We start from the raw sequence: 57,671 nt of genomic DNA, 5'->3' as shown, positions 1-57,671 counted from the left end.
CGACGCGCGCACCGGCGATCCCGTGGGCGGAGAACTCGTCGCGCGCCGCGGCGAGCAGGGTCGCGCGCATCGCGTCGGCAGCTGGGGGCGTGAAGCGGGCCATGCCCGACACGGTACCGATCCGCGGTGCCGTCGCGGCGGCGACGCGGCGGGCCGACGACGGACGGGAGGCCCGTGGCGGCGTCGCCACGGGCCTCCCGTCCGTCATGGGTCGGCTACTCCGCCGACTCGTCCTCTTCCTGGTTGAAGTGCGACTCGTCCTCGGTGAACCCGGCGGCGACGCCCTCGGGGTGTGCGGGGATCGTGCCGTCCTGGCCGAGGCCGTCGGGCTTCGTCGTGCCCTCGGGGTCGTTGGTGGTGTCGCGGGTGTCGTCGGCGTGGGACATGGCGTGCTCCTTCACGGTGTGAGGAGGGCCACGGTACTCACGCTCCCGGGACGTCGCCGGTGCGCCGGCTGATCGTCGTCCCCCGGACGGGCGTGACCGCCGTGGAGCCCGCGGACCGCGCGGCGCTACGACCTCTGCGGTCCCGGGTCCGCGGCGGTCGTCCGGCTCGGTGCCGGGTCGCGGACGAGGACGATCACGGTCACGTCGTCCTCGGCGCGCTCGGCGGCACGCAGGCGCACCGTCCGGAGGAACGCGTGCAGGTCCCGGGCCCGGCCGAGTGTGCGCGCCAGGTCGAGCAGGGTGTCGATCGTGCCGTCGCCGAGGTCGAGCGCCCCGTCGCTCGCGACGACGAGCGCGTCCCCGGGCTCGAGCGTCAGCGTCGTGGTCGAGCGCGGGATGCCCTCGTGGTGCAGTCCGAGCGGCAGGCCGTGCGAACGGAGGGTGCGCGGGGCCCCCTCGGCGGGGACGTGCACCGCGAGGCCGTGGCCGGCATCGAGGACGTCGACGGTCCCCGTCTCCGGCCGGAGTCGCGCGTGGAAGAGCGTGGCGAACGCGCTCGCCCGCACCAGGTCCTCGCCCAGTGCCGGTTCGGCCGCCGCCACCGCCGCAGCCGGGTCGAGGGACCGGTGCTGTCGCAGCGCCGCCCGGATGCCGGACGCGAGCAGGGCCGCCGGCTGTTCCTTCCCCATGACGTCGGCGAGCGTGAAGGTGAGGTCCCCGTCGACGACGGACCAGTCGTGCAGGTCCCCGCTCAGGTCCCCGTACGGCACGGCGACCGCGTCGATGCGGTACCCGTCGAGGGCGGTGGCCGGCGGTGCGAGGGCCGTGACCACCTCGAGCAGCCGGTCGTGGTGCAGCCCCTGGCCGAGGGCGCGCTCGGCCCAGCGCCCGAGGTCGATGAGCGCCGCGGTGTCCTGCGGCGAGAAGTCACGCGGCTCCGTGTCCATCAGGCAGAGCGTCCCGACGGGCTCCCCGCCGGCGATGGTCAGCGGCACCCCGGCGTAGAAGCGGATCCCACGGTTGGTGACCCCCGGCAGACCGGACGTCCTGGGGTCGGCCGTCGTGTCGGGGACGACGGTCGGTTCCGTCCGCCGGACGGTCAACTGACAGAAGGACCATCCGACCGGCCCCGAGACGATCTCGTCGGGGACGTTCGGGGTGAGCGTGTGCAGCAGGTCCTCGTCGAGCACGTTGACGTACGCGAGCGGGACGTCGAAGACCTCGCGCGCGACCCGGACGATCCGTTCGAACCGTTCCGACGGTGCGGCGTCGACGACGTCCAGTGCGGCGACGAGCGCAGCGCGCACCCGCCCCTGGTCCCCCGTGCTCATCCGCCCCGTCCCCCTCCTGGTCCACCGGACCGCTGCTGCGCGGTGGAGCAGCGTCGTGCGGTCCGTGGAAGACCCGACCCACGCTACCCGGCACACCCGGACGCACACCGACACCGCCGCGGAGCACCCTGATCCGAGTGCTCCGCGGCGGCGTCAGGTGCTCAGACCACCGACCAGGTGACGGTCCGTCGGTCGGCGAGCGTGACCTCGTGCACGGCACCCTCGACGCGCACGACCGCACGCGTCGTCGTCGAACCGGGGAACTCGTGCCGGACCGGCCCGTCGCCGGACGCGACGATCCCGCCCGTCGGGAGCGGGCCTCCCGGCCGGGAGGCCGCCGCGTCGGACGCGACCCACACCTCCACGTCCCCTGGCTCCACCACCTTGCGCATCGCGCGGTCGGTGAAGGCGAACCGCTGCACGGGCACGTCGAACCGCACCGTGGCGGACTCCCCCGCCGCCAGCTCGACCCGCGCGTACCCGAGCAGCTGCGCGACCGGCCGCGTGACCGAGGCGTGCCGGTCGTGACCGTAGAGCTGCACGACCTCGGCGCCGCCACGGGCACCGGTGTTGCGGACCGTGACGGACGCGGTGAACGCCCCGTCGGTGGTCACCGTGCCGTCGACAGCCAGGTCCTCGTACGCGAAGGACGTGTAGGTCAGGCCGAACCCGAACGGCCGGACGGGCGTGGAGTCGGTCGCCGTGACGTCCGACGGACCGCCGAGCCGCGGGTGCAGGTACGAGTACGGCTGGGCCCCGGCGGATCGCGGCAGCGACACGGGCAGTCGCCCGGACGGCGCGGTGACGCCCGTGAGCAGGTCCGCGACGGCCGTGCCGCCGCACTCGCCCGGGAAGAACGCCTGCACGACCGCGGCGGGCTTCGCCTGGTCGCCGTCGAGCGCCCAGCCGATCGCGTACGGCCGCCCGGTGAGCAGCACGACCACGGTCGGTGTGCCGGTGGCGACCACGGCCTCGACGAGCTCGCGCTGCACGCCGGGCAGGTCGAGCGACTCGGAGTCGTTGCCCTCACCGACGGTGCCACGACCGAAGAGCCCCGCCTGGTCGCCGACCACGACGACCGCGACCGACGCGTCCTGCGCGGCGGCGACGGCCTCGGCGAAGCCGGACCGGTCGTCGCCCTCGACGTCGGCGCCGCGGGCGTACCGCACGGCACCGGTGCCCAGGGAGTCCTGCAGCGCCTCGAGCACGGTGGGGATCGCGAACCCGAGCGGCAGGCCGGGGTGCGTCGCGAGGACGTGGTTCGCGAAGGAGTAGCAGCCCTGCAGGGCCTCGGCGCGGTGTGCGTTCGGGCCGATCACCGCGATCGGGCCCTGCAGGGACGGCCCGTCGAGCGGCAGGACGCCGTCGTTCGACAGCAGCACGAGCGACTCCGCGGCGAGCCGCCGTGCGAGCTCCCGGTGCTCCGGGGAGTCCAGGTCGACGCCGGTCGGCGGCTCGTCCTCGAAGACGTCCGGCTCGAGCAGTCCGAGGCGCTCCTTCTGCCGGAGGACGCGGAGCACGGCCCGGTCGACGAGGGCCTCGTCGACCTCGCCGTTCCGGACCCGCTCGACGAGCGGCGCCAGGTAGGCGTCACCGGTCGGCAGTTCGACGTCGATGCCGGCCTCGAGCGCCATCGCGGCTGCCTCTCCGCGGTCACGGGCGACGCCGTGCATGACCTCCAGGAACGCCACCGAGAAGTAGTCCGCCACGACGGTGCCGTCGAAGCCGAGCCGGTCGCGCAGCAGGTCGGTCAGGAGCGAGGCGTCCGCCGCGACGGGCACGCCGTCGACCTCGGCGTAGGAGTTCATGACGCTCCGTGCGCCGCCGTCGAGCAGCGCCATCTCGAACGGCGGCAGGAAGACGTCGGCGACCTCGCGCGGGCCGGCGTGGACCGGCGCGTGGTTCCGCCCCGCCCGCGAGGCCGAGTAGCCGAGGAAGTGCTTCAGGGTCGCATCGACGCCGGCGCTCTGCACACCGCGCACGTACGCCGTGCCGACGGTGCCGACGAGGTACGGGTCCTCGCCGATGCACTCGTCGACGCGCCCCCAGCGGGGGTCGCGGACGACGTCGAGCACGGGTGCGAGCCCCTGGTGGACGCCGAGCTCGCGCATCGAGCGGCCGATCACCGCACCGACCTGCTCGACGAGCTCCGGGTCGAACGACGCACCCCACGCCAGCGGCGTCGGGAAGGTCGCCGCCTTCCACGCGGCGAGGCCGGTCAGGCACTCCTCGTGCACGAGCGCGGGGATCCCGAGGCGGGTCTCACGCTTCAACCGGCGCTGCTCCGCCCACAGCCAGGCGGCACGCTCGTCGGGCTCGACGGGACGGGTGCCGTACACGCGGGTGTACTGCCCGAGCCCGTCGCGGGTGACGTCGGCGAGCGTCCCGCCGTCCTGGGCTGCCGCCATCTCGCCCTGCATGGGCGCGACGACGCCGTTCTGGTCGAGCCAGTAGCCGACGAGCTGCGCCGTCTTCTCCTCGAGCGTCATCGTGGCGAGCAACGCGGTCACACGGTCGGACGCGGTCGCGTGATCGTCGTGGGCGGTGTCGGCCGGGAGGCGCGTGGCGGCGTCGCCGTCCGCCTGGCGTCCGTCGGTGGCGTGCGTGGTCGTGTCGAGCGTGGTCACCCCTTCACCGCCCCGGTCAGGCCGCCGACGATGCGCTTCTGGAAGATCGTGAAGAACACCAGGGCGGGGATCATCGACATCGAGGTGAAGGCGAGCACCCTCGCGGTGTCCACGGAGTACTGCGACGAGAAGGCCTGGACCCCGAGCGGGAGCGTGTAGGCGGCCTCGTTGTTGAGGATGAACAGCGGCAGGATGTAGCTGTTCCAGCTCCCGATGAAGGCGAGGATGCCGACCGTCACCACGCCCGGCAGCGACAGCGGGACGATCATCCGGAAGAAGAAGCCGAGGCGGCTCGCGCCGTCGATCGAAGCGGCTTCCTCCAGCTCGTCCGGGATCGCCCGCAGGAACGGCACCAGGATGATGACCGTCGTCGGCAGGGCGAAGGCGATCTGCGGCAGGATCACGCCGGCCAGGCTGTTGGTGAGCCCGAGGTCCTTCACGAGCAGGTAGAGGGGCGTGATGGCGACCGTGATCGGGAACATGAGGCCCGCGGCGAACAGGGCGTAGACCGCGCCGCGACCCTTGAACGAGTAGCGGGCGAGCACGAAGCTGACCATGAGGCCGAGCACGACGACGCCGAGCGTGGTCGTGACCGCGCTGATCGTCGAGTTGCCGAGCTGCTGCCAGAAGATGCCGCTGGACAGCACCGAGCCGTAGTTGCCGAACTGGAAGGGCGCCGGCAGGCCGGCCGGGCTCGTCGTGATCTGCGAGTTCGTCCGGAACCCGCCCAGCACGATGTACAGCACCGGGGCGAGGTTCGCGGCGACGAACAGGACCGCGACGACGTACGTCAGCGGCGTGGCGCGGCCGATCGCAGCGCCGGACCGGCGGTCACGTTGTCCGCGCCGACCGGGGGCGACGAGGCTGGTGGTGGCGCTGGTGACGGCCATCAGTGCTTCCTCTCGGTGAGTGCGCCGGCGGTGTCCCGACGGAGCACGAAGTGCTGGTAGACCAGGGCCACCGCGAGCGAGATCAGGAACATCACGACGGCGACGGCGCTGCCGAACCCGTAGTTGCCCGAGGTGCGGCCGTTCGCGACCATGTAGGTCGCCATGGTCGAGGTGCCCGCGGTCGACGAGATGTACTGGCCCCAGATGATGTAGACGAGGTCGAACAGCTGCAGCGACCCGATGATCGACAGGAACGCCCAGATGCGGATGGTCGGCCCGAGCAGCGGCAGGGTGATGCGGCGCTGGATCTGCCAGTAGCTCGCCCCGTCGATCGCCGCCGCCTCGAAGAGCTCCTCGGGGATGCTCTGCAGGCCGGCCAGGAACAGGATCACCGCGAAGCCGATGTACTTCCACGAGATGATCGCGAGCAGGCTCCAGATGGCGATGTCCGGGTTGGACAGCCAGTCCTGGCGGAGCCCACCGAGGCCCATGCCCTGGAACAGGTCGTTCACCGCACCGTTCGACTGCAGCATGAGGCTCCAGCCGGTGCCGACGATGACCTCGGAGATCACGTAGGGCACGAAGACGAGCACCCGGACGAGTCCGCGTCCACGCATCTTCTGGTTGAGCAGGAGCGCGAGCACGATGGCGATCGGCCCCTGCAGCAGGAGCGACATCACGACGATGAAGCCGTTGTGCATCAGGACCGAGTGGAACGCCTCGTCCTGGAAGATGATCAGGTAGTTCTGCAGCCCGACGAAGTTCGTCGGCGGGCCGTAGCCCTGCCACTTGTAGAAGCCGTAGTAGGCGGCGAGCGCCACCGGCAGGATGACGAAGGTCACGAAGACGATGACCGCGGGTCCGGCGAGGACCGCGATCTCGACGCGCTTGCGCCAGTCGGCGACGCGCTGGGCGGTCCGCCGGGCGGGGAGCGGCGAACCGCTCCCCGCCGGGGACGCCCCGGGAGCTGTGCCCGACGCCTTCGCCGGGGTCGTGCCGAGGGAGGTGTCGAGCGCCATGATCAGCCCTTGGCCGCGGCCTGGTTGGTGGTCTCGACGATGTCCTTCGCGCTGCCCTTGCCGGCGAGCAGGTCGACGACGCTGGTGTTCAGCGCGTTGCCGACGTTCTGGCCGTACAGGGTGTCGAGGTACTGCGAGACGAACGGGGCCTCCTGGTACGCGGCGAGGGCCGACTTCAGGTAGTCCTCCTGGACGACGGACTGGGCGTCCTTGTTGACGGGGATCGCGTTGAAGGCCTTGTAGTACGCCTCCTGGTTGTCCTTCTGCACGATGAAGTTGAGGAAGTCCGTGCAGGCCTTCTTCGGGGCCTGTGCCGAGCAGGAGTTGCCGTCGACACCACCCATCATCGACTTCGGGTCACCCTTGCCGCCCTCGACGGCCGGGAACGGGAACCAACCGAGGTCCTCGAGCGGCTTGGCGTCCGGGGTGAGCGACGCGATCACGCCGGGGTTCCAGGCGCCCATGAGCTCCATGCCGGCCTTGTGGTTGGCGAGGAGACCGGCCGAGCTGCCGGCGCCCTGCTGTGCGGCGGTGGTCAGGAAGCCCTGGTTGAACGGCTCGGTCTCGTTGAAGTCCTCGAGCTGCTCGCCGGCCTTGGTCCAGCACGCGTCGTCGAACTCCAGCGACTCCGCCGCGTCGGTCAGCGTCTTCTCGCTGCACTCGCGGAGCGCGAAGTTGTAGTACCAGTGCGCGGCGGGCCAGGCGTCCTTGGCACCGACGGCCACCGGGTCGATGTCCTTCGCCTTGAGCTTGGCGATGGCCTCGTTCAGCTCGTCCATGGTGGTCGGCGTGTCCTCGATGCCGGCCTCCTCGAAGAGGTCCTTCGAGTACCAGATGCCCTCGGGGAGCACGGCGCCCGGCATCGCGTAGGTCCCGCCGTCCTTCTCGTAGCCGGCGAAGGTGCCCTTGCTGATCGACTGCTTCGCGTCGTCGCTGATCGAGTCGGAGATGTCCATCAGCTGACCGGCAGCGATCATCGCGTCCATCTTGCCGCCGCCGCGCTGCAGGAAGATGTCGGGTCCGTCGCCGGAGTTCAGCGCGGTCTGGAGCTTGCCGTCCAGGTCCTCGTTCTGGATCGCCTGGGCCTTGATCGTGACGTTCGGGTACTTCTCCTCGAACGCCTGCACGGTGTCGTCCCAGTACGCCTTGCCCGGGCCGGTGGTCGAGTTGTGCCACAGGGTCATCGTGACCTTGCCGCCGTCCTCCGACGGGTCGCTGCCGCCGGCTGAACAACCCGCCAGCGTGAGAGCGGTGGCCCCGACCAGCGCGATGGCTGCCGCGGCACGGATCTTCCTCGTCATCGTGGAACTCCTCGGTGTCGTCGTTGACGTTCGCGGCAGTCGATGCCGCTGCGGAGAGCGTGCCAGGTGCTCGTACGCATTGTCAATCGTTATCGATAACGTTTTCTAACCGTGATCGTCGGGCTGGCGGAACACGCATGCGGCGGTACGGTGTGCACATGGAGACCGCCGTCGACCACATGCCCGGACCGGGGCGGGTCACGATCGCGGACGTCGCGCGCGCCGCCGGCGTCTCGATCCCGACCGTGTCCAAGGTGGTCAACAACCGGCACGGCGTGGCCCCCGCCACCATGGTGCGGGTGCAGGAGGTCGTCGAGCGCCTGGGCTACGAGACCTCCCTCGTCGCCCGGAGCCTGCGGAGCTCCCGCACGAACGTCATCGGCATCCTGGTGCCCGAGTTCGAACCGTTCTCGACCGAGCTCCTGCGCGGCGTGTCCGCCGCGACGACCGGCACCGGGTACGAGCTGCTCGCCTACGCCGGCCTCGAGGCAGGCACGGGCCGCCCGGGCTGGGAGCGCCGATCGCTGTCCCGACTGTCCGGCACCCTCATCGACGGCGCGATCGTCGTGACGCCCTCGGCTGCCCTGTCCGGTGCGTCGATCCCGGTCGTCGCGATCGACCCGCACACCGGCCCCGAGGGCCACGCCACCGTCGACACGGACAACGCCGCGGGTGCGCGCGACGCCGTGGAACACCTGCTCGGACTCGGGCACACGCGGATCGCCCACGTGCAGGGGCGTGGCGACCTGGCATCGTCCCAGTTGCGCGAGACGGGCTACCGCGACGCGCTGGCCGCCGCCGGCATCGCCGTCGACGAGCGTCTGGTGCGCGCGGGTGACTACCAGGAGGAACGGTCCGCCGTCGTGGCGCACGAACTCCTGACGCTGCCCGGACGCCCGACCGCCGTCTTCGCCGCGAACGACTCGTCGGCGATCGGTGTGCTGCACGCCGCCGAGGCGCTCGGGCTCCGGGTTCCCGAGGACCTGTCGGTGGTCGGGTTCGACGACGTCCCGCAGGCGTCCACCACGACCCCGCCGCTCACGACCGTGGCGCAGCCGCTCGCCGAGCTCGGCGCGAGTGCGGTCGCGATGCTCATGGGCATGCTGCGCGGCGAGCCGACGAGCGACCACGTCCGGCTGCGCTCGACGCTGCACGTGCGGAGCAGCACCGGCCCGGCGCGCTCCTGACCGGACGCGTCAGCGGCGCAGCGTCTGCTTCGGGTACTCGCCGAACCGCTCCGCGTACGACGCCGAGAAGCGCCCGAGGTGCGCGAACCCCCACCGACGGGCGACCTCGCCCACGGCACCGGCCTGCGGCCCGGCCTCCAACAGTTCCTCGTGCACGCGGTCGAGCCGTACCTGGCGCAGGTAGGTCAGCGGTGAGACGTCGAAGACGCGCCGGAAGGACTCCTGCACCGACCGCACGCTCAACCCCGCCGCCTCGGACAGGTCGACGATCGAGACGTCCTCCGCGGCGTGCGCGTGGATGTACTCGACGGCGGCGCGGAGCCGGGCGTTCCGCGGCTGTGCGAGCACGTCCGGCAGGTCGTCGGACTGCGGTGGGAACATGTCCAGGAACACCTCGGCGGCGGCGACCTTGGCGTCCTGCCACACGTCGGAGTCCGGCCCGCCGACCCGCAGCGCACGGGACAGCGCGGTCAACGCCCCCTGCCAGCGGTGCCCGAGGTTCTCGTCCGCACCACGCCGGGCGTCGAAGCGCAGGGGCCGCTCCCCGATCTCGCTCCGCGTGGCGGCGACCCGGCCCACGAACCCGCGGTCCAGGTGCACGAGCCGCTGGTCGTAGTCGGCGGTCGTGAACGTGAACTCCTCGTCGGCGGGGAACAGCACCGGTACGTCGTGCAGCATCGGCCAGCGTTCGCCACGCACCTCGACCTCGCCCGTACCGGTGCTGATCCACGTGACGACGTGGTCGGGCGCCCCGCCGGGCATGTACCCGCGGATCTCGCCGTGCATCTGCGACCGGCGGATCGTGACCTCGCTGTCGCCGATGGCGGTGTACCGGTAGTCGAACCGGCCGTTGGAGGGCGCCGCGCTCCACCGCTCCCCCGCGTAGATGCCGCCGAGGTCGCGGACAGCCGTCTCCGGTCGCGTGCCGGAGACCTCGAAGCGCACCGGCGCGATGGTCCCTTCGGCCCCGAAGGCCTCGATCAACGGGTCAGCCACGTCGTCCTCGCTCGCCACGGACTGTCCACTCGACGCCATCGCTCTCGTTGTCCGGATACGGTTCAGGGGTGGTTGCGGCGTAGTGTCGCGGACGACCGACACGCACCGAGGGGGCGATCGCCTGAGCGAGATCGACCTGACCGCCGCACTGACGAGGCTCGAGGCCGCGATGGGCGCCCTGCGGGGACGGCTCCGCGAACGGTTGGCCGTGTCCGGGGCGGACCTGACGGTCCTGCAGTTCGTCGCGCGTTCCGCGGCCGCGGAGCGCCGGGTACGTGTGAAGGACCTCGTCTCGCACCTCGGCCTGACGGGACCGGCGGTCACCGGGACGGTGGACCGCCTCGAGCGCGCGGGTCACCTGCGCCGGGTCCCGAACCCCGACGACGGCCGCAGCCGGTTCATCGAGCTCACCCCGGACACGGAGCGCGCCTACGCCGGCGCGTTGGACAGCACGAACGAGCATCTGCACGACCTCCTGTCCTCCTTCTCCGAGCGCGAGCGGACCCGGTACGTCCGCGTGATCGACCGGGTGGTCGAGGCACTCGAGCACGGCGCACCGACCCCGTGACGGCAGGCTACGGGCGGTCGGGGACCGGCTCCGGACGTTTGTCCAACAAGCGCAGTTAGGTCAGTTCCCGACGTATCTCGCCGGACGCGGGGCCGTTCGGCCCGTACCGTCGCCGGTGGGTACCCCCACACGGGGGTGGCATCAGGGAAACGGGGAGGAACCATGGGTTCGTACCAGTCCGAGCCGGGCATCGACCCGGTGCGCATCGAGACGTTCCGTCGCATGCGGAAGCGTTGGAAGTACGGCGAGCTGCAGGACGCGAACGGCCTGTACGCCGACTTCTTCACCGACACGGCGCGCGACACGCGCCGCTGACGGCACCCCGCCGGTCACGCGACCGGCGACGGACGGGAGGCCCGTGGCGGGATCGCCACGGGCCTCCCGTCCGTCTGGGTCGGCGACCGGGCGCCCGGTCGCCTCCACGTCGGACGTCACCCCTTGACGGCACCGGACGTCAGGCCGGACACGATCGACCGCCGGAAGACCAGCACGAGGATGACGATCGGGACCGTCGCCGCCACGCTCGCCGCGAAGATCTGCGCGAACGGCACGGTGAACTGCGTGCCGAACAGGGCGATGCCGACCGGGATCGTCCGGAACGAGTTCTCGCTGTTGAACGTCAGCGCCATGAGGAACTCGCTCCACGACGCCGTGAACGTGAAGACCCCGACCGTGAAGAGCCCGGGCTTCGCCATCGGCAGGATGACCGACAGCACGGTCCGCCAGGCGCCCGCACCGTCGATCTCGGACGCCTCCTCGATCGTCGACGGGATCCCCTGCAGGTAGTTCCGCATGATCCAGATCGCGAACGGCAGGTTGAACGCCACGTAGGGCACGATCAGGCCCGGGTACGAGTTGAGCAGCCCGAGGTTGCGCTCGAGCAGGTACAGCGGCGTCAGGACCGCGATCGCCGGGAACACCGACAGCATGAGCAACGAGGTCATGATCGCCGTCCGGCCCTTGATCCACCGGCCCGCGAGCGCGTAGCCCGCCAGGAAGGACAGCGCCAGCACGATGACGGTGGTCGACACCGACACGACGACGCTGTTCAGCATGTACTGACCGAGGGCGTTGTCGCGGAAGGCCACGACGAAGTTGTCGAACGTCAGCGACCGCGGGAACGCCGTCGGCGGCGACTGTGCGATCTCGGACGACGGCTTGAACGACGTCGAGACGAGCCAGTACAACGGCAGCGCCGTCAGCACCGCGATGACGACACCGCTGACGTTGACGGTGTTGACCCACTTCCGCCAGCCCTTGCGCACCTTCTGTCGGGGCATCAGGCATCCCCTCCCTTCGCCTGGTTCCGGAACGCCCGCAGGAACAGCAGGCACCCGACGGCCACGATGACCGCCGTGCTCGTCGCGATCGCCGCGCCCGGTCCGATGTTGATGTCCTGGAAGAGCACCTTGTAGCCCATGATCGCGAGCGACTGGGTGGCGGTGCCCGGTCCGCCGTTCGTCAGCACGAACGGCAGGTCGAAGACGCCGAAGGCCTGCAGGATGCGGAACAGCACGGCGATCGTCAGCGTCGGGGTGAGCTGCGGGAGCACCACGCGCCAGAACGTCTGCCAGGTGTTCGCGCCGTCGAGCTCGGCCGCCTCGTAGTGGTCCTCGGAGATCTGCACCAGGCCGGCGAGCAGGATGATCGCCACGAACGGTGTCGTCTTCCAGATGTCGGCGACCATCAGGCCGGTGATCGCGGGCACCGGTTCGCCGAGGATCACCGGGGCGTCGCCGAACAACCCGAAGAACCACGTCGCGACGCCGTACGTCGAGTCGTAGATGTACTTCCAGAGCTGCGCGTTGACGATCGTCACGAGCGACCACGGCACCAGGAGCAGGGCGAGCATCCACCCGCGGGTGGCCCCGAGCCGTTCGAGCACCAGGGCGACGAGCATGCCGAGCACGAGTTCGACGAAGACCGTCACGACCGTGTACAGGACGGTGAACCCGAGCGCCCGGTACCAGTCGGCGCTCTGCAGCAGCGCCGCGTAGTTGCCGAGGCCGAACCCCTGGATGGCGAAGCCGTCGTAGCCGATCTCGACGTCCGCGAAGCTCAGGACGATCGAGTAGACGACCGGGAAGATCGTGACGGCAGCCACCACCAGGAGCGCCGGCGCCGCGAAGCCCCACGCACCACGCGCGCGGACCCGCTCCATGCGCGACCGCCCCGTGGTCGGGCGGTAGCCGTCGCCGCGACCCGCGCCTCCCGTGCGCCCAGCGCCGGACCCGGCAGCCGCTGTCGGCCGGCGGGTCTCGGTCCCGGCGCTCACAGCGCCTCCCCCTGCAGGGCGAGCGAGATGGCCGATGCCATCGCGCCGGTGCCGCCGTCGACGGACGCCTGGCCGCCGAGGATGCTGTTGCCGTTCTGGTAGACGCCCTGCGAGACCTTCGGGTAGTAGGCCGTCGAGGTCGGGCGGGGCACGAGCGTGATGCCGGCCGCGGTGTCGTACGTCGGCCGGTTCTGCCGCTTGGCGTCCTGGCTGACCAGGCTCGCGCTGCGTGCGGGCAGGACGCCGCCCTCGCGGGTGAGGAACTGCTGCGCGGTCTCACTCGACATCCACGCCGCGAACGTCAGCGCCGCGGCGGGTTGCTGCGTGTGCGGGTTGATGTAGTTCCCCCACCCGCCGATCGTCGAGTGGTTGTCCTGCATGCCGTCGAAGGTGGGGCGGGCGGCGAGCCCGACCTTGCCGGCGACCGCGGAGTCCGGGCCGTTCGCGATCCCCCACGCGTACGACCAGTTGCGCAGGAACGCTGCGCGGCCGCCCGAGAAGGCGTCGTTCGTGTCCTGCTCCTGGTAGGTCAACGTCGCGCGCGGGCTGGCGCCGTCGGTGATGAGCGACCGCATGAACTCGAACGCCCGCTTGGCCTCCGAGCTCGTCGTCGCCGGAGCCGTCAGGTCGTCGTTGAGCAGCGAGCCGCCGGCATCGGCGACGAACTCGGTGACGTTGCACGTCAGACCCTCGTACACGTCTCCCTGGAAGGCGAAGCCGTAGTCGACGTCGCCCGTGTCGACGAGCTTCGCCGCGGTGTCCTTGACCTCTTCCCACGACCGCGGGACCTGGAACCCGTGCTTGTCGAGCAGGTCCTTGCGGTACAGGAAGAACGACTCGTCGATGTAGAGCGGGAACATGTAGTAGGTGCCGTCGACACTCGCGGCCAGCCGGAGTCCCTCGGGGAACTGCTCGAAGAAGTCCTCGCCGACGAGCTGGTTGACGGGCGTCGCGAGCTTGTTCTTCGCGAACTGCCCCGGCCAGGCGACGTCGCCCAGGTACACGTCCGGTGTCGGGCTGCCGGCGGCGATCTGCGTCGTCAGGCTCGTGCGGTTCGTGTCGGTGTCGCTCGGCGCGCTCACGATCCGGACGCGGATGTTCGGGTGCTCCTTCTGGAACTCGGCGATGAGCCGGCGCCGGAGGTCCCCGCCGTCCTTCGACGCGACCTGACCGGCCCACCAACTGATCGTGACGTCACCCTCTGGCGGCTCCGTCGGCCACTCCTCGACGGTGGTGCGCTCGGGCCGGGTGGAGCAGCCCGCGAGCAGCAGCACCCCCGTGCCCCCGAGCAGGAAGAGCCTGCGGTCGATTGCCATCCGTCCTCCTCGACGAAGGGTGCGGCGGTGCACCCGGCGAACCTGTGGGCCCACACAACCAACCGACCCTGTGCGCGCGTCCAGGTGCAGCGGTGCCGCATGCGGCGGGGTCCCCTGCGGCGGTCCCGGTGGGGTGGTGGCGGGCCGCTCGGCGCCGAGGCCGAGCCCGGCCGGGCGGCACCTGCGTGACGCAGCGCGCTGGCGTCAGCGCACGGGGGCGGGGGCCGTGGACTCGGCGGTGCGGAGCTCGCAGGGCAGCAGGAAGTGCGGCAGCTCGACCGAGGTGCCGTCGAGTTGGTCGATCAGTGCGTCGGCCGCACGGATGCCGAGCTCACGACCGGGGGCGACCATGACGGACAGCCGCGGATGGTGCTGGTCCCCCGCCGCCGCCGAGGACGCGATGCTGAGCACCGACACGTCGTCCGGCACCCGCCGCCCCGCCGCGTAGAGCCCCACCAGCAGCCCGGCCGACGAGTCGTCCTTCATGACGAGCACGGCGGTCACCTCGGGGTCGGCCTCGAGCAGCTGCGCAGCGGCCTCGCGGCCACCCTCGCTGCCCGGTCCGGCGTACACGATGGTCCCGACCCCGCCCCGGTCGGCGACCGATCGCCGGAAGGTGTCCTCCACCCGCAGGTGGGGTGCGTAGCCGGCCATCGGCGTGCCCTCGAGGTCCTCGAGGACGAGGCCGAAGCGGCGGTGCCCGAGCCCCTGCAGGTGGTCGAGGCCGTCCTCGATCGTGGTCTCGAAGTCGATGTCGACGAACGGCAGCGCGCTGCTGTCGCGGGTGCGCCCGATGAGGGTGAAGGGCACCCCGAGCTCGCTGAGCTTCACGACGCGTGGGTCGTCCATCCGCACCTCCATGAGGACGACACCGTCGACGAGGCCGCCGGACACGAGGTCGTCGAGGTCCTCGCCCGCGGGGTCGACCGGCCAGAGCACCAGGTGGTGCCCACGCTCGGACGCACGCTCGGCGGCGCTCATGAAGAAGTCGGACGTGGTGGGGCCGAACCGGTTGCCCGTGGTCGGGAAGAGCAGGGCGACGATCCGGGTACGCCGACTGGCCAGTGCCCGGGCGACGACGTTGCCGCGGAACTTCAGCTCCCGCATCGCCGCGGTGACCTTGGCGGTGGTGGCCGGGGTGACGTACTTCGTGCCGTTCACCACGAAGGAGACCGTGGCGATGGACACCCCGGCGCGGTCGGCGACCTGCTGCATCGTGGCCACGGCACCTCCTGCGGACGGACGGACGCACCGCCGTGGTCGCGGCGGTGATCACGAGCATAGCCCTCCGGGGTTGTCGGAAAAGCGCTTTACAGGTGAAGCGCTTTTCTGTTAGCTTCTCGCCCCAGGACCACCGCGACGACGACGTCAGTGGAGTCGCCGCACCGCGTCCTCCCCCGCATCCGCGAAGAGAAGAGCAGTGCAATGAAGCATGGTTTCCGCTCCACGTCCCGCCGGGGCCGCGCCCTCGTCGGCGCCGCCGCGATCGTCGCGACGGTCCCCCTCGTCCTGACCGGGTGCTCCGGTTCCGGGAACGCGTCGTCCTCCGGAGGTGGCGGCGGGACCCTCACGATCGAGGACTACTACGACGCGAACTACGACCCCGTGTACCAGCAGTGCGCGAAGGACGTCGGGGTCGAGGTGAAGATCAACCACGTGGCCGGTGCCGGTCTCATCTCGAAGGTCCTGCAGCAGGCGTCGTCGCGCACCCTGCCGGACGTCCTCATGCTCGACAACCCCGACGTGCAGCAGATCGCCGCCTCCGGGGCGCTCTCCGACCTCGCCGACTACGGGCTCGACGCGGACGACGACGTCCCCGGCGTCAAGGGCGCGAACACGTACGAGGGCAAGCTCTACGGCCTGCAGCCGAACACGAACTCGATCGCGTTGTACTACAACGAGAAGCTGCTCGACGAGGCCGGCGTGCAGCCGCCCAAGACGTGGGACGAGCTCAAGGAGACGGCGAAGAAGCTCACCAAGGGGTCGACCTACGGCTTCGCGATGAGCAACATCAACACGTACGAGGGCACCTGGCAGTTCCTGCCCTTCTTCTGGTCGAACGGCGGTGACGAGCGGGACATCGCCACGCCGGAGGCCGCCCAGGCCCTGCAGCTCGTGCAGGACCTGCAGGACGACGGCTCGATGTCGAAGAGCTCGATCAACTGGGCCCAGGCCGACGTGAACAACCAGTTCATCGCGGGCAAGGCCGCGATGATGATCAACGGTCCGTGGCAGCTGCCCGCCCTCAAGGAGGCGGAGGACCTCGAGTTCGCGAGCGTCCCGATCCCGACCCGCACCGGGTCCGAGACGGTGGCCCCGCTCGGCGGCGAGGCGTTCACCGTCCCCCAGACCGGGGACGCGGACAAGATGCAGCTCGCCGGCGAGTTCGTCGGGTGCCTGAACAGCGACAAGATGCAGGCCGTCCTCGCGGAGGTCAGCGGCAACGTGCCGACCAACCTCGAGGTCGGCAAGCAGTGGGCCGAGGACCACGCCGACGTCGCCTCGTTCGTCACCACCGTGCAGACCGCACGCGCCCGGACCGGACAGCTCGGCGAGGACTGGCCGAAGGCCGCCACGAAGATCTACACCGCCGTCCAGCTCACCCTGACCGGCAAGGCCGACCCCGAGCAGGCGCTCCAGCAGGCGCAGTCGCAGAACCAGTAGCGGAGTCGGGGAGCCGGTCCCGCGACCGGCTCCCCGCCCCTGACGGAAGGACCTGACATGAGCGCATCCACCCAGATCCGGCCCCGGGCGACGACGCCCGCGGCCCCCGCCCGCCCCGGACAGCGCCGCGCGCGCCTCCGGTCGACCATCACCCGCTGGCTGTTCGTCGTGCCGGCCGCGGTCTTCGTGGCCGTCTTCTTCGGCTACCCCGTCGTCAAGAACGTCCTGATGTCGTTCCAGGACTACACGACGAAGACCTTCTTCACCGGCGAGGCCCCGTGGGTGGGCCTCGGCAACTACGTCTCGGTGTTCAGCAGCTCCGTCTTCACGACGAGCGTCGTCAACACCGCACTCTTCACCGCCGGCTCCATCGTCCTGCAGTTCGTGCTCGGACTCGGGCTCGCCCTGTTCTTCCGGCGGCACTTCCCGCTGTCGGGGTTCCTCCGCGGACTCCTCCTGCTGCCGTGGCTGCTGCCGCTCATCGCGTCGAGCGCGGTGTGGAAGTGGCTCCTCGACCAGGACAGCGGCGCACTGAACCAGCTGCTCGGCGTGGTGGGCATCGGACCGGTGCCGTGGCTGGTCAGCCCGAGCCTGGCGCTCATCGCGGTGATCGGCGTCAACGTCTGGCTCGGCATCCCCTTCAACACGACGATCCTCTACAGCGGGCTGCAGTCGGTCCCGCCGGAGCTCTACGAAGCCGGTGCCCTCGACGGCGCCACGGGGTTCAAGGCCTTCTGGTACATCACCTGGCCGAGCATCCGGAGCGTGGTGAGCGTGGTGATCGTGCTCGGGGTCGTCTACACGTTGAAGGTCGTCGACATCATCCTCGGCCTGACCGGCGGCGGTCCGGCGAACTCGACGCAGACCCTCGCGACGAACGCCTACCACCAGTCCTTCATCAACTTCCAGTTCGGCATCGGAGCCGCCGTGAGCAACGTGCTCATCGTCGTCTCGTTCGTCTTCGCGATGGTCTACATCGCGATCTCCAGGAAGGCGGTCGACGAATGAGCGTCGGACTCGCGAACCAGACCGTCACCGTCACCCGCGCGATCACGACGAAGCGGAGCGCTCGGGCACCCCGCCCACGTCGCACCGCGAAGGGGTTGCCCTTCACGATCCTCGGGATCGTGTTCCTCGCGATCATGATCTTCCCCGTGTACTGGATGGTGAACACGAGCCTCCAGGCCACCTCGGGCGCCGCCACCGCGACCTGGTTCCCGTGGAACCCGACGTTCGCCGGCTACCGGGCGGCGCTCGCGCAGCAGGGGCAGAACTTCGTCTCGAGCATGATCATCGGCCTCGGCACCGTGCTGCTGACGCTCGCGATCGCGACCCCGGCGGCCTACGGGCTGGCACGGTTCCGGATGCCCGGCACGAAGGTGTTCCTCCTCGTGCTGCTCATCACGCAGATGATCCCCGGGATCGTCATCGCGAACGCCCTGTACACGTTGTTCAACAACGTCGGACTCCTCAACAGCTACGTCGGCCTCATCCTCGCCGACAGCGCCGTGCAGGTCCCGTTCGCGATCCTGCTCATGCGGGCGTTCATGGAGTCCATCCCGCCGAGCCTGGTCGAGGCCGCGCTGGTCGACGGAGCGAACGACCTCCGCGCGTTCGTGTCGATCGTGCTGCCGATCAGCCGGAACGCGATCGTCACCGCGGCGCTGTTCACGTTCCTCGGCGCGTGGGGCGACTTCCTCATCGCGCTCACCCTCACCTCGACCGATGCCGTCCGTCCGATCACGCTCGGCATCTACAACTACATCGGATCGAACGTCACCGACTGGGGGCCCGTGATGGCCACGTCGGTCCTCGCCTCGCTGCCGGCGGCCGTGCTCCTCGTCGTCGCCCAGCGCTACATCTCCGCCGGCGCGCTCGGCGGGGCCGTCAAGTGACCGACGGCCCCCACGAGCACCGCGACACCCATCCCAGGAAGGCCCTCACCATGACCACCACCCCGCTGCGCATCACCGTCTGGGGCGAGAACGTCCACGAACAGGTCGAGCAGCACGTCGCCGAGCGGTACCCCGACGGCATGCACGGCGCGATCGCCGACGGCATCCGCGAGAACCTGCCCGACGCCGTCGTCCGCACCGCCACCATGCAGGAGCCCGAGCACGGGCTGAGCGAGGCCGTGCTCGCCGAGACCGACGTCCTGACCTGGTGGGGACACGCCGCCCACGCCGACGTCGACGACGCCGTGGTCGACCGGGTCCACAAGCACGTGCTCGCCGGCATGGGACTCGTCGTCCTGCACTCCGGCCACTGGTCGAAGATCTTCGGCAAGCTCATGGGCACGACCTGCACCCTGCGCTGGCGGAGCGAGCACGACCAGGAGCTCGTCTGGACCGTGAACCCACAGCACCCGATCACACGCGGCGTCCCGAACCCGATCGTCATCCCCGAGCAGGAGATGTACGGCGAGTACTTCGACGTGCCGACCCCGGACGAGCTGGTCTTCATCTCCGGGTTCACCGGCGGCGAGGTCTTCCGGAGCGGCATGACGTACCGTCGCGGCCTCGGGAAGATCTTCTTCTTCTCCCCGGGCGACCAGGACTTCCCCGTCTACCACCACCCGGACGTCCGCCGCGTCGTCGCGAACGGCGCCGAGTGGGCACGACCGGAGCGCGAGCGCGAGCTGCCGACCCTCCGCCGCTACGACCTCGGTGAGTACTTCGAGGGCCAGCACTACCGCGGCCCGTTCGACGACGCCCCCACCGAGGACGGGCACGCGGCGGAGCACGAGCCCGCCGACGCGCACGGGTCCGAGCCGCGGTCCGGCACCACCGCCGAGGCCCGCGCATGACCGACCACGCCCCACTCCGGGTCGTCCAGGTCGGCGCCGGCGGCATGGGCCGCGCCTGGCTCGGCACCGTCGCCGCCGACCCGGACGTCGAGCTCGTCGGCATCGTCGACCTGGACCTCGACGCCGCCCGCTCCGGGGCCGAACTCGCCGGGGCACCGACGATCCCGGTGGGCCGTGACCTGCCCGCACTGCTCGCCGACACCGGGGCCGAGGCCGTCCTCGACATCACGGTGCCCGTCGCCCACCACCCGGTGACGATGGACGCCCTGCACGCGGGCCTGCCCGTGCTCGGCGAGAAGCCCGCCGCACAGACCGTCGCCGAGGCGCTCTCGCTCGCCGCCGCGGCCGAGGCGACGGGGCAGCTCTTCATGGTGTCGCAGTCGCGCCGGTACAACGACCAGCTCGTCGCGTTCCGGCAGCACGTCCGCGCGCTCGGCGGCGTCGGCAGCCTGAACACGCGGTTCGCGAAGGCGCCCCACTTCGGCGGCTTCCGCGAGGAGATGGACGACGTCCTGCTGCTCGACATGGCCATCCACGCGTTCGACTCGGCGCGCTACGTGCTCGAGCGGGACCCGGTGTCCGTGTACTGCGAGTCGTGGAACCCCTCCTGGTCGTGGTACCGCGGCGACGCGAACGCCGCGGCGGTGTTCACGTTCGAGGACGACGTCCGCTACGTCTACGACGGTTCGTGGTGCGCACCGGGTGACGAGACGTCGTGGAACGGCGACTGGCGTGCGTCCGGCGCCGCGGGTTCCGCGACGTGGGACGGCGACCACGACCCGTCGAGCGTCGTCGACGACGCGCCGGGCTCCCCGGAGGCGGCCCCGGGCGTCGGCGCGGAGATCGCGGGGGCGCTCGCATCGTTCGTGCGGGCGGTCCGGTCGGGCAGCACCCCGGACGGCGAGGTGCACGGCAACGTGATGAGCCTCGTGATGGTCGACGCGGCGATCGCGTCCGCCCGGTCCGGACAGCGGGTCGTCATCGACGACGTGCTCGAGCAGGCGCACGCGACGGCGCTCGAGGTCGAGCGTGACGAGGCGGTCCGGGAACGGCTCGCCGCGTGGGGGTCGGTGCGGCAGGCGCTGGCGCCGAACGCGACGGACCGCGCGGCGCTCGCCTGACGCGGACGGCCCCGGTCGCGACCACCGGACGGGAGGCGCGGTGCCAGCTGGCACCGCGCCTCCCGTCCGTCCGTCCGCGACCGCGCGTGCGCGGGGTCAGCGCGGGATGACCGAGAAGAGGAACCTCTTCCGGATCATGTACCAGACGAGCAGGATCAGAGCCGTGTGCGCGGCGAAGCCGATCCAGCCGTTGTACCAGTCGACACCGGGGATCGACGCGATGGCCAGGGCGAAGAAGACCTGCCAGACGAAGACGTACAGGCTGGCCTGACCGATCGGGATCCACAGCCACCCGATCACCGCCGAGATCGGCTTCCAGAACACCGTGAGGATCGCGTAGGACACGATCGCGAAGAACGCGATGTCCACCAGACGACCCCACTGCAGGTCGACCCGCTGGTACGCCGTGTTGTACAGGTCCTCGTACATCGTGGCGGGGAAGGGCACGGGCGTGAACCCGTACTGGTGCGCCGCCCAGACGTACACCAGGAACAGCGCGTACCCGGTGACGCCGATGCCGACGAGCACCTTGCCGAGGCGTCCGGTGAGCGCGGTGATGATCTGCCGTCGGTAGTAGCCGAGCACGAGGCCGTGGGTGAACACGACCTGCCAGATCAGGAGCGGGAACACCCCCTCGAACTGCGCGCCCACCGGCCGGAAGTCCGGGTTGAGCACCTGGAACGCGTAGAGCGCCCAGCTCACGAGCAGCAGCGCCCACCAGAAGCCCCGCTTGATCACCCACATGAACACCGGGATGAAGAGGCTGAGCACGACGAACAGGCCCATGATGTTGAAGGGCCACGGGCCCATCTCGAGCAGCAGGAACTGCCGGATGGCGTACCAGGGCGGCGGGTACGCCAGCAGCTGCATGGCGTTCGGGTAGAGGTCGTACACGCGGCCCTCGGCGTCGACGCCCCCGGTGCCGGTCCCCCGGTCGGTGAAGGTCGTGATCGCGTCGGTGTTCAGGAAGGGCACGAAGCTCAGCGCGAAGACGACCAGGATCACCCCGAGCGTGACGAGGTACTGCTTGCGAGCACGCTTCCACGCACCGACGGCCGCGACCCACTCGCCGAACTTCTTGATGGCGAACGGGTACGTCATGCCGAGCACCATGCCGGACAGGAAGACGAACATCTCGGCTCCGGTGATGGCGCCGGTCGCGTGCAGGGTGATGTACGAGTACGGCCCGCCGATCTCGATGTGCGTGATCACCACCGCCAGGATGATGAAGCCGCGGAACAGGTCGAGGCGGAGGTCGCGACCGGGCTTGCCGTCGTCCGGGTACCGCCAGCTCGGCAGCAGCCGGCCGACGAGCCCGCTCAGCAGGAACGCCGCGGTCAGACCGAAGGCGCACCAGACGATCCACGCCATCTGGTCGCCGCCGGTCTCGTACTCCTGGCTGATGGCGGCGGCGCCGTCCTGCGGGGTGACGCGGTCGGTGACGGGCCCGCCCTCGAACCGGTCCGTCGCCTGCAGGTCGGTGCGGAACGACCCGGCGACACCCGGGACGGCGGTGTTGCGCCAGTCGGCCACCCGGTTGCCGGCCTCGGGCTCGCGACGGTTCGTCTCGAGGAAGGTCACCCCGCGCACCTCGGGCCGGTCCTGCACGGCGGCGAACACCTGTCGCCACCAGGACTGCTTGACCTCGAGCTGGCTGTCGCCGTCGAGCGAGTGGTCGTACAGCGCGCCGGTGTCGAGCAGCAGCGGGCGGTCCTCGCCCCGGGCGAACCGCTCGGTGAAGGTCCCCTCGGGCTGCGGCTCCTGGTAGCCCCAGGTCTCGTCGAAGCGGGCCTCCACCTCGCCTGCCCCAGGTGCCTCGTTCCGGGTGAGCGGGACGTCGCGGCCGGCGGCCTCGGTCGACTTCCCCTTGCCGAAGAAGAACATCGACAGGCCGACCCAGTCGACGCTCGAGGCGCCGGGCCAGTACGGTCCGTACGGGTCGTCGGCCGCGTCGAGTCGCCCGTCGCCGTTCGTGTCGGCCTTGGCCACGTCGACGGCCGAGAGGTCCTCGAGCCGTCCCGCGGACTCGCCGAACGGGTAGCCCGCCCCGTACGACGGCGACCACACCATCGCTGCGTCCGAGTCGCCGGCGTGCACGACGTCGGCGAAAGCGCGGAAGGCGCTGACGTACGCGGTCGGCTGCTGCCCCCACCGGACCCAGGTGCCGTTCATCTGCGGTGCGAAGCGGACGAGCACCTGCGTGTCGTACTGCCCGTGCGCCTGCTCGAACAGGCGGTTCGCGGCGCGCGCGTCGTCACGGGTCAGGGACCCGAGCGACCGCGTCGGGGTGAGCGTCACGACGAGCACGGCGCCCTGCGCGGCGGCGGCGCGGCTCGCGCGGTCGTACTGTTCGCGGGCAGGGCGGTCGAAGGGGTAGTCGAGCTCGACGCCGTACATCGACGGGACGGCGCCCAGGCGGCCGGCGAAGCCGTCCGGCGCGTCCGGGCCCCAGTCGAGGTCGGGCCCGTACCACGCCTTCCCCTGCGCCGGCAGGAGTCCGCCGGAGGGCGGGGCGGTGACCGCCGTCGCCGGCAGGGCCCCACCGAGCACGAGCGTCCCCACGACCACGAGGAACGCGACGGCCTTCGCCAGGGCGCTCCTCACCGGTTGCACGCCAGCGTCCAGATGTTGTGACCGCCGGTGTGCTCGTGCTCGAGCCGGTCGAGCGCGGCGATGGCGAGCGCGAGCCCGCGGCCGCTCTCCTCGTCGACGTCGGCCATCGTGACCGCGGACAGGTCGACGTCCGCCGGGCGTCCGTTGTCGGTGAGCACCGCGAGGAGCTCGGTGTCGGTCATCGAGAGGTCGACCGAGTACCCCCGACCGGCCTCGACGTCGGTGCGACGGGTGTGCTCGACGATGTTCGCGGCGATCTCGGCCAGCGCGGTCTCGAGCGAGAACCGCAGTCGGGGGTCGTCGACGCCCAGGGTGTCCCACCACGCGCCGAACCGGTCCTGGACGACGTCGAGGGACTCGGCGACGGCGGGCACGTCGAAGGTCACGTGGTGGTCGGTCACAGCGGGCCTCCTGCCGTCGAGGACTCGTGCTCGGACTGCACGGTGCCCGGTCCGGGTCCCCGGTAGAGCACCGCGCGGATCACGATGCTGAAGATGAACAGGTCGAAGACGACCCAGGCGGTGTTCACGAGCGGGGCGATGCCCTCGGCCTGTCCGGTGGCGTACCGGATCCCGATCATCACGAGCGCGGCGACGAGCGCCCCCATCGCGTACAACTGCGGCTTGACGAGGTCCCACCGCGGCCGCTGGTCGGACTCCTCGCGGACCTTGGGCGTGACCCGGAAGCCGAGGGGCTTGCCACGGAAGACGTTCTCGAACGCGCTCGTGACGGACTCGATCCACACCGGGAAGAGCGCCAGTGAGTACTGCTGCCCGCGCCAGGTCGGTCTGCCTGCGGCCACGACCCAGAACAGCAGCTGGTTGAGCACGAGGAACGGGATGAGCCGCACGAAGAAGTCGACGCTGTACGCCTGGACCGGCACCACGCCGAACGACAGGCAGAGGACCGGTGCCGCGATGTAGACGATCGCCGCGAAGCCGGACAGGTAGCTCCACATCGTCGAGAAGTACATGAGCCGCTGGCCCCACGACAGGCCCTTCTGCACGAGCGGGTTCTCGCGGAAGAACACCTGCATGGTGCCCTGCGCCCAGCGGAGCCGCTGCACGAGCATGGTCGGCAGGTCCTCCGGTGCCAGGCCCTTCGCCAGGATCTCGTCGTGGTACGCCGACTTCCAGCCGAGGCCGTGCAGGCGCATCGCGGTCGCCATGTCCTCGGTCACCGAGATGGTGGCCAGCGGCATGATCGGCTGTGCCTCGTCGTCGCGGTTGACGTCGAGCGCCCGGGCGAGCACCGCGATGGACTCGATCGCGGCGACCGGCGATGCCTCGCGTCGACCGAGCACGTCGAGCGCCGCGTCGTCGAGCCCGGCGAAGGTGTCCGCCTCGGTCGACATCGCGGCGAGCTCCTGCAGGTCGCGGCGGACCGACTCGAGGTCGGCGGCGGCGAACCGGTACGCGATCGCGTCGATGCCGCGCTGGAAGTCGTAGGTGACGTCGCCGAGCGGCTCACCGCGGTCGATCTGCTCGCGTGCCCGGTCGACGACCTCCTCCGCCCCGTCGAGCGCATCGAGCACCCGCGGGTCGGTCTCGGTCTCCCGTGCCCGGGCGAGCAGCTTCCGAGCGGTCTTGATGGTGCGCTCGACGGACTCCTCGACCTCGCGCACGTAGCGGGTGACGCCGAGCTGCATGAGCGCCTCGCGCCGGAGGATCGCGTTCGACCCGCAGAAGAACGCCGCGTTCCAGCCGTCCTTCGACTGCTGGATCGGACCGTAGAACAGCGGCGCCTGGCTGCCGAGCAGGTCGGCGTCGGGCACGTTCTCGAACCACTGCGGCGTCTGCACGAGCGCCATCGCCGGGTCCTTGAAGTAGCCGAGCGTGCGGTCGAGGATCGCCGGCTCCGGCACCTGGTCGGCGTCGAGGATGAGCAGGAACTCGCCCTGCGTCGCCAGCAGCGCGTTGTTGAGGTTGCCGGCCTTGGCGTGCCGCGGGCGGTCCACCCAGTCGGCCCCGCGGGTGATGACACCGATGCCGAGCGACTCGGCGGCGGCACGCATCTCGGGGCGGTTGCCGTCGTCGAGGATCCACGTGGTGTGCGGGTGCGTGATCGCCTTCGCCGCTCGCGCGGTCCGGACGACCAGGTCGACCGGTTCGTTGTAGGTGGTGATGAAGACGTCGACGGTGACGTCCCCGTCGGGCTTCGTCGGCGGCTCCCCCCGCTCGCGGATGCGCCAGGCCCCGAACGCGAAGAGGAGCGAGTCGATGACGCTGTAGGTCTCGGCCAGGATGAGCGGCACCGCGATCCACCACGAGTGCCAGTTCACCGACGCTGCCCAGCGCCACACGACGTAGTTCACGCCCGCGATCGACGCGAGCAGCGCGACGGTGCGCACGGTCGCGAGCCGTCGGGGCGAGGTGCCGGTGGTGAGTCGGCGACGATCCTGACGGCTGACGTCGATCGCGGTCATCGGCGTCCTTCCCTGCTGCAGCCGGACAGCGCTGGTGAGTGCGCTGCGTACCAGCCTGTCTACCGCAGGGGCAGCCCGTCTGTCAGCCCGCAGCCCCGATCTGGGGAGCAGATCGACCCCGCACGGTCCGATCGAGACCGAGGTCGTGCGCCAGGCGGACGACGACCTCGTCGAAGTAGGCCTCCGGGTCGGACACCGATCCGACCGCGTGCCCGAAGAGCTCGAAGGACAGGACCCCGAACACCGTCGTCCAGGCGATCAGGGTCCGCAGGACCACTTCGGGTGCGGGGTCGTCGTGGAAGCCGCGCGCCGTCGTGTAAACGACGGCGTCGGCGACGGCGGCGGCCGTCCCGGGTCGTGTGCCCTGGGACGGGCCGGCACCGAGCCTCCAGTCCGGGGGCAGGTCGGACCCGGCGACGTCCGCCCACGCGTCGGTGACCACGCGGACGAGCACGTGGGTCGTGCGGGACGCGGGCTCGATCGTGTCCTGGGGCGCGACGTAATCCGGCACCGGCGAGCCGTAGAGCAACGCGAAGTCGCCGGGGTGTCCGACCGCCCACTGCCGGACCGCCCGACACGCGGCGACCCAGCGACCGACGTGGTCGTCGCGGTCGACGGGGGCCTCGGCGGTCTCGACCGCGGCGCCGAGCTCGTCGTAGTCGAGCACGAGGAGTGCGGTGAGCAGGTCGTCGCGGCTCGGGAAGTACCGGTAGACCGCGGACGAGACCATGCCCACGTCACGGGCCACGGCGCGCAGGCTGAGCTGCGCCGGGCCCTCCTGGGTCAGGCGGGCACGCGCCGCGGCCAGGATGCTCGCGTGCACGGCCTCGCGTGCCAGGGACCGGGCGGTCGGGGCCTTCTCCACCATCGTTCCAGCCTGCCACGGGAGAGCAGTGCACACAATCGAGAGCACCGCTCTTGCAATCGGGTCGCGGACACTGCATCATGACTTCCGAGAGCACCGCTCTCCCAATCGCCCAGGAGGAACCATGTCCCGTCACCACGTCGTCGTCGGCGCCGGCCCCGTCGGCCGCCACACCGCAGCCCTGCTGTCCGGACGGGGTGACGAGGTCGTCGTCGTGACCCGCTCCGGGCGCGACACCGGCCTGGCCGGCGTCCGGCACGTCGCGCTCGACGCCGCCGACGCCGACGCCCTCACGGCCGTGACCGAGGGCGCAGCGGCGCTGCACAACTGCGCGAACCCCGGCGACTACACGCAGTGGGAGCGCGTCTGGCCGCCGCTCGCGACCGCGCTGCTCACCACCGCCGAGCGGACGGGCGCCGTCTACGCGATCACCGGCAACCTCTACCCGTACGGACCCGTCGACGGTCCGATGCACGAGGGACTGCCCGACGCGGCGACCGACCACAAGGGCGTCCTGCGCGCACGGATGTGGGCGGACGCCCTGGCCGCGCACCGCGCAGGGCGGATCCGTGCGGTGGAGGTCCGCGGTGCGGACTACGTCGGCCCGGGCACCGGGCAGAACGGGCACGTCTCGCGCGTGCTCCCGGCCGCCCTCCGAGGGAAGGCGGTCACCGTGATCGGCCGGTCCGACCAACCGCACTCGTACACGGACGTCGGCGACGTCGCCCGACTGCTCGTCGCGGCCGTCGACGACGAGCAGGCGCACGGCAGGACCTGGATCGTGCCGACCAACGCTCCACGCACCCAGGAGCAGGTCCTGACCGAGGTGCTCCGCTCGGCGGGCCGCCCCGCGGTGCGGGTGCGGTCCCTGCCGATCGGGCTGCTCCGCGCCACCGGGGTGGTCGTGCCCTTCATGCGCGAGGTCGCACAGCTCGGGTACCAGTGGACCGCGCCCTACGTCGTCGACGACCGGGCCGCCCGTGCGCACTTCGGCATGGAGCCGACGCCGTGGGACGAGGTCTGCCGCCGCACCGTGGACGGGCTCACGGCCTGAGCGGGACGGACGGGAGGCGCGGCGCGCCCCGCGACGCGCCGCCGTCGTGCAGCCACGCCGCCTCGGCGACGCGACCGGTCCGGCCCCTCCGGTCAGATGACGAGCAGTGTCGGGTACCACCCGGTGGCGAGCTGCTGCGCCGGACCACCGTCCGCCGACAGCCGCCAGAGGCCGGGCGTCGCGCCGGACCCGACCGCGAGGAACAGGTCGCCCTCGGCGTCTGCCGCGCCGATGTGGACCCCGCGACCCGGGGACGCCACGCCGCTCGTCGTCTGCTCCGTGGTCCCCCCGGCGGCGTCGCGCGTGACCAGGTCGGCCAGGGTCTTGTCGACACCGCAACCGCCGGGTCGGTTCTCCGCGGGTGCGGCGCACCACTCGGCCGACTGCGCGAGCACGAAGGACCGGTCGTTGACGGCGGCGTGGTCGAACGCCAGGCGGGGCGAGGCGCGCACGAGCGCGCTCGAGCCGGCGGGCAAGGCCCACCACGTCGTCGCGCCGGAGGCCCCCGTCGTCCAGTAGTCGAGGTAGAGCGTGCCGCTGCCGTCCGCCAGGAGCGCCGAGAACCCGGCGTGGCTCGGCTGGTCCACGGTGCGGGTCGTGCGGACACCGTCGGCGCGCACGGTCGTGACCGTCGCGGTGGGCGCCTGCGGCGACGTCGTCGAGAAGACGGCGACCGTGCCGTCGCGGCCGACCGCCCAGTCCACGCCGGACGACGGCAGCACGACCACGGGTGCACCGCCGGTCACGGGGAGCTTCGTGATCGCCCCGGAGACCGAGTCGACCCAGTACAGGTTGCCGGCGACGTCGGAGCGGAGGTCGGCCGTCAGGCGCAGCCCGGACGCGATCGTCCGAGCAGGACCGCCGTGCGCCGGGTGCATCGTGATAGCCGAGCGGTCGGCGGACGGCACGAAGACGTCGCCGAGGTCGTCGGCCGTGAAGCCCTCGCCGCCGGTCGGCACGACGACACGTCCGGCGCCGCGACCCGTCGTCGGGAAGCGCAGGACGGCGCCGGACTCGTCGAGGGCGAAGAGCGACTGCACGGTCGCCACGGACACCGGCGCCGTGTAGCGCACGGTGACGGCCGGACCGGTGCGCTTCGCGCCCACGGCACGGACGGCGAAGCGGTACTCGGTGCCGGGCGTCAGGTGACCGAACCGGTCGGACCGCGCCGACGCGGGCAGCCGGTCGACGCCGCGGTCCGGCTGGTCCTCGGCCGGGGTGATCGCGACCTTCCACCCCGTGATCCTCGCGCCCGAGCGGGGCGCGCCCCAGGTCACGATCGCGCCGTCGGCGGACCCGGCCACCCGGACCGCGGTCGGCGCTCCCGGCACCGCGCCCCGCTTCGTCGGTGCAGCGGTCGCCGGGGAGACGCCCCCGACCACCAGGGCCACGGCCACGAGTGCGGTCAGTACGGCTCGGAACACGGTGGGCCCCCGTCCTCGGGGCGGTTCGTCGAACCGCGCTGGGGACAGCGAAGCACCGGCGGACGCGGCGCGCCGAGCGGCACCGCGGATCGTGCGGGACCGGTGCGGGACCCCGCAACCGCGAGGGCCGGCGTCAGCGGTGGCGGGGCTTCCGGAACTGGCGGTCGTCCCCGTCGTCGTCGCGGCGCGGACGGTCGTCACGACGGGGCCCGCGCGGACCACGGTCGTCGCGGTCGTACCGGCGCGCTCCACCGCGGCGGTCGGGCTTGATCTCGATGAGCTTCCCGCTGATCCGGGTGTCCGACAGCCGGTCGAGCACGCCCGGGTCCATGTCCTCGGGCAGTTCGACGATGGAGAAGTCGGGGCGGATCTGGATCGCGCCGAAGTCGTCCCGGCGCAGGCCGCCCTCGTTCGCGAGGGCGCCGACGATCTGACGCGGTTCGACGCGCTGACGTCGCCCGACCTCGATGCGGTACGCGGTCATCGGCTGCGAGCGACGCGGACCACGGTCCTCGCGGCCGCCGCGGTCGTCGTCGCGGTCACGACGCTCACCCCGACGCCCGTCGCGCTCGACCTGGTTGCGGAGCTGGTCGTCCGCGGGGTCGAGGAGCAGCGGCGAGTCCCCCTGCGCCACGACGGCGAGCGCCGCGGAGACGTCCTCGGCCGGCACGTCGTGGTTCCGGACGTAGTGCGCGATGACCTCACGGAACTTCTCGATGCGGTCCTGCTGCTCGAGCGCCGCGGTGATCGCGTCGTCGAAGCGGGTCAGGCGCGTCTCGTTCACGTCGTCGATCGTCGGCAGCTGCATCTGCGTCAGCGGCTGCTTGGTGTGGCGCTCGATCGCCGAGAGCAGGCGGCGCTCACGCGGGGTGACGAAGCTGATGGAGTCGCCCTTGCGGCCCGCGCGGCCGGTGCGGCCGATGCGGTGCACGTAGGACTCGATGTCGACGGGGATGTCGAAGTTCACGACGTGCGTGATCCGGTCGACGTCCAGGCCGCGGGCGGCGACGTCGGTCGCGACGAGGATGTCGAGCTTGCCGGACTTCAGCTGGTTCACCGTCCGCTCGCGCTGGGCCTGCGCGACGTCACCGCTGATGGCCGCAGCGGCGTAGCCGCGGGCGCGGAGCTTCTCGGCCAGCGTCTCGGTCTCGCTCTTCGTGCGGACGAAGATGATCATGCCCTCGAAGTCCTCGACCTCGAGGATCCGGGTGAGGGCGTCGACCTTCTGCGGGTACGACACCATGAGGTAGCGCTGCGTGATGTTCGCGGCGGTCTTCGTCTTCGTCTTGACCGTGATCTCGGACGGGTCGGTCAGGTACTGCTGCGAGATGCGGCGGATCTGCGCGGGCATCGTGGCCGAGAACAGCGCGACCTGCTTGTCGTCCGGGGTCTCGGCGAGGATCGTCTCGACGTCCTCGGCGAAGCCCATCTTGAGCATCTCGTCGGCCTCGTCGAGCACGAGGTACTTCAGCTCGGACAGGTCGAGCGTGCCCTTCGCGATGTGGTCCATGATGCGACCGGGCGTGCCGACGACGACGTCGACGCCGCGGCGCAGTGCGGACAGCTGCACGCCGTACGCCTGGCCGCCGTAGACCGGCAGGACGTGCACGTGCTTCATGTGCGACGCGAACTGCTCGAACGCCTCGCAGACCTGGAGCGCGAGCTCGCGGGTCGGCGACAGCACGAGGGCCTGCGGCACCTTGCTGCCCGACTCCATGCGGGACAGGATCGGCAGCGCGAACGCCGCGGTCTTGCCGGTACCCGTCTGCGCGAGGCCGACGACGTCGCGCCCCTCGAGCAGCGTCGGGATCGTGGCCTCCTGGATCGCGGAGGGGGTCTCGTAGCCGATGTCCCTGACGGCCTTGAGCACCGGGTCGCTCAGGCCGAGGTCGGCGAAGGTCACCACGGGCCCCTCGTCGGTGGTCTCGGTGGTGGTGGCGGTGTCCGTGCTCATGCGGAAACGGTATCTCGGATGGCGCGCGCGTGCTGACGCGTGGTGGCGGACGGGAGGCGCGTGGCCAGCCCGCCACGTGCCTCCAGGCCGTCCCGTCGAGCGCGGGAACTAGTTGCAGTGTGGAACCAATCGAGGTATCGTTGCGCGGTCTGCAAAATTACACAGTACGAAAAAGGAGTTCGATGACCGCCACCGCACCCGTCCCGGTGCAGCCCGGCCGCCACGCCGCCGGGCCCGACGCGGCGGCCGGAGCGACCGGCGCACCCGCGCCCGGAGCCCCCGGCCAGCAGCCGCTCATGACGCACCGCCAGATCCTCCTCGTGATCTACGGCCTGATGGCGGGCATGTTCCTGTCGTCCCTCGGCCAGACGGTGTTCGGTACGGCCATCCGCACCATCGGCGACGACCTGCACGGTCTCGACCAGCAGGCCTGGGTGACCACCGCCTACCTGATCACCTCGACGATCGCGACGCCGATCTACGGCAAGCTCTCCGACATCTTCGGGCGTCGTCCGCTCTACATCTTCGGCATCGTCGTGTTCATCCTCGGCGCCGTGCTGTCCTCGATGTCCACCTCGATGCTCATGCTCGCGGCCTTCCGCGCCGTGCAGGGCGTCGGCGCCGGCGCGCTCATGTCGCTGCCGCTCGCGATCATGGGCGACATCCTCGCGCCGCGTGAGCGCGCGAAGTACCAGGGGTACTTCCTCGCCGTCTTCGGCATCTCGTCGGTCATCGGCCCGCTCATCGGCGGTCTGCTCGCCGGCTCCTCCGAGATCCTCTGGATCACCGGCTGGCGCTGGGTGCTCCTCATCAACGTGCCGATCGGCATCGCCGCGCTCATCATGGTCATCGTCTTCCTGCACCTGCCGAAGGTGCACGGCACGGGCGACAAGCCGAAGGTCGACTGGTGGGGCGCCACGGCGGTCATCGTCACGCTCGTCCCGCTGCTGCTGGTCGCCGAACAGGGCCGCACCTGGGGCTGGGACTCCCCCGCCGCCATCGCCTGCTACGTGATCGGTGCCGCGGGTCTCGTGGCCCTGCTGCTCATCGAGTCGAAGATGGGCGACGCGGCGATCATCCCGCTCGGGCTCTTCCGCTCCGGCACGTTCTCGATGGCGACGGTCATCGGCTTCCTGGTCGGCTTCGCGATGTTCGGCGCCATGCTGACCATCCCGCTCTACCTGCAGATCGTCGTCGGCCTGACCCCCACCGAGTCCGGCTTCGCCACGCTGCCGCTCGTCGGCGGCCTGATGATCGCGTCGATCGTCTCGGGGCAGATCGTCGCCCGCGTCGGCCGCTACCGGATCTTCCCGGTCATCGGCACCTTCCTGGTGTCCACCGGCTACGTCGTCCTGACCTTCATGACCATCGACAAGCCGCTCTGGTTCCTCATGATCGGCATGTTCCTCATCGGTCTCGGGCTCGGTTCGGTCATGCAGTCGCTGACCCTGGCCTCACAGGGCTCGGTCGAGGCGCGTGACATGGGTGTGGCCACCTCGTCGGCCACGTTCTTCCGCCAGATCGGCGGCACGCTCGGCACCGCCGTGCTCCTGTCGATCCTGTTCTCGGTCATGCCGAACAACATCCTGTCCGCGACCGCGAACCAGGCCGACCTCAAGCCCGCGCTCTCCGCGGCGCTCGACCCGGCGGTCGCGAGCAAGGCGGCGAACCAGGGTGCGATCGACCAGATCTGGGCCCCGATCACCACGCCGCTGCAGCAGACCGTCCAGTCGCAGCTCGACGACGCCTCGGCGCAGGCGAAGCAGGCCGCGGACCAGGCCGTCACGCAGCAGGTCACCGCGGCCGTGCAGCAGCAGGTCGCCGCCGGTGCCGTGCCCGCAGCCGCGGCGCAGGGCATCATCGACCAGCAGGTCGCAGCGGCCACCCCGGCTGCCGAGTCCGCTGCCCTCGACGCCGTGGCTGACGAGGCGCACGCGAGCGTGCAGGACGGCACCGTGTCCGTCGACTGGTCGGACGCCGCGCAGCGCTCGTACTGGGTCGACCAGCTGACGCCGGAGCTCGCGGAGCAGATCGAGGACGGCAGCGGCTCGGGTTCGGCTGCGACGAGCACGAACGACACCTCGTTCCTGACCGGCGCCGACAGCCGCCTCACCCGGCCCTTCATGGCGGGCTTCAACGCCTCGTCCGTGACGATCTACTGGGTCGGTCTCGGCGTGATCCTGCTCGCGTTCGTGCTCACGTGGTTCTTCCGCGTGCCGCCGCTGCGCCAGCGTTCGGCACTGCAGGAGCAGCACGACGCCGCCAACGGGTCGTCCTCGTCCTCCGACGAGGCGTCCCCCGAGGCCGAGCTCGAGGCCCGCGCCGGACTCGCCGCGGCCGAGGCCGGATCGTTCACCGGGCCGATGACCGGCTCCACGCCGACCCAGCGTCGGTGACCCCCGGGTCGCCCGCGTCCCTCACCGGACGCGGGCGGCCCTCCCCCGCCGGCCCCACCGGCAGACCCGGGCCCCCGGACGGACGACTCCAGCAGCGGTCGACCGGGCGGCCCCCAGCACCACAGGAGTGCACGTGAGCACCACAGCAGCACCGGAGCCGGTCACCGCGCCGTGCACGCTGCGCGAGCGGAAGAAGCAGCAGACCCGGCAGGCGCTCCACGACGCCGCCCTCACGCTCGTGTCCGAGCACGGTCTCGACGGCGTCACCGTCGAACAGATCTGCAGCGACGCCGACGTCTCGCCGCGGACGTTCTTCAACTACTTCACGTCGAAGGCACACGCGGCACTCGGCCTGGACACCGTCGAGGTCCCGGAGTGGGCGGCGGCGCGGTTCGCCGGGGCGGACGGGCGGCTCGTCGACGACCTCTGCACGCTCATCGCCGCGACCGTCCCGCTGTCGCAGGACCGGCGGCGGATGAAGGAGCTCCTCGTGCTCCGGCCCGAGATGGCGCCGATGGTCATGCAGTGGATGGCCGAGTCACGGCAGTCGCTGATGGCGACGGTGTCCTCGCGCACCGACGAGCAGACCGCCCGTACCGCCGTCGGCCTGGTGCTGTCCGCACTGTCCGAGGTCGCGCACCGCGACACGGTCGGCGACAGCGAGGAGCTCGCGGCGAAGCTGCGGTCGGTCGTGGCGGAGATGGGCGCGCTGGCCTCCGCCTGACGGCGACGTTGCGGGAAGCCGCGGTGCTGCGTGGTTCCACAGGGTGTGTTCGGCAACCCGCAGGACCCGCTCTGCGACGACCGCTGCGTGCCTACGCTCGCAGCACCGGACGTACCCGACGTCCGGTCCCGGCACGGTCATCCGACGCACGGGGATCCGCGAGGAGCACCGATGAAGCACGTTCCGAGCTGCCGTTCCGCGGCGCTCATCACCGCAGCGACCGGCACCGTGCTGGTCACCACCGCCTTCGGCGTCCTGCCGGCCGTCGCGGCCACGGACGCCACCGAGCCCGTGTCGGCGTCGACAGTGTCGTCGTCGTCGACACCGGACACCTCCGGGGTCGGCAGCGTGGCCGCGCCCGCAGCACCCGGCACGTCCTCGACCGCAGAACCGACGTCAGCAGACCCGACGTCCGCAGCCCCGACGTCCGCAGATCCGTCGACCGCCGCGCCCTCGACCGTCGCACCCTCCGTCCCGGCCCCGGCCAGCACGGGCGACGCCGGTCCGGCTGGTGATGCGGTCCCCGCACCGGCCCCCACCCCGGAGGCACCGGCGACCGCAGCGCCGGCGGCCGACGGCCCCACCGACACCGAGGTCGTCGCGGCGGCCCCGGACGACGCGTCCGCCCCGTCCTACGCCGAGGGTGCGAGCGCGTCGTCGCCGAGGGTGCTGCCGACCGTCCGTGCCGGCGAGTCCTTCTCCGCCGACCTGCGCGCGAACGATGCCGCGGGCGCGACCTACACGCTCACCACGGTCGAGGGCACCGACGTCGCCCTGGACGCCGGACTGGCCTTCCACGACGGCGTCCTCGAGGGCACCGCGACCTCCGCCGGCACCTTCACGGTGCGGGTGACCGCGACGAACGAGCACGGCACCGCGTCGCAGTGGGTGCGGCAGACGGTCGAACCGGCCGCGGTCGTCGGTGTCGGCGTCGTCGTGCACGGCGTCCCGGCCGCGCCCGACGGCTCGTACACCTGGGTCGCGAGCGACGGTTCCGTCGACCCGGGCCCGATCTCGGTGCCGCTCGGCGGCTCCGTCACCCTCGTCCCGTGGACCATCGACCAGTACGACAACACCACGAACGCCACCGACCGGGCGGAGGTCTGGGCGAGCGAGGACTCCGACCAGGTCGTGCGCGGCGCGGACGGCTTCACGGTGACGTTCACGCACGCCTCGACGCACACCATCTGGGTGTCGGTCGACGGGGTCTGCACGGAGTTCACGATCGAGGTCGTCGACGGCACCGCCGAGACCCCCACGACGCCGACCGAGCCCACCGATCCCCTGCCGCCGGTCGACACGCCGCCCGTCGACACGTCGCCGCTCGACCCGGCGCCGGTCGACCCCGCCCCGCAGGACGGCGGCACCGTGCCCGTGCTCCGGGTCACACCCACCGCGGCCGACGCCGTCGCCGCACCGGTCGTCAGCGGCACGACGCCCGCCGCGACGCGCGAGCTCGCCTGGACCGGTACCGACACGGCTGCGCCGGTCGGCTGGGCCGCGGCGCTGCTCGCCGCAGGGGCCGCGCTGCTCGGCCTCCGCCGTGTCCGTCGGAGCCGTCACCGCGCCTGATCCGAGCCGCGACACGAGACGCCGCTGCCCCGTCGACACGCCGCCACTCCCGGTGGCGTCTCGACGGGACAGCGGCGTCTCGGCGTACCCGCGGCGTCTCGGGTGTGCCCACCGGGATCAGACCGCGGACCACCCGCCGTCGCTCGGGAGCACGACGCCGTTGACGTTGGCGGAGTCGTCGCTCAGCAGCCACGTGATGGCCGCCGCGAGCTCCTCCGGCTGCGCCACCGGCGGGATCGCGACCTGCATGAGCGGACCGACCCGTCCCGCCGCGTACTCGCTGCGCATCGGTGCCTCGATGTTCGTCGCGACGGCGCCCGGTGCGACCGCGTTCGCCCGGATGCCCTGCGGCCCGTGGAAGAAGGCGACGCTCTTGGTGAAGCCGGCGATCGCGTGCTTGGACGAGGTGTAGGCGGCACCGGCGGCGGAACCCCGGAGCGCAGCCTCGGAGGCGACGTTGACGATCGTGCCCTTCCCGGCACCGATCATCAGCGGCAGGACGGCGCGCGTCAGCCGCATCGGACCCGTCACGTTGACGCTGAACACGCGCTCCCACGTGGCGTCGTCGACCTCGCTCGGCGGCAGGAACGCGTCCATGATGCCGGCGACGTTCGCGAGCCCGTCCACGCGGTCACCCGCGGCGGCGAGCACGGCGTCGATGGTCTCGGCGGCGGCCACGTCGCCCACCACCGTCTCCAGCCCGGACGGCCCGAGCTCCCCGCGCAGGGCTTCGAGTCGCTCGGCGACGACGTCGGTCGCGACGACGCGTCCGCCCTCCTGCACGATGCGCGTCGCGGTGGCGCGTCCGATGCCGGACCCTGCTCCGGTGACGATGATGGTCCTGCCGGTGAACCGTCCGGCCGTGGTGTCGCTCATGGTTCCTCCTCGTCGAGATGCGCTCACTGCGCGACACAGTTGTAGCACTCAGTGCCGAAAGGATGCCATGGAAGCGTCGCCGTCCCGCCCGACCGGACGCCCGCGTACGATCGACCCCGAGGCGGTCTCACTGGTGGCGCTCCGCATGTTCGAGGAACAGGGGTTCGAGTTGGTCTCGATGGCCGACGTCGCCGAGGCCACCGGCGTGAGCCGTCGCTCGCTGTTCCGTCTCTTCCCGAGCAAGGCCGACCTGGTGTGGGGCGGCCTGGCCGAGTTCGCCGAGCGCTTCACGACGGCGCTGCGCGAGCGACCTGCGGACGAACCGTCGATCGACGCACTCCGCGCCGCGTTCCGGACCGGTGCGACCTTCCCCGAGGAGGCGGTCGAGACGACACGCCACCGTCTCCGGGTGATCCGCGCGAACCCGAGTCTCGCCCCTGGCGGTGCGGACGCACAGGCACGCCTGACGGAGACCGTCCTCCGGTTCGTCGCGGACCGCGACGGACTCCCCCGCGACGACCTCCGGGCAGCGGTCCGGGCGAGCACGTTCGTCGCCGCAGCGGACGCCGCCCTCTCCTGGTGGGCCGAGCAGCCCGGCGGGCACCCGGCGGACGCCGTCGCAGACGCTCTCGACATGCTCTGACCCCTGGCCAGCTGGCGTCTCCAGCGGTACCGTCTGCGCATGGACGGCAGCGGACCGACCCCGTACCTCGTGCTCCCCGGCACCGCCCGGGTGGCACTCGCACGCTGGCAGCAGGTCTTCGGGGGCGAGGTCCGGATCGCCTCGTACGGCGACCTCCAGCGCGACGACGGCCCGCCCGAGGCGGTCGCACACGGCGAACTGGTCGGCACTGTCCGGCTCTTCGCCGCCGACGCCGGACCGAGCGACACGCCCTTCACGGCGACGGGCCTGCTGTTCTCGGTGCTCGGTGCGGACACGCCGGACGTGCTCCGCCGGTGGTTCGCCGACCTCGCGACGGACGGCACCGTGGTCGACGCCCTGCAGGAGCGCCCGTGGGGCGACTGGGACGGCACGGTGCGCGACGCGTTCGGGGTCACCTGGCTCGTCGGCTTCGAACGCTCGGCGCTGGACGACTGATCCCCGACGGGATCGCCCCGCCCGGTGCTAGGCGGCGTCGAGCGGCAGCAGGGGCGCCCAGAACGCGTCCGGGCCGTCCGCCACGACGGCGTCGCGCTCGAAGCGGAAGCCGTACTCGCGCACGAAGTCGAGTGCCGCGGCCCGCTCGTCCTCGGCGTCGTCCGACCCGGCGTCGAACAGGTGCACACCGTGCCCCATCCGCACCCCGGAGTCGCTGATGACCGTCAGGTCCCAGCGCCCCTCCTCGGCACGCTCGATCCGGACGACGGCGGCCTGCGCCGCGGTGAAGTCAGCCATGGCGCGAGCCTACGGACGTGCAGCGGGAGCACGTCCAGGGCCGCCCTCGCGGGACGTGCTCCCGAAGCACACCTGCACGCCCCCAGACCGTCCGGCCCACGACGGATACGTCCGGGAGGCGCGGTGCAGGCGAGCGGACCGGCCCACCTGCACCGTGCCTCCCGTCCGTCAGTCGTAGATCGCGATCCAGTCGATGCTCACGTGCCCCGAGGCGGTCGCCGGGACCCGCACGCCGATGTCGGTCTCGGCCTGCAGGGTGATGCGCATCGGTGCCGTCGGGACGGCCTTCGTCGTCGAGGCGACCCGCTTGCCGTCCCAGTAGAAGCGCACCACCTCCTCGTCCCACTCGGTGGTGGCGACGTGGTACTTGGTCGTGTCGGTCGCTGCGAAGACCTCACGCTCCGGCTGGAACGACATGCCCCGCGCCGTCAGGCTGCCGGGGACCGCCGAGGCGGGACGCGGCTTGCCACCGAGCGGCGCCTCGGGCCAGTCGATCTCCCCCTCGTTCCAGTCGTCGCTCGTGGGCCAGAGGAGCCCCACGAACTTGTAGCCCGGCGTCTTCGTGGTCTTGTAGCGGATCGACACCCGACCCGTGCGGTGCGGCTTGTACCCGTCCGGCATGACAGCGGCGGTGAGGGGCTGACCCCGGTCCGACCGCAGCCAGAAGTCGAGCGCGCCGTTCTGCACGCTCAGCACCTTCGACGGCGTGTACCGCCCCTGGCCGCTCGTGTCGGAGAACCCGTCGTACAGGCCCATCCGCGGGTACTTCGCCGCGAACGTCCCGAGGGGTGCGACGGTGCCGAAGTCCTGCCGGTACGTCTGCTTCCAGGTGCGGCCGTACGAGACGACGTCACCCCTCGGTGCGGACCGTGTCTCGCGGGTGGCCGCGGACGCGGGGGCGGGGGTCGACGTGTCGACGACGGCGCCGGCGGCGAGCACGGCGACGGTGAGTACGGCGACGATCGAGGTCTTCAAAAGGCGGCGCTCCTGCCTACGTTCGCCGACGGTGGGTGACGTCGGCGGAGGTGGTGGTGGTGCTCGGTGTGTGCCCTGCCGTATCGGCTCGGGAAGGGCAGACGTCAGTGCATCGCCGGTTGGTTGGTCGTCGGGGACCCGCGAACCTCGTTGCCCGGGGAAGCGGGCAGGACGGCCTGATCACAGCGGGATCCCCGGCATCCGGCGATCACGACCGGAGTATGTTACACGATCTCCGGCGTCCGGGCACCGGTGGTCCTGACGATCCTGGAGGTCGGGACGGCTCCAGTAGGGTGAGCGACATGTCAGTCGGGTTGCTCGCCGTGGTGGACGACATCCTCTCCGCGGCCCTCAAGGCCAGCGCGAAGACCGCGGGGGTCGTGATCGACGACGCCGCCGTCACGCCGCAGTACGTCCAGGGACTCCAACCCGCGCGGGAACTGCCCGTCGTCGGACGCATCGCGCTCGGCAGCCTGTTCAACAAGTTCGTCATCATCATCCCCCTCGCGCTCCTGCTCTCCGCGTTCGCGCCGTGGGTGCTGCCGTGGCTGCTCGTCATCGGGGGGACCTACCTGTGCTTCGAAGGCGCGGAGAAGGTCACCGAGTGGTTCGGCGTGCACCACGACGCCGCCGGTGCCCAGGAGCCGACCACCGAGCCGAAGCTCGTGTTCGGGGCGATCCGGACCGACCTGATCCTCAGCACCGAGATCATGCTCATCGCGCTGGCCAGCCTCGACACGGGCCTCGGCTTCTGGCCGACCGTCGGCGCGCTCGCCCTGATCGGTGCGGGCATGACCGCGCTGGTCTACGGCGCGGTCGCGCTCCTCGTCAAGGTCGACGACATCGGCCTGCAGATGATGAAGCACCCGGTCCGACGCACCCGGCGGACCGGCGCGCGGATCGTCCGCGCGATGCCGACGGTGTTCCGGATGATCAGCATCGTCGGCACCGTGGCGATGCTCTGGGTCGGTGGGCACCTGGTCATCGCGAACCTGGCCGAGACGTTCTGGGCTGGGCCGTACGAGCTGCTGCACGTGATCGAGCACGCGGTCGAGCACGCCGGTCCGGTCGTCACGTGGATCGTCGACACGGCGGTGTCGGCCGTCTTCGGGCTGGTGCTCGGCATGGTCGTCGTCGGGATCGTCCTCGGCATCGGGCGGCTGCGCGGTCGCGAGCACTGACGACCCCGGCGGGTGCCCCGGTCCCGGGGATCCGGGCGGGGACGGCCCCGACGGTCTACCCTCGGCGAGGTCGGGGCAGTGGGGCCCGACCTGACTCGGTAGGGGTGCCGCGTGTCGTGGTCCAGGGAAGCGTTCGTCGACCGTCCGAAGGCCGCGTGCACCGCGCTGACCGCGCTGGCGGTGCTCGCGTTCGTCGGCGCGACGAGCGCGGTGTCGGTCCCGACGGCGCGGGCGGCTGACGTCGCGCCGGTCAACCCGGTGACCGTGCCCGTGGACGGGCACCCGGCGAACCAGGGGTTCCTGGTGTTCGTGGAGGGCGACGTCCGGCTCGCGGCCGACGAAGCCGAGGGCACCCTCGCCGCTGGCGGAGACCTGCGGTTCGACACGAGCTACAACATCGGTGCCGGGAGCGGTCCGCTCGGCGCCCCGACGCTGCCGGGCGACACGTCGCCCACCCACCTGTACGTCGGGGGTGGTGTGCAGTTCCCCGACACTGGGTCCGGTGCGATCCTCCGGGTGCTCGGCGGCGGACTCGCCCACGTCGGTGACACGACCACCTACGACGCCTTCGACACCGACCAGAACGGCGCCGCGATCCCGTACCGGATCGTCCCGGAGGGGTCGACCGCCGAGACGATCCCGCGGGTCGAGGGCACCGTGCAGCAGGCACCGCAGGGCATCGCGCGCACCGCCGATCCGTCCGTGCTCGACTTCGGCGCCTCCTTCGCGCGGTACCGGTCCCTGTCGACCGACATCGGGACGTGCGCCGCGACGACGGCGCTCCGCGACGAGCAGGGGAACCCGCTGGCATCGCCCGTCGCACCGGGGACCACGGCCCGGGTCGCGGTGGACCAGGGCCGGACGAACGTCCTCACGGTCGAGGCCGCCGACCTCGACGCCCTGAGCCTGCTCACCTTCGACGGTCTGCCCGGGCCCGGTGCACCGCTGGTGGTGAACGTGACCGGCACGTCCTTCGACGGGTCGATCCCGAACCTCGCGAACCTGACGAACGCGAACGCGCCCTTCGTCCTGTGGAACTTCCCCGACGCGACGAGCGTGCACGTGACCGGTGCCGACGTGCTCGAAGGGACGATCTACGCGCCGCGCGCCGACGTCCGGTGGGACGTCACCCAGAACATCGAGGGCAACGTCATCGCGTCCTCCTTCACGCACGGGGTCCCCGCCGGCCCGCGGCCGGTCCCGCTCGAGATCCACGGTTTCCCGTTCGCGTCGACCGTGTCCTGCGTCTCGATCGACGACGCCTCGGGCTCCCTCACCCTCGTGAAGCAGGTCGTCGGGGGCGCTGCGGACCCGACCGACTGGACGCTGACGGCCACCGGGCCGACGACGATCAGCGGGACGAGCGGGAGCACCGCGGTGACGGCACAGGCGATCCCGGCGGGTGACTACACGCTCAGCGAGACGGACGGCCCGGACGGCTACACCCCGGGGGCGTGGGTCTGCACCGGCGCGACCGCCAGGGGTGACGAGGTGACGGTGGGCGACGGCGACGACGTCGTCTGCTCGATCACCAACACGGCCGTCGCGCCGACACCCACCCCGGAGCCGACCACCGGTCCCGACCCGACGCCGGACCCCGACCCGACACCGGACCCCGACCCGACCGGCGCGCCCACCGGCGTGCCCACGTCGGCCCCCGTGCTCCCGGGCGCCGACGGTGACGGCGGAGGGGCTGCAGCCGGACCGCAGGCCGGCACCGGCGACCCCGTCACCGGGGGGTCACCGCAGACGGCGACGGGCGGGGTGCTCGCGTGGACCGGAGCCCACCTGGTGCCGCTCGGTCTCGCCGCCGCGGCGTTGCTCGGCGCCGGCGTGCTCCTCACCGTCGTGCGGGTCACGCGGCGAGGCCGCTGACCCCGGATCCGGCCCGGCTCCCACCGACGCGGAGCGGTCTCCCGCCTCGGAGGGGAGCCGGGTCGCTCGTCAGTCCGGCTGCACGGACTCCGCCCACTGGCGGTGGGCCTCGAACTGCGCCTGCGCGCTCCCGAACGAACTGTGCGACCCCCGCACCGCGTCGTCGGCCGACAGCAGTTCGTACTGTCGTCCGAGCGTGACCGTGGCCACGACCGCGTCGTCGGCGCGCGCGGTCCAGGTGGTCTCGGAGTCCTGCTGCCAGGTGATGCCGTGCTGATCGGTCATGGTCGACTTCCGTCGGTGCCGTGGGAGCCCGGATGGCGGAACGACCCGTCGGACGGTACGCCGGGTGTCTGGGCGGCACGCAGATCGCGGCGTCGTCCCGGCCGAAGCGCACCGCTCATCCGAGCGGCTGACGGACGGGAGGCGCGCGGCCGGCCGTCCGCGCGCCTCCCGTCCGTCAGCACGGACCGGGCCGACGCGCCTCAGGCCGCCAGGTCGAGCAGCACGTCGTGCGCGACGCGCGCCGCGCGCGCCGACGCGTCGTCGAGGTGCTCACGGAACTCGTCGCCGTCCGGCGCGCACAGGTCGCTGATGCCGCGGATCGACAGGAACGGCATGTCGTGCACGTGGGCGAACTGCGCGATCGCAGCCGACTCCATGTCGACGGCCGCCACCGTCGGGAACGCCACGCGCAGGTCGCGGGCCCGCGCCTCGGTCACGAAGACCTCGCTCGACCCGATGGTCGCCGAGCGGACCCGGTACGGGGTCTCGGCCTGGACGGCGCGCGCGAGCATGCGGGCGTCCGGGGCGTAGTGCGGCGGCATGCCCGGCACCTGGCCGAGGGCGTACCCGAACGCCGTGGCGTCCGCGTTGATGTTCACGTAGTGGTCGCCGACGACCACGTCGCCGATCGCGATGCCGTGCATGAGGCCGCCGGCCGTCCCGACGCTGAGCACCGGGACGACACCGAAGTCGTGGTAGCAGTGCGCGACGGCGGCCGTGGCGTTGGTGAAGCCGATGCCGCTGCGGCGCAGGGCGACGAGCGAGCCGTCGACGTCGAGCAGGTGGTGCTCGTCGTGCCCGCCGACGGGGCCGTCGTCGATCACGACGCCGCCGAGCAGGTCGGCGACGGCGGAGAGTTCCTCGGTCATCGCGGCGATGACGACGGCGACGGGCGTTGCTTCGGGGTGCACCGACCGATCCTCGCACGGCGCGGGCGGGGAGCCGTCACCGGACCTCGAACGCGTACACCGAGTAGCCGTACGGCGTCGCCCGGTCGACGCCCTGCAGCCGGATCTGCAGCCAGGTGCCGGAGAGCGGGACCCGGTCGGTACCGCCGTCCCCGTCGGTCACGGTCGCGATGGTCGTCCACGCCCCCGTCGTCCCGTCGCGCCCCTCGATGCGGTACGACCGGCCGTACGCGTCCTCCCAGTCGATCGTCGCCTCGTGCACCTCGTGCCGTCCGCCGAGGTCGACGTCGAGTCGGGCGTCGTCGGCGTGCTCGCTCGCCCACCGCGTGCCCGGGTCGCCGTCGACGGCGTTCCGCGCCGGCGTGCCCGCCGACTCGTCCCCCGACGACGTGACGGCAGCGCGTCGTGCGCGGTCCGGCGTCGGTGCCCCCTGCGTGGAGAACACCCGGAACGCCCACACCGAGACGCCGTACTGCGTGGTGCGCGTGTCCGCGACCAACCGCACGAAGCGGGCGCGGACGTCGTCGAGGTCGTGCACCTCGGTCCCGCCCTTCCCGTCCGCCGTCGTGGCGACCGTGCGCCACGGGTCGGACGCCCGGTCCCGCACCTGGACGTGGTCGGACGCCGCAGCAGCCGTCTCCCAGTCCACCTCGACGCGGTCCAGCGGCAGCACCGACCCCAGGTCGACGGCGAGCCACTCGCCGTCCCGCGCGGTGCTCGACCACCGGGTCGAGTCGTCGTCGTCCACCGCGGCGTCGCCGGACAGGTCGCCCCGCTCGTCGGACGAGGTCGTCACCGGCTTGCCGACGGCGACGTCGCGGGAGACCGCCGGTACCGGACCCTGGTCGAGGGTGGTGAGCACGGCCTGCCCGGCGGCGTCCCCGCGGGTGGCGCGGACCGTCGTCGTGACGCCGCCGCGGTCCGGCACGGTGACCGCGCCCGACGCGTCGACCGTGGCACCGCCGTCGGCGGTCCAGGCGGGCTGCGCGTCCCCGGTCAGCAGCCCGCCGTACCCGTCGGCGTCGAACCCGTACGCGGCGAGCCGGACGGCACCGCCGGGCAGCACCGTGGCACTGCGCGGGGCGACCAGGAGGTCGTGCACGACAACGTCGGCAGCCGCCGGCGTCCCGGTGACCCGCACGTCCCAGACCGAGTAGCCGTACTGGGTGAGGCGGTCGGTCATGTGCAGCCGGACGAAGCGGCCGGTCGCGCCGACGGGCACGGTGTCGACCGATGCGTCGGTGTTCGTCACGGTGCGGACGTCCCGCCACGGTCCGTCGGCTGCGTCGGACACCTGCACGACGTACCGTGCGGCGGCGGCGTTCTCCCACGTCACCCGGAGGCTCTCGACGTCCCGCGCGGACCCGAGGTCGAGCGTCAGGTCCACCTGGTCCACGCCGTGCGCGCTCTCCCACCGGGTGGCGGGGTCCCCGTCGACGGCCTTCGCCGCGGTGTTCCCCCCGTCGGTCGAGCTCGCCTCGGCGGAAGCCCCCTCCACCGCGGGCACCGAGGCGATCGAGGACACCACGGCGCTGCCCTCGACGCCGCCCACCGACGCCACGACGTAGCCTGCGCCGGGTGCGGTGGTGGTCAGGGTGCCGTCCGCGGTCACGGTGCCGGGTCCGGTGGTGCTCCACTCGGGCTCGGCGGGCAGCCGTGCCGGGTCGCCGTACTGGTCCCGCCCGGCGGCCGAGAACGTGACCGGTTCGCCGACGACCAGGCGGTCGTACCCGGGTGTCACCGCGATGCCGGTGAGCACGGGTGCCGGCGCGACCCGGAAGTCGTACGTGTCGGAGACCCCGCCGACGGTCGCGGTGACGGTCACCTCGTCCGCCGCGTCCCCCGCGTGCAGGGTGCCGTCCTGGTCGATCGTCCCCGTGGTCGTCGACCAGCGGACGTCCTCGAGCGGCATCGTCGCGCCGTACTGGTCGTAGCCGGTGGCGGTGAACGCGGTCGTGCTGCCCGGCGTGAGCGTCCGCGGGTCGCCCTCGGTCCCGACGACGATCTCCGCCAGCCGGGCGTCGAGGTGCGAGGTGATCTGCGTCCGGGCGGGGACGGCGATCTGCCCGATCACCTGCGTGCCCTCGTACACGTCGTACGTGTGCTGGACGTCGTCGATGTTGTCGATGACGTAGGAGTACGTACCGTCCTCGGCCCGGAACACCTGGCTCAGCGGGTTCGAGGTGTGGCGGTCGGTGACCTCGTGCCCGACGGTGCGGTTCGACATCGCCTGGTGGTAGACCATCCCGGCCATCGACTGCCCGGTCACCGCCGGGTCCTGCGCGTCCCAGAGGGCGGCGTGGACGTCGGCGTACGTGTCCGGGTCGTACTGGGCGAGGAACCCGAGGACGACGTTGCCGAGGGCGTCGCCCATGTCGCTGAACACGGCTGCCGCGCGCGCGGTGTCCTCGCCCGGGCGGTGGTCGGTGAGGTCGACGCCGTACCGGCGGTCGATGGTGTCGGTGTCCGCGCGGTAGTCCGTCGCGAGGAACGGCAGGAGCGGCGACTGCTCCGGCCAGTCCGCCGGTTGCCGGTCCGCAGTGGATCCGTCGAGCTCCGCGGGGACGAGGGCGTCCGGCAGCGTCTCGGGCGTCCAGTACTCGGACGGGAACACCACGGAGCCGTCGTCGTCGACCGACACGTACAGCGTGTCCGTCGCACGGTCGTACAGGGGGTTCGACGCGGTCCTCGCGGTGACGTACCCCGGGTGGTTCCGCTCGACGGCACGGATCGCGTCCTGCAGCTCGCCGATGGCCGCCTGCCGGTCCCTGGTCATCACCACGTCGCCGTAGGTGCCGACACCCCACCACTTCTTGGTGAGCATCTGGACACGCGCGGCGTTGGCGTTCACCACCCCGTCCTGCCCCACGACCTCGGGCCGCGCGGCCATCATCTGCCGCATGATCGCCGCCGAGAAGTCCGGGTCCCAGCCGAAGTAGGCGAACCACGGCGCGGTCGGCATCCACTGGATCCCGTAGATCCACGCGGGGTCGCCCGAGAAGTAGGTGGCCTCGGCCTGGCCGGAGTCGAACAGGATGCCGGCCTGGCCGGCCTCGTACGCCTCGGGGAATGCGCCGTTGCCGTCGTACGTCGCCGACGCCGGGTTCCCGTGGGCGTTCTGGTAGTAGTCCCGCACGGCGGCCCGTTCGGTGACGTACTGCACCGCACCGGCGGCCTGCATGTCCCGGTCGCCGAGCACCGTGCCGAGCAGGAACAGGCCGGCCTCGGACTGGATCGCCTCGGACGACGACTCCTGGTTGTTGCCGCCCGGCGAGGACACGCCGCCGGCGTTCGAGTGGCCGGTCCACACGCCGAAGGTCCGGAAGTGCGGGAAGCGGTCGTCGTCGCGGTCCCAGTTCGCGTACTGCTTCGCGACGAGGGTCGCCATGTCGCGGTAACGGTCCGCCCACTCCGGGTCGGCGCGTCCGAGCAGGGCCGTCGCGAGCGTGAAGTAGCCGTAGTGGAAGTGGTTGTCGTTGAACTGCGCGGACCCGTACGAGTCACCGAACCCGATGAGGGCCTTCCACGTCGGGTACATCGCGAAGAAGTGCTCTCGCTCGCCCTCGCTGTAGGTGTACCAGTCGGTGAGGGCGCGTTCGAGTGTGGCCCGCATCCGGTCGGCGTCCTCGGTGTCGCCGATCTGGTCCGCGACGGTCATGTAGGCGCCGAGCTGCTGGAGGTCCTTGCCGCCCCAGTACGTGTCGCCGCCGTAGGTCGTCTTCGCGGCGTAGTCCGACAGGTACTCGCGCATGACGTCCTCGCGGTACGGGTCGTCGCCCGTGCTGGAGGGCTCCCCGCCGATCGGGGTCAGGCCGCTGAAGGCGTACCGCAGCGTCCAGCCGCCGTGCCCCACGGTGGTCTTCATCGTGCCGCGCGGGGTCGCGTAGGTCGCCCCGGTGAACGCCAGGTCGTGCGTGGCCTCGGCGTACTGGTGCTGCAGCCACCCCTGCACCGTGTCGTGGTCCGTGCCCTGCAGCACGTCGGTGCGCAGCGACCACCGCTGCTCGACCTGCCCGGCTGCGGGGTCGTACGAGTAGTCCATCGTGGTGTCCCGCGGCACGGCGAAGGCGGTGCGGTGCAGGTCGTCGAGCGTCAACCCCTGCTCGGGCACCGCGCTGAGCACGAGGAAGGGCGTGCCGGCGGACGCCTCGAGGGCGTTGCCGGAGCGCGTGAACGTGGTGCCGGTGGGCGCGTGCACCCCGAACACGTGCCCGTCCTGCCGGATCTCGAAGCGGTCGGTCGTGATCGTCCCGGTCAGCTCCCCGCCGTCGGCGTCGGTGAGGGTGGCCCCGCCCTGCAGGGTGATGCGCGGCGTCATGCCGTGGAACTCGAACCACTCGTACGGCGACCCCTGCACGCTCGTCACGTCCATGTACTGCCCGCCGGGGCCGTCCTGCGGCATCCGCCAGCTGACGTTCCAGTCACCCCAGCGCAGGGCGTCCGCCCGGTCCGCGGAGAACGCGGTGGCGAACCGCTGCGCGATGCCGTCCGGGGCGTCGGTGAGCAGCACCTGGTCGACCATGACGTGCGCCCACCCGGCGCGGAGCGAGTCGACGACCCGGACCTGGGCGGTCTGCCCGCGGTACGCACGCACGTCCCACGACGTCCAGCGCAGTTCCTCGCTGTCCGCGCCCGTCGCCTCCTCGACCACCTCGCCGTCGACGAGCAGCTGCACCGCCTCGGCTCCTGGGTGCCTGCCCCCGCCGACCAGGAAGGCCAGCGTCGACCGGTCGACCGTGAACGCCGGCGAGGTGAGCGTGCCGGTCGCGCCGTCGCCGTCCCGGTCGGTGAACGAGTCGACGAACCCGCGGCCGAGCCAGCCGGACACGGCGCTCTGTCCGGACGCCGTGCCGGTCGCGACCGCGTCGAAGGCGTCGCCGGTCGTGGTCCACCCGTCGGGCAGACCGTCCTCGAAGTCGGCGAGTACCCGGTCCGATGCGTCGGGGGTGGGGTCGACCGTGCCGCCGACGGTGATCGGGGCGTCGAGCCGCATCGCGGTGCCGTCGGCGTTCCACGCCGTCGGGTAGGTCAGCTTCGTCCCCTGCGCACTGTTCGACGACACGAAGGGGTACGCCCACATGTCGCCGGAGTACTCGCTGACGAGCAGGTCGGTCCACCACTGGTTCGTCGGGACGGGCTTCCCCGCCTGCGACGGGTCGATGTACAGGTGCTGGTCGACCGTCTTCCGCACGTCCGCGATGTCGGGGAGCTCGGCCGGCGGTGTCGGTGCGTACGACCCGTCCCCGACGCGCACGCCGTCGGCCTGGGGACGGTCGGCGTCGCCACCGGCTGCGGCGGCGCGTGCCGCCGGCGGGTGCGCCGGGTCGGCGACGTCGGACGCGTCCGCGGAGGTGGTGTCAGGAGCCGGTGCGGGCGTCGCGGCGGCAGCGAGCTCCGGCAGGGCGAGGGGCGACAGTGACAGCGCGCCGAGCAGGAGCGCGACGACGGCGGAGCGGACCAGGTGCACGGAGGGTTCCCTTCCGGGGACGGGGATCGGCGGCGGTGCGTGCGTCGGGTCGCACCGTGCACTGTCGGCAGCGCGACCGCCACCGTCAGGGAGGACCGAGCATCCGTTCCGGTCGGTCCCGGAGGCGCGGTGTGGGGTCCCTCCTCGGCCGGCCCCTCGGACTGGGGCGGCGTCACCCCGTTGACCCCCGCGGTGCTGCTCCGTACGGTTGCCGGGTCTCGATCGGAAGGGGCCCGATGCGCGTCACCACCATGCTCGGTCGGACCGTCACCGCGACGGTCCGGCTCACCGCGGCGGCGGTCGCCGTGGTCCTGCTCGTCGCACTGCTGGTCGCGACGCGCGCACCCGCGGCGAGCGCGGCACCCGCGCAGCTCTCGAAGGGCCGGCCTGCCGTCGCCTCGTCGAGCGACGCGTCGTCACGCGGCCCGCAGAAGGCGGTGGACGGCAAGACCACCACGCGCTGGGCGAGCGCTCGGTCGGACGCCCAGTGGCTCCGCGTCGACCTCGGCCGGACCGCGCAGGTGGAGCGCGTCGACCTGCGCTGGGAGGTCGCCTACGCCAAGGCGTACAAGCTCCAGGTGTCGTCGGACGCGAAGACCTGGCGCACCCTGGCGAGCACGAGGTCCGGCAAGGGCGGCGTCGAGCGGAAGGTGGTCTCCGGGACCGGCCGGTACGTCCGCATGCTCGGCGTCCAGCGGGCGACGGACCACGGGTACTCGCTGTGGGAGTTCCGGGTCTACGGGACGCCGGTGACGACCACGCCCACCCCGACCACGACACCCGCACCGACCCCGACCCCGACCGCCACTCCGACGGCCACTCCGACGGCGGGCGTCCGAGTCACCGGTTCGCAGGGGCAGTGGCAGCTCTCGGTCGACGGGGAGCCCTGGCTCGTGCGTGGCGTCACCTACGGCCCCTCGAGCGCCGAGGCGCCGGCGTACATGGACGACATCGCCGCCATGGGCGTGAACACCGTCCGGACCTGGGGCACCGACGCGTCCTCCGCGCAGCTGTTCGACGCCGCGCAGGCCCGGGGCATCCGGGTCGTCGCCGGGCTCTGGCTCGACCAGGGTGCCGACTACGTGAACGACTCCCGGTACAAGGCGGACACGCTCGCGAGCATCACGAGGACCGTGACGACCTACCGCGACCACGGCGGCCTGCTCATGTGGGACGTCGGCAACGAGGTCATGCTCGGTCAGGGCGAGACGCAGCGCGTCGCGTACGCGAAGTACGTCGAGCAGGTCGCGAAGGCGATCCACGCGGCGGACCCGTCGCACCCGGTCACGTCGACGGACGCCTGGACCGGGGCGTGGACGTACTACCGGCAGTACACGCCGAGCCTCGACCTGTACGCCGTCAACACCTACGGCGGGATCGGCGCCGTGCAGCAGGACTGGCGGAACGGCGGTTACACGAAGCCCTACCTGGTCACCGAGACCGGGCCGGCGGGCTCGTGGGAGGTCCCGGAGGACGCGAACGGCGTGCCGCGGCAGCCGAGCGACACCGCCGCGGCACAGGCGTACACCGACGCCTGGCGCGCGGTGACGGACGCGCCGGGGATCGCGCTCGGCGCCACGATGTTCCACTACGGGGTCGAGAACGACGAGCCCGGGGTCTGGCTGAACCTGCGCACCGACGGACTGAAGCGGTTGTCCTACTCTGCCGTGCAGCAGGCGTACCGCGGGACCGTCACCGGCAACCGACCACCCGTCGTGGGCAGCACCTCGGCCAGCCCCTCGTCCGGGGTCGCCCCCGGTTCGACGATCACGATCAGCGCGCCCGCCACGGATCCGGACGGTGACGCGATCACCTGGCGGGCCTACACCTCGAGCCGGTACATCGACGGCAACGGGGCACTCCGTGGGACCCCCGTCACCCGTGCGGCCGACGGGACGCTCCGGATCACCGCACCGTCGTCCGCCGGCGCGTGGAAGATCGCGCTGTACGCGCTCGACGGGCACGGCAACGTCGGGATCGGGACGACGTCGGTCCGGGTGCGCTGAGTCCGGCGAGCGCACGGCGGGGCTCGCTCGCAGCAGGCAGAGGGCTACGGTCGGAACGGTGACAGACGATCGACGCCGCGAGGTCGGCCACGGTGACGCCCCCGTCGAGGACGAGATCAACGAGTCCTTCGACGCCGTCGTCGACGAGGGCGCCGAACGTCTGCAGCGGACCATGCGCGTGGTCCTCGCCACGGGCTTCGCCGGCGGCCTCGAGATCGGCCTCGGCGTCATGGGCTACCTCGCGGTGCTGCACGAGACCGACAGCCACCTGCTGGCGGGACTGGCGTTCAGCGTCGGCCTCATCGCGCTGTACCTGGCGCACAGCGAGCTCTTCACCGAGAACTTCCTCATGCCGATCGTCGCGTTGACCGCGCGGGAGGGCACGGTCGGACAACTGCTGCGGCTCTGGACCGGCACCCTGCTCAGCAACCTCGCCGGCGGGTGGGTGTTCATGTGGCTCGTCGTGCAGGCCTTCCCCCAGTGGCACACGGTGCTCGAGGAGTCCGCGCGCCACTACGTCGACGCACCGTTCGGCCTGCAGACGATCGTGCTCGCCGTGCTCGGTGGCAGCACCATCACGCTCGTGACCCGGATGCAGCAGGGCACCGACTCCGATCCGGCCAAGATCGTCGCCGCGGTGGTCGGTGGCTTCCTGCTGTCCGGGCTGCAGCTGTTCCACTCGATCCTCGACTCGCTGCTGGTGTTCGGCGCGATCCAGGCCGGCGCCTCGATCACGTACGGGCAGTGGCTCGGCTGGTTCGGGTACACGCTCCTGTTCAACGTCCTGGGCGGGGTCCTGCTCGTCACGTCACTGCGCATCATCCGGTCCGCGGACCTGCTGCAGGGCAGGCGGCGCACGGCGCCGGACGCACCCGAGCGCGGGGCGGGCGAGCAGGGCTGACGCCCCCGGCGTGACGGACGGGAGGCCCGTGGCGGCGCCGCCACGGGCCTGACGTCCGTCACGCCGCAGGAGCAGAGAACAGCACCACGAGCACCGCCACCAGCCCGACCGCGACGATGCCGAGGTCGAGCACCGCGAGGGTGACGAGTCGAGCCCGTCGCGGGCGGACCGCGGCGCGCACGACGACCATCGCGGCGAAGAGCGCGACGACGACCGCGAGTGCTGGCCAGCCGACCGCGGGCAGGCGGACGGCCATGAACACCATGACCACCCCGACGATCGCTGCCGTGACGGCACCCCAGACGAGCCAGTTCGTTCCGGACCGGGTGCGCAGCGCCGGCTGGTCCCGGACCCGTGTCGGGTCGTCGTGGTCGCGCTGGCCGCCCTGGACGTTCTGCTGCTCGGACACGGCCCGGACGCTACCCCGCGACGGACGACGACGATCCCAGGCCCTCAGCGCGGCAGTCGCGGCACCGCGTCGAGCAGCGCCCGCGTGTACGACCCCGGGGACGCGAGCACACGGCCGGTGTCGCCCTGCTCGACCACCCGCCCGCCGCGGAGCACCACGGTGTCGGCGCACAGCCGCGCGACGACGGCGAGGTCGTGCGACACGAGCACGATCGTCATCCCGTGCTCCTCGGCGAGCCGTTCGAACAGCTCGAGCACGACCACCCGGGTCGTCAGGTCGAGTGCGCTGACGGGTTCGTCCGCGACCAGCACGCGCGGCCCCGCCACGACGGCCCTGGCGATCGCGATCCGCTGCCGCTGCCCGCCGGAGAACTCGTGCGGCCACCGTCGTCCGGCGTCTCCGTCGAGCCCGACGTCGCGCAGGGCCGCGGCCACGCGGTCCTCGGCCTCGGATCCGGAGGCGACCCCGAGCGAGCGCAGCGGCTCCCCCACGATGCGGTCGACGCGCTGCCGGGGGTCGAGGGACGAGTACGGATCCTGGAAGACCGGTTGCACGGCCGCGCGGAAGCGGCGGAGGCCCGCCCGGTCCCGCAGGTCGAGCGGTGCGCCGTCGAACGAGACCGTGCCGGTGTGGGGCGCCGCGAGTCCGAGGAGCATCCGGAGCACGGTCGTCTTGCCGGCGCCGGACTCCCCGACGATGCCGAGGTGCCGACCCGGGCGCACGGCGAACGAGACGCCGTCGAGCGCCGCACCCGCGTGCCGTCCGGGGTACCGGAACGTCACGTCCGAGAGCTCGAGCAAGGTGGTCACCGCGTGCCTCCCCGGCCGGCGTCGAGTGCGTCCTGCAGGGTGCGGGCGCTGCCCACGAGCCGCTGCGTGTACGGGTGGGACGGCGACGCGATGACGTCCCGCACCGGGCCCTGCTCGACGGCGTGCCCGTGCTCGAGCACGAGCACCCGGTCGACGGTCCGCGCGACGACGGACAGGTCGTGGCTGATGAAGAGCAGGGCCGTCCCCCGCTCGGTGACGGTGGCGTCGAGCAGGTCGAGCACCTGCGCCTGCACCGTCACGTCGAGCGCCGTCGTCGGCTCGTCGGCGATGAGCACGCGCGGTCGGCACGCCAGCGCCATCGCGATCGCGACGCGTTGCCGCTGGCCGCCGGACAGCTCCCACGGGAACGAGCGGACGACGCGGTCCGGGTCCGGCAGTGCGACGTCGGTCACGGCCTCCCGCACGGCGTCCCGCAGCGCCTGGCCGCGGAGCCCCCGGTGTCGTCGGAGCGGCTCGGCGATCTGGTCGCCGGCGCGCATGAGCGGGTCGAGCGCGGTCATCGGCTCCTGGAACACCGGGGCCACCGCCGAGCCCCTGATGCCGCGCAGGGTGCGTTCGGACGCGCCGACGACCTCGACGCCGCCGACGCGGACGGACCCCGTGGCGGTGAGGCCGCCGGGCAGCAGCCCGAGCACCGCGAGGGCGGTGAGGGACTTGCCGCTGCCGGACTCCCCGACGATGCCGAGCCGGCCGCCGTCCGCGACGGCGAACGAGACGCCGTCGACCAGGGCGGTGCCGTCGGCGGTGGTGATGCGCAGGTCGGTGACCTCGACGGCGGACGTCATGCGGGCCTCCTGTCCGGGTCGGGCGCGGTGTCCGGACCGGTCGCGGTGTCGGCGGGCGGCACGGGGGTGCCGAGCGCGTCCCCGCCCGCGACGTCCGTGCCGGCGGCGACGGCCGGGAGGCCCGGGGCGGCCGGGCGTGCGGCTCGCCGTCCGCGACGGGTCGGGTCCGCGACGTCGCGGAGCCCGTCCGCCAGCAGGTTCGCGCCGATCACCAGGACGACGAGCGCGACGCCGGGCGCGACGACGCCGGCCGGCGCCTCGAAGGCGGTCTGCTGCGCGTCCTGCAGCATCCGGCCCCAGGACGCGTTCGGCGGCGGGGCACCGAGCCCCAGGTAGGACAGGCTCGCCTCGGCGAGGACGGCGAGGCCGAACTGCAGGGCGAGGTTGACCGCCAGGGTCGGCCAGATGTTCGGGAGCACGTGCTCCGTGACGATCCTGGGCCAGGTCGTGCCGGACGTCCGTGCCGCCGTGACGAAGTCCTGCCGCAGGACCCGGCGCGCCAGGATGCGGACGAGCCGCGCCACCACCGCCGCCATGACGAGCCCGATCGCGACGATCGCGGTGCCGAGCGAGGCACCGCGCGCAGCGACGAGGAGCATCGCGACGAGCAGCGTCGGGAAGGCGATGACGATGTCGAGCACCGCGGACAGGGTGTCGTCGAGCCACGGCCGTGCGAAGGCGGCGACCAGGCCGACCGCCGTGCCGAGCAGGCCGCCGACGAGCACGGCGCCGAGGCCGGTCGCCAGGGCGATGCGGGCGCCGACGAGCAGCTGGGTGGCGAGGTCGCGGCCGAGCGTGTCGGTGCCGAGCCAGTGCGCGGCGCCCGGCGGGGTGAGCCGGCCGCCGGACGTGTCGTACAGCGAGTACGGCATCCAGAGGAACGAGACGACCGCGGCGACGACGACGACGCCGACGAGGACGGCCCCCGTGGTCAGGGACACCGACCGGCGGGCGCTCACCGGTTCCCCGAGACGCTCGAACGCAGGCGCGGGTCGACGATGCGCTGGACGACGTCGGCGACGAAGCCGATGACGAGCACGGCGACGGTGGAGACGAGCAGCACGCCCTGGATGCTCGGGTAGTCGTGCTGCTCGATGCCCGTGATGAGCATGCTGCCGAGGCCGGGCAGGGCGAAGACGCTCTCGACGACGACCGCGCCGAGGAAGGTCGAGGCGAGCTCGATGCCGAGCACCGCGATCACCGGGACGACGGCGGACCGGACACCGTGGCGCAGGAACGCCGACGCCGTCGAGGCGCCGAGCGCCCGGGCGGTGCGGATGTGGTCGGCGCCGAGGACGTCGAGCACCGCGCTCCGGACGTAGCGGGCGATCGACGCGGTCATCACCAGCGCCACGGTGGTGACGGGCAGCGCCAGCGACTCGAGCGCGTCGCCCGGGTACGTCCAGTCGTCGCGTGGGAAGCCGCTCGACGGCAGGAGTCCCCACTGCAGGGACACCACCTGCACCAGTAGGATGCCGATCCAGAACACCGGGACCGCGATCCCGAGCTGGGTGATGCCGGACAGCAGCACGCCGTACCAGCGGTCGGAGCGGGCAGCGGCCACGAACCCGACGACACAGGCGAGGACCGTCGCGAGCACGAACGCGATGAGCGTCAGCGGCACCGTGACCACCAGGCGCTGGGCGAGGTCCGGGAGCACCGGGAGTCCGCTGGTGAACGAGGTGCCGAGGTCGAGGTGCAGCATCTGCCCGAACCACTGCGCGAACTGCTGCGCCAGCGGGAGGTCGGAACCGACCTCCCGCCGGGCCGCGGCGACCTGGTCCGGTGTGGCGTTGGCGGCGAGGAGCGCGTTCGCGGGGTCACCGGGCAGGACCCGCAGGAGCGCGAACACCACGACCAGGGCCACCGCGAGCGACAGCGCGAGGATGCCGATGCGGCGGAGGACGTACGCGGTCATGGGGTGGTGCGGATCCTGACTGGGCGGTGCTGAGCGGTCGGTGCTAGGAGACGGTGATGCCGGAGACGGGGAACTGCGAGTTCAGCCCGTTCTTCCAGTATCCCGTGACGTCCTTGTCCGACACGACGATCTGGGGGTACAGGTACAGCCACGCGCTCGCGGCGTCCTGCACGATCTGCTCGTTCGCCTGCTCCAGGAGCTCGGTCTGCTGGTCCTCGGACTCGGCCCGCTCGGCGTCCGCGATGGCCTGCTGCACCCCGGCGTCGTCGTACCCGAAGTAGAAGTCCGGGTCCCCGTAGAACACGACGTCGCGGTCGTTCACGTGCTCCTGCAGCGTCGCCTCGAAGTCGTGCTGCTGGTAGACCTTCGAGTACCACTCGTCGGCACTGATGGTGTTGATCTCCACCGTCACGCCGACCTTCCGCAGCGCGCTCTGCAGGTACTGCGCGACCGCCGGGTGCGGGTCGTACGACGGAGTGTCGAGCGTGAAGGAGAACCCGTCGGCGTGGCCGGCCTCGGCCAGCAGGTCCTCCGCCTTGGCCGGGTCGTACGCGTTGACGCTCGTCAGGTCCTGGTACCAGGGGTCGGTCGGCGGGACCATCGAGCCGTTCACCGTGCCGTAGTCGCCCCAGATCGCCTGCAGCAGGGCCTCCCGGTCGATCGCGGCCGAGATCGCCTGACGGAGCTTCACGTCGGTGAAGGGCCCCTCGGCGTCGTTGAACGCGAGGAGTTCCTTCGTCGTGGAGTCGCCCTCGCTGACGGTGTACTTCGCCTCGTCCGCCGTGAACCGGGACAGCGCGTCGGGCGACTGGATGCTCGTGATGACGTCGACCCGCCCGCTCGCGAGCGCGTTCGACAGGGTGGAGGCGCTGGTGAAGTAGTCGAACTCGACGCCGCCGTTCTCCGGCTCCTCACCCCAGTAGCCGTCGAACGGCTCGAGGGTCAGCGAGGAGCCGCGCTTGAACTCGCCGAGGGTGTACGGCCCGGTGCCGTCCTCCTCGGTCTTCAGGTCCTGCGCGTCGGCCGGGACGATCCACACGTACGACAGGTTGTAGACGAAGGAGATCGACCGCTCGGACAGGTGCACCACGACGGTGTCGTCGTCCGGCGTCTCGATCGAGTCGACGACGGCCAGGCTGGACTTGCGCGAGGACTGCGAGTCCTCGGCCGTCACACGCTCGATGGAGCTCTTCACGTCGGCGCTGGTGAGCTCCGCGCCGCTGTGGAACTCGACACCGTCGCGGAGCGTGAACGTGTAGGTGAGGCCGTCCGACGAGGTGTCGTACGAGGTCGCCAGCAGGGGCGTGACGTCCCCGTCGTCGCCGAGGCGGAACAGGCCCTCGTACACGTTGTCCTGGAACGCCTCGTTGATGCCCTGCCCGCCACCGTCGACGTTGGACAGGTTCGTCGGCTCGTAGAGCGAACCGATCGCCACGGTGGCGTCGGCGCCGGACGACGAGCCGCCGTTCGACGACGAGCAGCCGGCGAGGGCGAGGCTGAGGGCGATACCGGACGCGGCGAGCGCGACGATTCGGGTCTTCACGGGACTCCTGGTGCTTCGGGGGTTCGTCAGGGGGGGCGGTGTGCGGCTCAGCCGCGGTGCGCGACGTACCGTTCACCGGCGTGCACGGGGACGTGCAGGCGGTTCTGGAACGGCGGCAGGGGGCAGTTGTACTGGTCGCTGTACCCGCAGGGCGGGACGAACGCGTGGTTGAAGTCGAGGACGACCTCGGCCTCCTCGCCGACCGACGAACCGGCCGGACGCTCGACGAACAGGAAGCGCCCCGTGCCGTAGGTGCGCTCGTCCTCGTCGTCACTGCGGTTGGTCGGGTCGCCGAACACGAGCAGGAGGGTGCCGTCGTCGTCGAACGCGCTCAGCGTGTACTCGCGGTCGCCGATCGTCGCCGTGATGTCACCGGGCACGACGAGGTCGCGGGTGGCGCCGGCGGCGTCGCGGAGGTGCTCGTACGGGATCGTCCGGCCCGGCTCGGCCGGGGTGAAGCGTGCGGTGGTGCGCCACGACGGGTCGTACGGGAACACCGGGGTGTCCACGTAGGAGCGGATCGCCGGCGACTCGGCGTCCCACAGGCGGTAGCCGTGCTCCGGCGCGCCGGAGTCGAGGTCCGTGCGGTGGACCGCGGTCGCCGTGACCGTCGCGGGCTGGCCGACGAGGACCGCCTCGAGGTCCGCCTCGGCGCCGTCCGGCAGCCAGGTGGTCTGCACGAGCGCGAGGTCACCCTGCGGACCGGTCACGCGCTGCCGCCGCGCGTCCCGCCAGGCGTGCCACGAGGCAGGGGCGTCGGGGGCTTGCGCGGTGGGGGTCTGCGCGTCGGGGGTCTGCGGGG

Annotated in this window: 49 protein-coding genes (1 of these 49 running past the window's edge); 18 read left to right on the top strand and 31 right to left on the bottom strand. The window is 72.0% G+C overall.

Translation table 11 applies throughout. From position 1 onward, the window contains the following. The 7 genes from DEJ23_RS09180 to DEJ23_RS09155 all read right to left on the bottom strand — a co-directional run. A protein-coding gene (locus tag DEJ23_RS09180; protein ID WP_181429200.1) for a TetR family transcriptional regulator crosses the window boundary here: on the bottom strand, positions 1–103 show its start. Its footprint begins 470 nt before the window's first position; 103 of the gene's 573 nt are visible here — the first part of the coding sequence; its start codon is at positions 101–103; the stop codon falls past the left edge of the window. 112 nt (positions 104–215) lie between these two features. Next, complete coding sequence (locus tag DEJ23_RS15695) at positions 216–386, bottom strand: hypothetical protein (protein WP_181429199.1); 171 nt, start codon at positions 384–386, stop codon at positions 216–218. A 125-nt stretch (positions 387–511) separates the two neighbouring features. Continuing rightward, complete coding sequence (locus DEJ23_RS09175) at positions 512–1,717, bottom strand: PP2C family protein-serine/threonine phosphatase (RefSeq protein WP_111239957.1); 1,206 nt, start codon at positions 1,715–1,717, stop codon at positions 512–514. Positions 1,718–1,878: 161 nt separating this feature from the next. Beyond that, the gene (locus DEJ23_RS09170) at positions 1,879–4,344 is read right to left on the bottom strand and encodes a glycoside hydrolase family 3 N-terminal domain-containing protein (RefSeq protein ID WP_375342269.1); all 2,466 of its coding nucleotides are present in this window, start codon (positions 4,342–4,344) and stop codon (positions 1,879–1,881) included. Next, the gene (locus DEJ23_RS09165) at positions 4,341–5,234 is read right to left on the bottom strand and encodes a carbohydrate ABC transporter permease (protein WP_111239956.1); all 894 of its coding nucleotides are present in this window, start codon (positions 5,232–5,234) and stop codon (positions 4,341–4,343) included. The genes DEJ23_RS09170 and DEJ23_RS09165 overlap by 4 nt, the downstream gene beginning before the upstream one ends. Further along, positions 5,234–6,253: a carbohydrate ABC transporter permease gene (locus DEJ23_RS09160; protein ID WP_111239955.1), complete on the bottom strand. Its 1,020-nt coding sequence runs from the start codon at positions 6,251–6,253 to the stop codon at positions 5,234–5,236. Before DEJ23_RS09160 ends, DEJ23_RS09165 begins: the two co-directional genes overlap by 1 nt. 2 nt (positions 6,254–6,255) lie before the next feature. Next, positions 6,256–7,554, bottom strand: a complete 1,299-nt coding sequence (locus DEJ23_RS09155; RefSeq protein WP_111239954.1) for an ABC transporter substrate-binding protein — start codon at positions 7,552–7,554, stop codon at positions 6,256–6,258. Between the two features lie 158 nt (positions 7,555–7,712). Between DEJ23_RS09155 and DEJ23_RS09150 the strand changes: the two genes are divergently transcribed. Beyond that, positions 7,713–8,741 carry a LacI family DNA-binding transcriptional regulator gene (locus DEJ23_RS09150; protein ID WP_258375398.1) on the top strand — a complete coding sequence of 343 codons (1,029 nt, stop codon included), beginning with the start codon at positions 7,713–7,715 and terminating at the stop codon, positions 8,739–8,741. Between the two features lie 9 nt (positions 8,742–8,750). Here DEJ23_RS09150 and DEJ23_RS09145 read toward each other — a convergent pair whose 3' ends face one another. Continuing rightward, the gene (locus tag DEJ23_RS09145) at positions 8,751–9,737 is read right to left on the bottom strand and encodes a helix-turn-helix domain-containing protein (RefSeq protein ID WP_181429198.1); all 987 of its coding nucleotides are present in this window, start codon (positions 9,735–9,737) and stop codon (positions 8,751–8,753) included. 82 nt (positions 9,738–9,819) lie between these two features. Between DEJ23_RS09145 and DEJ23_RS09140 the strand changes: the two genes are divergently transcribed. Further along, entirely contained in the window at positions 9,820–10,305 is a 486-nt protein-coding gene (locus tag DEJ23_RS09140; RefSeq protein WP_181429197.1) for a MarR family winged helix-turn-helix transcriptional regulator, read from the top strand. A gap of 162 nt (positions 10,306–10,467) precedes the next feature. Further along, positions 10,468–10,620: a hypothetical protein gene (locus tag DEJ23_RS15690; RefSeq protein WP_181429196.1), complete on the top strand. Its 153-nt coding sequence runs from the start codon at positions 10,468–10,470 to the stop codon at positions 10,618–10,620. A gap of 116 nt (positions 10,621–10,736) precedes the next feature. Here the strand turns inward: DEJ23_RS15690 and DEJ23_RS09135 are convergent, their stop codons facing one another. The 4 genes from DEJ23_RS09135 to DEJ23_RS09120 form a co-directional block, all read right to left on the bottom strand. Next, the gene (locus tag DEJ23_RS09135; protein WP_258375397.1) at positions 10,737–11,585 is read right to left on the bottom strand and encodes a carbohydrate ABC transporter permease; all 849 of its coding nucleotides are present in this window, start codon (positions 11,583–11,585) and stop codon (positions 10,737–10,739) included. Next, positions 11,585–12,580 (bottom strand): carbohydrate ABC transporter permease, encoded by a 996-nt coding sequence (locus tag DEJ23_RS09130; RefSeq protein ID WP_258375396.1) that lies wholly within the window; start codon positions 12,578–12,580, stop codon positions 11,585–11,587. The genes DEJ23_RS09135 and DEJ23_RS09130 overlap by 1 nt, the downstream gene beginning before the upstream one ends. Next, complete coding sequence (locus DEJ23_RS09125) at positions 12,577–13,896, bottom strand: ABC transporter substrate-binding protein (RefSeq protein ID WP_111239950.1); 1,320 nt, start codon at positions 13,894–13,896, stop codon at positions 12,577–12,579. The genes DEJ23_RS09130 and DEJ23_RS09125 overlap by 4 nt, the downstream gene beginning before the upstream one ends. 204 nt (positions 13,897–14,100) lie before the next feature. Further along, entirely contained in the window at positions 14,101–15,111 is a 1,011-nt protein-coding gene (locus DEJ23_RS09120; protein WP_111240038.1) for a LacI family DNA-binding transcriptional regulator, read from the bottom strand. 210 nt (positions 15,112–15,321) lie between these two features. On the opposite strand from DEJ23_RS09120, the gene DEJ23_RS09115 reads away from it, so the two are divergent. Genes DEJ23_RS09115 through DEJ23_RS09095 form a run of 5 tightly spaced genes read left to right on the top strand, consistent with a single transcriptional unit; the run spans position 15,322 to position 20,487 of the window. Then, positions 15,322–16,560 (top strand): sugar ABC transporter substrate-binding protein, encoded by a 1,239-nt coding sequence (locus tag DEJ23_RS09115; protein WP_111240037.1) that lies wholly within the window; start codon positions 15,322–15,324, stop codon positions 16,558–16,560. Between the two features lie 57 nt (positions 16,561–16,617). Continuing rightward, positions 16,618–17,568, top strand: coding sequence for a carbohydrate ABC transporter permease (locus DEJ23_RS09110; RefSeq protein WP_258375395.1), 951 nt, complete (start codon positions 16,618–16,620; stop codon positions 17,566–17,568). Beyond that, a complete protein-coding gene (locus DEJ23_RS09105) occupies positions 17,565–18,455 on the top strand; it encodes a carbohydrate ABC transporter permease (RefSeq protein ID WP_111239949.1) in 891 nt (296 codons plus the stop codon). Before DEJ23_RS09110 ends, DEJ23_RS09105 begins: the two co-directional genes overlap by 4 nt. Positions 18,456–18,505: 50 nt before the next feature. Beyond that, the gene (locus DEJ23_RS09100) at positions 18,506–19,366 is read left to right on the top strand and encodes a ThuA domain-containing protein (protein WP_258375394.1); all 861 of its coding nucleotides are present in this window, start codon (positions 18,506–18,508) and stop codon (positions 19,364–19,366) included. Beyond that, positions 19,363–20,487 (top strand): Gfo/Idh/MocA family protein, encoded by a 1,125-nt coding sequence (locus DEJ23_RS09095; protein ID WP_111239948.1) that lies wholly within the window; start codon positions 19,363–19,365, stop codon positions 20,485–20,487. Before DEJ23_RS09100 ends, DEJ23_RS09095 begins: the two co-directional genes overlap by 4 nt. Positions 20,488–20,583: 96 nt before the next feature. Here DEJ23_RS09095 and opgC read toward each other — a convergent pair whose 3' ends face one another. From opgC to DEJ23_RS09075, 4 genes are all read right to left on the bottom strand, one after another. Further along, entirely contained in the window at positions 20,584–23,100 is a 2,517-nt protein-coding gene (opgC, locus tag DEJ23_RS09090) for an OpgC domain-containing protein (protein ID WP_146240244.1), read from the bottom strand. Beyond that, the gene (locus DEJ23_RS15685) at positions 23,088–23,501 is read right to left on the bottom strand and encodes an ATP-binding protein (protein WP_111239946.1); all 414 of its coding nucleotides are present in this window, start codon (positions 23,499–23,501) and stop codon (positions 23,088–23,090) included. Before DEJ23_RS15685 ends, opgC begins: the two co-directional genes overlap by 13 nt. Beyond that, positions 23,498–25,525, bottom strand: coding sequence for a glycosyltransferase (locus DEJ23_RS09080; RefSeq protein ID WP_111239945.1), 2,028 nt, complete (start codon positions 25,523–25,525; stop codon positions 23,498–23,500). The genes DEJ23_RS15685 and DEJ23_RS09080 overlap by 4 nt, the downstream gene beginning before the upstream one ends. A gap of 82 nt (positions 25,526–25,607) precedes the next feature. Then, positions 25,608–26,393, bottom strand: coding sequence for a TetR/AcrR family transcriptional regulator (locus DEJ23_RS09075; RefSeq protein ID WP_111239944.1), 786 nt, complete (start codon positions 26,391–26,393; stop codon positions 25,608–25,610). 121 nt (positions 26,394–26,514) lie between these two features. Here DEJ23_RS09075 and DEJ23_RS09070 point away from each other — a divergent pair, with 121 nt between their 5' ends. Further along, entirely contained in the window at positions 26,515–27,444 is a 930-nt protein-coding gene (locus tag DEJ23_RS09070) for an NAD-dependent epimerase/dehydratase family protein (protein WP_111239943.1), read from the top strand. 92 nt (positions 27,445–27,536) lie between these two features. Here the strand turns inward: DEJ23_RS09070 and DEJ23_RS09065 are convergent, their stop codons facing one another. Next, the gene (locus tag DEJ23_RS09065) at positions 27,537–28,868 is read right to left on the bottom strand and encodes a fibronectin type III domain-containing protein (RefSeq protein WP_181429195.1); all 1,332 of its coding nucleotides are present in this window, start codon (positions 28,866–28,868) and stop codon (positions 27,537–27,539) included. A 133-nt stretch (positions 28,869–29,001) separates the two neighbouring features. Continuing rightward, a complete protein-coding gene (locus DEJ23_RS09060) occupies positions 29,002–30,822 on the bottom strand; it encodes a DEAD/DEAH box helicase (RefSeq protein WP_111239941.1) in 1,821 nt (606 codons plus the stop codon). Positions 30,823–31,004: 182 nt separating this feature from the next. On the opposite strand from DEJ23_RS09060, the gene DEJ23_RS09055 reads away from it, so the two are divergent. The 3 genes from DEJ23_RS09055 (at position 31,005) to DEJ23_RS09045 (ending at position 35,514) form a co-directional block, all read left to right on the top strand. Continuing rightward, positions 31,005–33,218, top strand: coding sequence for an MDR family MFS transporter (locus DEJ23_RS09055; RefSeq protein WP_111239940.1), 2,214 nt, complete (start codon positions 31,005–31,007; stop codon positions 33,216–33,218). Between the two features lie 133 nt (positions 33,219–33,351). After that, positions 33,352–33,942: a TetR/AcrR family transcriptional regulator gene (locus DEJ23_RS09050; RefSeq protein ID WP_111239939.1), complete on the top strand. Its 591-nt coding sequence runs from the start codon at positions 33,352–33,354 to the stop codon at positions 33,940–33,942. 171 nt (positions 33,943–34,113) lie between these two features. After that, positions 34,114–35,514 carry a hypothetical protein gene (locus DEJ23_RS09045; RefSeq protein ID WP_111239938.1) on the top strand — a complete coding sequence of 467 codons (1,401 nt, stop codon included), beginning with the start codon at positions 34,114–34,116 and terminating at the stop codon, positions 35,512–35,514. Between the two features lie 117 nt (positions 35,515–35,631). Here DEJ23_RS09045 and DEJ23_RS09040 read toward each other — a convergent pair whose 3' ends face one another. Further along, positions 35,632–36,390 carry an SDR family NAD(P)-dependent oxidoreductase gene (locus tag DEJ23_RS09040; RefSeq protein WP_111239937.1) on the bottom strand — a complete coding sequence of 253 codons (759 nt, stop codon included), beginning with the start codon at positions 36,388–36,390 and terminating at the stop codon, positions 35,632–35,634. Positions 36,391–36,457: 67 nt separating this feature from the next. Between DEJ23_RS09040 and DEJ23_RS09035 the strand changes: the two genes are divergently transcribed. Both DEJ23_RS09035 and DEJ23_RS09030 read left to right on the top strand, forming a co-directional pair. Continuing rightward, a complete protein-coding gene (locus DEJ23_RS09035) occupies positions 36,458–37,033 on the top strand; it encodes a TetR/AcrR family transcriptional regulator (RefSeq protein WP_181429194.1) in 576 nt (191 codons plus the stop codon). Positions 37,034–37,072: 39 nt separating this feature from the next. Continuing rightward, positions 37,073–37,489: a VOC family protein gene (locus DEJ23_RS09030; protein ID WP_111239936.1), complete on the top strand. Its 417-nt coding sequence runs from the start codon at positions 37,073–37,075 to the stop codon at positions 37,487–37,489. A gap of 27 nt (positions 37,490–37,516) precedes the next feature. On the opposite strand, the gene DEJ23_RS09025 is transcribed toward DEJ23_RS09030, so the two are convergent. Continuing rightward, on the bottom strand, positions 37,517–37,786 hold the full coding sequence (locus DEJ23_RS09025; RefSeq protein ID WP_111239935.1) for a hypothetical protein: 270 nt from the start codon (positions 37,784–37,786) through the stop codon (positions 37,517–37,519). Positions 37,787–37,954: 168 nt separating this feature from the next. Next, positions 37,955–38,761 (bottom strand): glycoside hydrolase family 16 protein, encoded by an 807-nt coding sequence (locus tag DEJ23_RS09020; RefSeq protein ID WP_111239934.1) that lies wholly within the window; start codon positions 38,759–38,761, stop codon positions 37,955–37,957. A 302-nt stretch (positions 38,762–39,063) separates the two neighbouring features. On the opposite strand from DEJ23_RS09020, the gene DEJ23_RS09015 reads away from it, so the two are divergent. Then, the gene (locus DEJ23_RS09015; protein ID WP_111240034.1) at positions 39,064–39,942 is read left to right on the top strand and encodes a DUF808 domain-containing protein; all 879 of its coding nucleotides are present in this window, start codon (positions 39,064–39,066) and stop codon (positions 39,940–39,942) included. A gap of 111 nt (positions 39,943–40,053) precedes the next feature. Next, positions 40,054–41,817 (top strand): collagen-binding domain-containing protein, encoded by a 1,764-nt coding sequence (locus tag DEJ23_RS09010; RefSeq protein ID WP_111239933.1) that lies wholly within the window; start codon positions 40,054–40,056, stop codon positions 41,815–41,817. Positions 41,818–41,886: 69 nt separating this feature from the next. Here the strand turns inward: DEJ23_RS09010 and DEJ23_RS09005 are convergent, their stop codons facing one another. From DEJ23_RS09005 to DEJ23_RS08995, 3 genes are all read right to left on the bottom strand, one after another. Next, on the bottom strand, positions 41,887–42,102 hold the full coding sequence (locus DEJ23_RS09005; protein WP_111239932.1) for a hypothetical protein: 216 nt from the start codon (positions 42,100–42,102) through the stop codon (positions 41,887–41,889). Positions 42,103–42,302: 200 nt separating this feature from the next. Beyond that, complete coding sequence (gene mtnN / locus DEJ23_RS09000) at positions 42,303–43,013, bottom strand: 5'-methylthioadenosine/S-adenosylhomocysteine nucleosidase (RefSeq protein ID WP_111239931.1); 711 nt, start codon at positions 43,011–43,013, stop codon at positions 42,303–42,305. Positions 43,014–43,047: 34 nt separating this feature from the next. Continuing rightward, positions 43,048–48,477: a discoidin domain-containing protein gene (locus DEJ23_RS08995; protein WP_111239930.1), complete on the bottom strand. Its 5,430-nt coding sequence runs from the start codon at positions 48,475–48,477 to the stop codon at positions 43,048–43,050. Between the two features lie 236 nt (positions 48,478–48,713). On the opposite strand from DEJ23_RS08995, the gene DEJ23_RS08990 reads away from it, so the two are divergent. Next, the gene (locus DEJ23_RS08990; RefSeq protein WP_220034206.1) at positions 48,714–50,483 is read left to right on the top strand and encodes a discoidin domain-containing protein; all 1,770 of its coding nucleotides are present in this window, start codon (positions 48,714–48,716) and stop codon (positions 50,481–50,483) included. Positions 50,484–50,541: 58 nt separating this feature from the next. Further along, positions 50,542–51,384: a formate/nitrite transporter family protein gene (locus DEJ23_RS08985; protein WP_111239929.1), complete on the top strand. Its 843-nt coding sequence runs from the start codon at positions 50,542–50,544 to the stop codon at positions 51,382–51,384. Positions 51,385–51,442: 58 nt separating this feature from the next. Here DEJ23_RS08985 and DEJ23_RS08980 read toward each other — a convergent pair whose 3' ends face one another. The 7 genes from DEJ23_RS08980 to DEJ23_RS08950 all read right to left on the bottom strand — a co-directional run. Beyond that, complete coding sequence (locus DEJ23_RS08980) at positions 51,443–51,793, bottom strand: hypothetical protein (protein ID WP_111239928.1); 351 nt, start codon at positions 51,791–51,793, stop codon at positions 51,443–51,445. 44 nt (positions 51,794–51,837) lie between these two features. After that, positions 51,838–52,602, bottom strand: coding sequence for an ABC transporter ATP-binding protein (locus tag DEJ23_RS08975; RefSeq protein WP_111239927.1), 765 nt, complete (start codon positions 52,600–52,602; stop codon positions 51,838–51,840). Continuing rightward, complete coding sequence (locus DEJ23_RS08970; RefSeq protein WP_111239926.1) at positions 52,599–53,408, bottom strand: ABC transporter ATP-binding protein; 810 nt, start codon at positions 53,406–53,408, stop codon at positions 52,599–52,601. The genes DEJ23_RS08975 and DEJ23_RS08970 overlap by 4 nt, the downstream gene beginning before the upstream one ends. After that, positions 53,405–54,367, bottom strand: coding sequence for an ABC transporter permease (locus DEJ23_RS08965; RefSeq protein WP_258375391.1), 963 nt, complete (start codon positions 54,365–54,367; stop codon positions 53,405–53,407). The genes DEJ23_RS08970 and DEJ23_RS08965 overlap by 4 nt, the downstream gene beginning before the upstream one ends. Then, positions 54,364–55,326, bottom strand: a complete 963-nt coding sequence (locus DEJ23_RS08960) for an ABC transporter permease (RefSeq protein WP_111239925.1) — start codon at positions 55,324–55,326, stop codon at positions 54,364–54,366. The genes DEJ23_RS08965 and DEJ23_RS08960 overlap by 4 nt, the downstream gene beginning before the upstream one ends. A 43-nt stretch (positions 55,327–55,369) precedes the next feature. Further along, positions 55,370–56,869 carry an ABC transporter substrate-binding protein gene (locus DEJ23_RS08955; RefSeq protein ID WP_258375389.1) on the bottom strand — a complete coding sequence of 500 codons (1,500 nt, stop codon included), beginning with the start codon at positions 56,867–56,869 and terminating at the stop codon, positions 55,370–55,372. 47 nt (positions 56,870–56,916) lie between these two features. Then, positions 56,917–57,671 (bottom strand): DUF1684 domain-containing protein (locus tag DEJ23_RS08950; protein WP_258375388.1); only part of this gene is annotated, 755 nt, incomplete at its 5' end.

This window comes from Curtobacterium sp. MCSS17_008, assembly GCF_003234185.1.
Classification (GTDB): Bacteria; Actinomycetota; Actinomycetes; order Actinomycetales; family Microbacteriaceae; genus Curtobacterium.
Note: the sequence above shows the minus strand (reverse complement) of the source record. Positions and strands in the feature narration are given on the sequence as shown.

What these genes read in the sequence shown, in the direction of transcription:
- DEJ23_RS15695 (WP_181429199.1), bottom strand. Translation starts at nt 386, where the DNA reads ATGTCCCACGCCGACGACACCCGCGACACCACCAACGACCCCGAGGGC.
- DEJ23_RS09175 (WP_111239957.1), bottom strand. Translation starts at nt 1,717, where the DNA reads ATGAGCACGGGGGACCAGGGGCGGGTGCGCGCTGCGCTCGTCGCCGCA.
- DEJ23_RS09165 (WP_111239956.1), bottom strand. Translation starts at nt 5,234, where the DNA reads ATGGCCGTCACCAGCGCCACCACCAGCCTCGTCGCCCCCGGTCGGCGC.
- DEJ23_RS09160 (WP_111239955.1), bottom strand. Translation starts at nt 6,253, where the DNA reads ATGGCGCTCGACACCTCCCTCGGCACGACCCCGGCGAAGGCGTCGGGC.
- DEJ23_RS09155 (WP_111239954.1), bottom strand. Translation starts at nt 7,554, where the DNA reads ATGACGAGGAAGATCCGTGCCGCGGCAGCCATCGCGCTGGTCGGGGCC.
- DEJ23_RS09150 (WP_258375398.1), top strand. Translation starts at nt 7,713, where the DNA reads ATGGAGACCGCCGTCGACCACATGCCCGGACCGGGGCGGGTCACGATC.
- DEJ23_RS15690 (WP_181429196.1), top strand. Translation starts at nt 10,468, where the DNA reads ATGGGTTCGTACCAGTCCGAGCCGGGCATCGACCCGGTGCGCATCGAG.
- DEJ23_RS09135 (WP_258375397.1), bottom strand. Translation starts at nt 11,585, where the DNA reads ATGCCCCGACAGAAGGTGCGCAAGGGCTGGCGGAAGTGGGTCAACACC.
- DEJ23_RS09125 (WP_111239950.1), bottom strand. Translation starts at nt 13,896, where the DNA reads ATGGCAATCGACCGCAGGCTCTTCCTGCTCGGGGGCACGGGGGTGCTG.
- DEJ23_RS09120 (WP_111240038.1), bottom strand. Translation starts at nt 15,111, where the DNA reads ATGCAGCAGGTCGCCGACCGCGCCGGGGTGTCCATCGCCACGGTCTCC.
- DEJ23_RS09115 (WP_111240037.1), top strand. Translation starts at nt 15,322, where the DNA reads ATGAAGCATGGTTTCCGCTCCACGTCCCGCCGGGGCCGCGCCCTCGTC.
- DEJ23_RS09110 (WP_258375395.1), top strand. Translation starts at nt 16,618, where the DNA reads ATGAGCGCATCCACCCAGATCCGGCCCCGGGCGACGACGCCCGCGGCC.
- DEJ23_RS09105 (WP_111239949.1), top strand. Translation starts at nt 17,565, where the DNA reads ATGAGCGTCGGACTCGCGAACCAGACCGTCACCGTCACCCGCGCGATC.
- DEJ23_RS09100 (WP_258375394.1), top strand. Translation starts at nt 18,506, where the DNA reads ATGACCACCACCCCGCTGCGCATCACCGTCTGGGGCGAGAACGTCCAC.
- DEJ23_RS09095 (WP_111239948.1), top strand. Translation starts at nt 19,363, where the DNA reads ATGACCGACCACGCCCCACTCCGGGTCGTCCAGGTCGGCGCCGGCGGC.
- DEJ23_RS09080 (WP_111239945.1), bottom strand. Translation starts at nt 25,525, where the DNA reads ATGACCGCGATCGACGTCAGCCGTCAGGATCGTCGCCGACTCACCACC.
- DEJ23_RS09075 (WP_111239944.1), bottom strand. Translation starts at nt 26,393, where the DNA reads ATGGTGGAGAAGGCCCCGACCGCCCGGTCCCTGGCACGCGAGGCCGTG.
- DEJ23_RS09070 (WP_111239943.1), top strand. Translation starts at nt 26,515, where the DNA reads ATGTCCCGTCACCACGTCGTCGTCGGCGCCGGCCCCGTCGGCCGCCAC.
- DEJ23_RS09060 (WP_111239941.1), bottom strand. Translation starts at nt 30,822, where the DNA reads ATGAGCACGGACACCGCCACCACCACCGAGACCACCGACGAGGGGCCC.
- DEJ23_RS09055 (WP_111239940.1), top strand. Translation starts at nt 31,005, where the DNA reads ATGACCGCCACCGCACCCGTCCCGGTGCAGCCCGGCCGCCACGCCGCC.
- DEJ23_RS09045 (WP_111239938.1), top strand. Translation starts at nt 34,114, where the DNA reads ATGAAGCACGTTCCGAGCTGCCGTTCCGCGGCGCTCATCACCGCAGCG.
- DEJ23_RS09040 (WP_111239937.1), bottom strand. Translation starts at nt 36,390, where the DNA reads ATGAGCGACACCACGGCCGGACGGTTCACCGGCAGGACCATCATCGTC.
- DEJ23_RS09035 (WP_181429194.1), top strand. Translation starts at nt 36,458, where the DNA reads ATGGAAGCGTCGCCGTCCCGCCCGACCGGACGCCCGCGTACGATCGAC.
- DEJ23_RS09030 (WP_111239936.1), top strand. Translation starts at nt 37,073, where the DNA reads ATGGACGGCAGCGGACCGACCCCGTACCTCGTGCTCCCCGGCACCGCC.
- DEJ23_RS09025 (WP_111239935.1), bottom strand. Translation starts at nt 37,786, where the DNA reads ATGGCTGACTTCACCGCGGCGCAGGCCGCCGTCGTCCGGATCGAGCGT.
- DEJ23_RS09015 (WP_111240034.1), top strand. Translation starts at nt 39,064, where the DNA reads ATGTCAGTCGGGTTGCTCGCCGTGGTGGACGACATCCTCTCCGCGGCC.
- DEJ23_RS09005 (WP_111239932.1), bottom strand. Translation starts at nt 42,102, where the DNA reads ATGACCGATCAGCACGGCATCACCTGGCAGCAGGACTCCGAGACCACC.
- DEJ23_RS08990 (WP_220034206.1), top strand. Translation starts at nt 48,714, where the DNA reads ATGCGCGTCACCACCATGCTCGGTCGGACCGTCACCGCGACGGTCCGG.
- DEJ23_RS08970 (WP_111239926.1), bottom strand. Translation starts at nt 53,408, where the DNA reads ATGACGTCCGCCGTCGAGGTCACCGACCTGCGCATCACCACCGCCGAC.
- DEJ23_RS08960 (WP_111239925.1), bottom strand. Translation starts at nt 55,326, where the DNA reads ATGACCGCGTACGTCCTCCGCCGCATCGGCATCCTCGCGCTGTCGCTC.